47 protein-coding genes and 1 pseudogene (1 of these 48 only partly in view) are annotated in these 57,671 nt (G+C 67.7%); 19 read left to right on the top strand and 29 right to left on the bottom strand.

Annotated elements, in window-relative coordinates; genetic code table 11:
* The 5 genes and pseudogenes from ABZ942_RS01905 to ABZ942_RS01885 form a co-directional block, all read right to left on the bottom strand.
* Positions 1-278, bottom strand: the start of a protein-coding gene (locus tag ABZ942_RS01905; RefSeq protein WP_357378063.1) for a protein kinase. It extends 1,279 nt beyond the left edge of the window; 278 of the gene's 1,557 nt are visible here — the first part of the coding sequence; its start codon is at positions 276-278; the stop codon falls past the left edge of the window.
* A 109-nt stretch (positions 279-387) separates the two neighbouring features.
* A complete protein-coding gene (locus ABZ942_RS01900; RefSeq protein ID WP_357378061.1) occupies positions 388-1,206 on the bottom strand; it encodes a hypothetical protein in 819 nt (272 codons plus the stop codon).
* Between the two features lie 1,828 nt (positions 1,207-3,034).
* Positions 3,035-3,880 (bottom strand): annotated as a pseudogene (locus tag ABZ942_RS01895) (serine/threonine-protein kinase); the annotation flags it as partial.
* Positions 3,881-3,923: 43 nt separating this feature from the next.
* Positions 3,924-4,571, bottom strand: a complete 648-nt coding sequence (locus tag ABZ942_RS01890) for a response regulator transcription factor (RefSeq protein ID WP_357379327.1) — start codon at positions 4,569-4,571, stop codon at positions 3,924-3,926.
* 74 nt (positions 4,572-4,645) lie between these two features.
* Complete coding sequence (locus ABZ942_RS01885; protein ID WP_357378060.1) at positions 4,646-5,992, bottom strand: histidine kinase; 1,347 nt, start codon at positions 5,990-5,992, stop codon at positions 4,646-4,648.
* 261 nt (positions 5,993-6,253) lie between these two features.
* Between ABZ942_RS01885 and ABZ942_RS01880 the strand changes: the two genes are divergently transcribed.
* Entirely contained in the window at positions 6,254-6,961 is a 708-nt protein-coding gene (locus tag ABZ942_RS01880; RefSeq protein WP_357378058.1) for an ABC transporter ATP-binding protein, read from the top strand.
* Positions 6,958-9,450, top strand: a complete 2,493-nt coding sequence (locus ABZ942_RS01875; protein WP_357378056.1) for an FtsX-like permease family protein — start codon at positions 6,958-6,960, stop codon at positions 9,448-9,450. Before ABZ942_RS01880 ends, ABZ942_RS01875 begins: the two co-directional genes overlap by 4 nt.
* A 10-nt stretch (positions 9,451-9,460) precedes the next feature.
* Here the strand turns inward: ABZ942_RS01875 and ABZ942_RS01870 are convergent, their stop codons facing one another.
* Positions 9,461-11,293, bottom strand: a complete 1,833-nt coding sequence (locus ABZ942_RS01870) for a protein kinase (RefSeq protein ID WP_357378054.1) — start codon at positions 11,291-11,293, stop codon at positions 9,461-9,463.
* A 272-nt stretch (positions 11,294-11,565) separates the two neighbouring features.
* On the opposite strand from ABZ942_RS01870, the gene ABZ942_RS01865 reads away from it, so the two are divergent.
* Complete coding sequence (locus tag ABZ942_RS01865; protein ID WP_357378052.1) at positions 11,566-12,468, top strand: hypothetical protein; 903 nt, start codon at positions 11,566-11,568, stop codon at positions 12,466-12,468.
* Between the two features lie 12 nt (positions 12,469-12,480).
* Here ABZ942_RS01865 and ABZ942_RS01860 read toward each other — a convergent pair whose 3' ends face one another.
* Both ABZ942_RS01860 and ABZ942_RS01855 read right to left on the bottom strand, forming a co-directional pair.
* Positions 12,481-13,146, bottom strand: a complete 666-nt coding sequence (locus ABZ942_RS01860) for a response regulator transcription factor (protein WP_357378050.1) — start codon at positions 13,144-13,146, stop codon at positions 12,481-12,483.
* A gap of 42 nt (positions 13,147-13,188) precedes the next feature.
* A complete protein-coding gene (locus tag ABZ942_RS01855; RefSeq protein WP_357378048.1) occupies positions 13,189-14,397 on the bottom strand; it encodes a histidine kinase in 1,209 nt (402 codons plus the stop codon).
* A 167-nt stretch (positions 14,398-14,564) separates the two neighbouring features.
* Between ABZ942_RS01855 and ABZ942_RS01850 the strand changes: the two genes are divergently transcribed.
* The 3 genes from ABZ942_RS01850 (at position 14,565) to ABZ942_RS01840 (ending at position 17,412) form a co-directional block, all read left to right on the top strand.
* Positions 14,565-15,362 (top strand): hypothetical protein, encoded by a 798-nt coding sequence (locus ABZ942_RS01850; protein ID WP_357378046.1) that lies wholly within the window; start codon positions 14,565-14,567, stop codon positions 15,360-15,362.
* Positions 15,359-16,819, top strand: coding sequence for an alpha/beta-hydrolase family protein (locus ABZ942_RS01845; RefSeq protein WP_357378044.1), 1,461 nt, complete (start codon positions 15,359-15,361; stop codon positions 16,817-16,819). Before ABZ942_RS01850 ends, ABZ942_RS01845 begins: the two co-directional genes overlap by 4 nt.
* A 149-nt stretch (positions 16,820-16,968) precedes the next feature.
* Positions 16,969-17,412: an SRPBCC domain-containing protein gene (locus ABZ942_RS01840; RefSeq protein WP_357378042.1), complete on the top strand. Its 444-nt coding sequence runs from the start codon at positions 16,969-16,971 to the stop codon at positions 17,410-17,412.
* A 249-nt stretch (positions 17,413-17,661) separates the two neighbouring features.
* Here ABZ942_RS01840 and ABZ942_RS01835 read toward each other — a convergent pair whose 3' ends face one another.
* Entirely contained in the window at positions 17,662-18,525 is an 864-nt protein-coding gene (locus ABZ942_RS01835; protein ID WP_357378040.1) for an NmrA family NAD(P)-binding protein, read from the bottom strand.
* A gap of 103 nt (positions 18,526-18,628) precedes the next feature.
* Complete coding sequence (locus ABZ942_RS01830; RefSeq protein ID WP_357378038.1) at positions 18,629-19,216, bottom strand: TetR/AcrR family transcriptional regulator; 588 nt, start codon at positions 19,214-19,216, stop codon at positions 18,629-18,631.
* A gap of 111 nt (positions 19,217-19,327) precedes the next feature.
* On the opposite strand from ABZ942_RS01830, the gene ABZ942_RS01825 reads away from it, so the two are divergent.
* Complete coding sequence (locus tag ABZ942_RS01825) at positions 19,328-20,173, top strand: SDR family NAD(P)-dependent oxidoreductase (RefSeq protein WP_357378036.1); 846 nt, start codon at positions 19,328-19,330, stop codon at positions 20,171-20,173.
* Between the two features lie 177 nt (positions 20,174-20,350).
* Here the strand turns inward: ABZ942_RS01825 and gatA are convergent, their stop codons facing one another.
* Complete coding sequence (gene gatA / locus ABZ942_RS01820) at positions 20,351-21,823, bottom strand: Asp-tRNA(Asn)/Glu-tRNA(Gln) amidotransferase subunit GatA (RefSeq protein ID WP_357378034.1); 1,473 nt, start codon at positions 21,821-21,823, stop codon at positions 20,351-20,353.
* The gene (gene gatC, locus ABZ942_RS01815) at positions 21,820-22,119 is read right to left on the bottom strand and encodes an Asp-tRNA(Asn)/Glu-tRNA(Gln) amidotransferase subunit GatC (protein ID WP_357378032.1); all 300 of its coding nucleotides are present in this window, start codon (positions 22,117-22,119) and stop codon (positions 21,820-21,822) included. The genes gatA and gatC overlap by 4 nt, the downstream gene beginning before the upstream one ends.
* 518 nt (positions 22,120-22,637) lie before the next feature.
* On the opposite strand from gatC, the gene ABZ942_RS01810 reads away from it, so the two are divergent.
* Positions 22,638-23,288 carry an amino acid-binding protein gene (locus tag ABZ942_RS01810; RefSeq protein WP_014987212.1) on the top strand — a complete coding sequence of 217 codons (651 nt, stop codon included), beginning with the start codon at positions 22,638-22,640 and terminating at the stop codon, positions 23,286-23,288.
* Between the two features lie 69 nt (positions 23,289-23,357).
* Here the strand turns inward: ABZ942_RS01810 and ABZ942_RS01805 are convergent, their stop codons facing one another.
* Genes ABZ942_RS01805 through ABZ942_RS01795 form a run of 3 tightly spaced genes read right to left on the bottom strand, consistent with a single transcriptional unit; the run spans position 23,358 to position 25,561 of the window.
* Positions 23,358-23,885, bottom strand: coding sequence for a GNAT family N-acetyltransferase (locus tag ABZ942_RS01805; RefSeq protein WP_357378030.1), 528 nt, complete (start codon positions 23,883-23,885; stop codon positions 23,358-23,360).
* 52 nt (positions 23,886-23,937) lie between these two features.
* Positions 23,938-24,285 (bottom strand): hypothetical protein, encoded by a 348-nt coding sequence (locus tag ABZ942_RS01800; RefSeq protein WP_357378028.1) that lies wholly within the window; start codon positions 24,283-24,285, stop codon positions 23,938-23,940.
* Positions 24,286-24,334: 49 nt separating this feature from the next.
* A complete protein-coding gene (locus tag ABZ942_RS01795) occupies positions 24,335-25,561 on the bottom strand; it encodes an ATP-binding protein (protein WP_357378026.1) in 1,227 nt (408 codons plus the stop codon).
* Positions 25,562-25,811: 250 nt separating this feature from the next.
* Here ABZ942_RS01795 and ABZ942_RS01790 point away from each other — a divergent pair, with 250 nt between their 5' ends.
* Positions 25,812-26,159, top strand: coding sequence for a hypothetical protein (locus tag ABZ942_RS01790; RefSeq protein ID WP_357378024.1), 348 nt, complete (start codon positions 25,812-25,814; stop codon positions 26,157-26,159).
* 148 nt (positions 26,160-26,307) lie between these two features.
* Here ABZ942_RS01790 and ABZ942_RS01785 read toward each other — a convergent pair whose 3' ends face one another.
* The 6 genes from ABZ942_RS01785 to ABZ942_RS01760 form a co-directional block, all read right to left on the bottom strand.
* Complete coding sequence (locus tag ABZ942_RS01785) at positions 26,308-27,342, bottom strand: S-adenosylmethionine:tRNA ribosyltransferase-isomerase (RefSeq protein ID WP_357378022.1); 1,035 nt, start codon at positions 27,340-27,342, stop codon at positions 26,308-26,310.
* A complete protein-coding gene (locus ABZ942_RS01780; protein WP_357378020.1) occupies positions 27,339-28,034 on the bottom strand; it encodes an SDR family oxidoreductase in 696 nt (231 codons plus the stop codon). Before ABZ942_RS01780 ends, ABZ942_RS01785 begins: the two co-directional genes overlap by 4 nt.
* Before the next feature lie 97 nt (positions 28,035-28,131).
* Complete coding sequence (gene ligA, locus ABZ942_RS01775) at positions 28,132-30,264, bottom strand: NAD-dependent DNA ligase LigA (RefSeq protein WP_357378018.1); 2,133 nt, start codon at positions 30,262-30,264, stop codon at positions 28,132-28,134.
* Between the two features lie 100 nt (positions 30,265-30,364).
* On the bottom strand, positions 30,365-31,399 hold the full coding sequence (locus tag ABZ942_RS01770; protein WP_357379325.1) for a methionine synthase: 1,035 nt from the start codon (positions 31,397-31,399) through the stop codon (positions 30,365-30,367).
* Between the two features lie 207 nt (positions 31,400-31,606).
* A complete protein-coding gene (gene mnmA / locus ABZ942_RS01765) occupies positions 31,607-32,728 on the bottom strand; it encodes a tRNA 2-thiouridine(34) synthase MnmA (RefSeq protein WP_357378016.1) in 1,122 nt (373 codons plus the stop codon).
* Positions 32,728-33,957: a cysteine desulfurase family protein gene (locus ABZ942_RS01760; RefSeq protein ID WP_357378014.1), complete on the bottom strand. Its 1,230-nt coding sequence runs from the start codon at positions 33,955-33,957 to the stop codon at positions 32,728-32,730. Before ABZ942_RS01760 ends, mnmA begins: the two co-directional genes overlap by 1 nt.
* Before the next feature lie 249 nt (positions 33,958-34,206).
* Between ABZ942_RS01760 and ABZ942_RS01755 the strand changes: the two genes are divergently transcribed.
* Positions 34,207-34,554: a DoxX family protein gene (locus tag ABZ942_RS01755; RefSeq protein ID WP_357378012.1), complete on the top strand. Its 348-nt coding sequence runs from the start codon at positions 34,207-34,209 to the stop codon at positions 34,552-34,554.
* A gap of 99 nt (positions 34,555-34,653) precedes the next feature.
* Here the strand turns inward: ABZ942_RS01755 and ABZ942_RS01750 are convergent, their stop codons facing one another.
* Together ABZ942_RS01750 and ABZ942_RS01745 are read right to left on the bottom strand one after the other, a co-directional pair.
* A complete protein-coding gene (locus tag ABZ942_RS01750; RefSeq protein WP_357378010.1) occupies positions 34,654-38,034 on the bottom strand; it encodes a BTAD domain-containing putative transcriptional regulator in 3,381 nt (1,126 codons plus the stop codon).
* A 150-nt stretch (positions 38,035-38,184) separates the two neighbouring features.
* On the bottom strand, positions 38,185-38,520 hold the full coding sequence (locus ABZ942_RS01745) for a WhiB family transcriptional regulator (protein WP_357378009.1): 336 nt from the start codon (positions 38,518-38,520) through the stop codon (positions 38,185-38,187).
* Positions 38,521-38,768: 248 nt separating this feature from the next.
* On the opposite strand from ABZ942_RS01745, the gene ABZ942_RS01740 reads away from it, so the two are divergent.
* Together ABZ942_RS01740 and ABZ942_RS01735 are read left to right on the top strand one after the other, a co-directional pair.
* Positions 38,769-39,128 carry a hypothetical protein gene (locus ABZ942_RS01740; protein ID WP_357378007.1) on the top strand — a complete coding sequence of 120 codons (360 nt, stop codon included), beginning with the start codon at positions 38,769-38,771 and terminating at the stop codon, positions 39,126-39,128.
* 168 nt (positions 39,129-39,296) lie between these two features.
* Positions 39,297-41,771: a LuxR C-terminal-related transcriptional regulator gene (locus tag ABZ942_RS01735; RefSeq protein ID WP_357378005.1), complete on the top strand. Its 2,475-nt coding sequence runs from the start codon at positions 39,297-39,299 to the stop codon at positions 41,769-41,771.
* A gap of 20 nt (positions 41,772-41,791) precedes the next feature.
* On the opposite strand, the gene ABZ942_RS01730 is transcribed toward ABZ942_RS01735, so the two are convergent.
* Positions 41,792-42,202: a hypothetical protein gene (locus ABZ942_RS01730; protein WP_357378003.1), complete on the bottom strand. Its 411-nt coding sequence runs from the start codon at positions 42,200-42,202 to the stop codon at positions 41,792-41,794.
* Positions 42,203-42,412: 210 nt separating this feature from the next.
* On the opposite strand from ABZ942_RS01730, the gene ABZ942_RS01725 reads away from it, so the two are divergent.
* Genes ABZ942_RS01725 through ABZ942_RS01715 form a run of 3 tightly spaced genes read left to right on the top strand, consistent with a single transcriptional unit; the run spans position 42,413 to position 46,257 of the window.
* A complete protein-coding gene (locus ABZ942_RS01725) occupies positions 42,413-44,176 on the top strand; it encodes an alkyl sulfatase dimerization domain-containing protein (RefSeq protein ID WP_357378001.1) in 1,764 nt (587 codons plus the stop codon).
* A gap of 50 nt (positions 44,177-44,226) precedes the next feature.
* Entirely contained in the window at positions 44,227-44,601 is a 375-nt protein-coding gene (locus ABZ942_RS01720; RefSeq protein WP_357377999.1) for an SHOCT domain-containing protein, read from the top strand.
* Positions 44,602-44,604: 3 nt separating this feature from the next.
* A complete protein-coding gene (locus ABZ942_RS01715; RefSeq protein WP_357377997.1) occupies positions 44,605-46,257 on the top strand; it encodes an MFS transporter in 1,653 nt (550 codons plus the stop codon).
* Positions 46,258-46,289: 32 nt separating this feature from the next.
* Here the strand turns inward: ABZ942_RS01715 and ABZ942_RS01710 are convergent, their stop codons facing one another.
* Positions 46,290-46,850, bottom strand: a complete 561-nt coding sequence (locus ABZ942_RS01710) for a potassium channel family protein (protein ID WP_357377995.1) — start codon at positions 46,848-46,850, stop codon at positions 46,290-46,292.
* A 155-nt stretch (positions 46,851-47,005) separates the two neighbouring features.
* Between ABZ942_RS01710 and ABZ942_RS01705 the strand changes: the two genes are divergently transcribed.
* On the top strand, positions 47,006-48,370 hold the full coding sequence (locus ABZ942_RS01705; RefSeq protein WP_357377993.1) for a hypothetical protein: 1,365 nt from the start codon (positions 47,006-47,008) through the stop codon (positions 48,368-48,370).
* On the top strand, positions 48,367-50,208 hold the full coding sequence (locus ABZ942_RS01700) for a glycoside hydrolase family 15 protein (RefSeq protein WP_357377991.1): 1,842 nt from the start codon (positions 48,367-48,369) through the stop codon (positions 50,206-50,208). The genes ABZ942_RS01705 and ABZ942_RS01700 overlap by 4 nt, the downstream gene beginning before the upstream one ends.
* Positions 50,209-50,282: 74 nt before the next feature.
* Here ABZ942_RS01700 and ABZ942_RS01695 read toward each other — a convergent pair whose 3' ends face one another.
* Positions 50,283-50,624, bottom strand: coding sequence for a hypothetical protein (locus ABZ942_RS01695; RefSeq protein WP_357377989.1), 342 nt, complete (start codon positions 50,622-50,624; stop codon positions 50,283-50,285).
* A gap of 56 nt (positions 50,625-50,680) precedes the next feature.
* Complete coding sequence (locus ABZ942_RS01690) at positions 50,681-51,022, bottom strand: hypothetical protein (RefSeq protein WP_357377988.1); 342 nt, start codon at positions 51,020-51,022, stop codon at positions 50,681-50,683.
* 273 nt (positions 51,023-51,295) lie between these two features.
* Here ABZ942_RS01690 and ABZ942_RS01685 point away from each other — a divergent pair, with 273 nt between their 5' ends.
* Entirely contained in the window at positions 51,296-52,663 is a 1,368-nt protein-coding gene (locus ABZ942_RS01685; RefSeq protein ID WP_357377986.1) for a hypothetical protein, read from the top strand.
* On the opposite strand, the gene ABZ942_RS01680 is transcribed toward ABZ942_RS01685, so the two are convergent.
* Both ABZ942_RS01680 and ABZ942_RS01675 read right to left on the bottom strand, forming a co-directional pair.
* A complete protein-coding gene (locus tag ABZ942_RS01680; protein ID WP_357377984.1) occupies positions 52,656-53,804 on the bottom strand; it encodes a scyllo-inosamine-4-phosphate amidinotransferase in 1,149 nt (382 codons plus the stop codon). The two genes, ABZ942_RS01685 and ABZ942_RS01680, sit on opposite strands and share 8 nt — an antisense overlap.
* A gap of 48 nt (positions 53,805-53,852) precedes the next feature.
* Complete coding sequence (locus ABZ942_RS01675) at positions 53,853-54,821, bottom strand: TauD/TfdA family dioxygenase (protein WP_357377982.1); 969 nt, start codon at positions 54,819-54,821, stop codon at positions 53,853-53,855.
* 743 nt (positions 54,822-55,564) lie between these two features.
* On the opposite strand from ABZ942_RS01675, the gene ABZ942_RS01670 reads away from it, so the two are divergent.
* A partial coding sequence (locus tag ABZ942_RS01670; protein WP_357377980.1) for a tetratricopeptide repeat protein occupies positions 55,565-57,671 on the top strand: 2,107 nt, incomplete at its 3' end.

Raw genomic sequence — 57,671 nt, 5'->3', positions numbered from 1 at the left:
CGCATGTCGATGTAGAGCACGCCGTCGATCTCGCCCCAGTCGTGGATCGGGATGACGTGCGGTTCGGCCACCCGCGCGGCCGCCTGCGATTCGCGGCGGAACCGCTCCTGGAACATCGGGTCTTTCGCGAGCGCGGGCGACAACAGTTTGACCGCGACGACCCGGTCCTTCACCGTGTCGTAGGCCTCGTAGACCTCGCCCATGCCGCCGCGACCCAGCAGCGAGCGCAGCTCGTAAGGACCGAATCGAGTCCCGATCCTCGTCCGCGGTCCGTCCACCCCGTCACCTCCACTCACGTGCGCGACCCGGCGCACCGTAGGCCCGGCGGCCTACATCCGATACGTCGGGATTCTCAGGGGTACCCGTTACCCGGTCAAGTCCGGTGGATCAGCTGGGACAACGACCGCCGGTCAGCTCGTTCAGGTGCTGGGAAATAACGGTGGACAGCTTGTCCAGCATGGTCATCCCGTCGGAGAAGGCACCGGAATCCGGCTGCGCGGCAAACGCGATCGCAATCTGCCCCGACGGGGTGGAGATCAGGCCGAACTGCCGGACCAGATAGGCGCCCGAGGTGTCCGGACCCCAGCCGCCCTTGAACTCGGCGCCGGTGAAGGCGCCCAAGCCCCAGCGCTGGGCCGCCTGGATCTGTTCCATCAGGTTGATCACGGGTGCGGTCTCCGGCAGGCAGGGCAGCCGCGAGGCGAACCGGACCTGGTCGGTGAGCGACCAGTCCGCCTGACCGAAGGCCGAGTTCTCGGGTCTGGTCCTGGTGGCGGGCACGGTGGTCTTGGCGTCACCGCCCTCCCGCAGGACCGACTGCACCGCCTGTGCCGCTTCCTGATTGCTGCCCAGCGACTGCCACAGCGTGTCGGCGGCGGCGTTGTCGGAGGCGGTGATCGCGGCCGTCGCGGCGTAGCTCGGGTTGCCGCCGCTGAGGCGCAGCGCGGCAATGGCCAACGGCACCTTCATCGTCGACCAGGCGGGACCGGTGGTCCAGTCGCCGAAGCTGACCACCTGGTCGCCGCCGACCGGCATGATCGCCATGCCGACCTTGCCACGCACTCCCGCCTGCAGTTCGGCGACGCCCGCGGCCAGCGTGCCCGGAACCGTGATGGACAGGCCCTTCTGGTCCGCGTGCGACGCGGCCGCGGTAATGCTGGTCTCGTCCGATTCGGAACCGTCGCTGCGGGTTCCGCATCCGGCCACCAGGAATACAGCTAATGCCGCACAGCTCAATGCTTTTCGCACACGAGCCGCACGGGGTCGATCAATATACATACACCACCGCATTTTCGCCGCCACTGCATGTGACGAGCTGGCCTTCGCTGAGGCAATTCATCGTGTAAGTCCGGCCGGTGACCGGACTGGTCGCCGTCACTGTGCGCGGCGCCTCCCGCGAAACCGTGTTCGCGGTGTTCGTTTCGGCGTACGCGCGCCGGACTTCCTCGGCGAACGCACAGGTCGTCGCGGCAGATCCGGTGGCGGACTTGGTGAATGTGCCCGACGCCGAGTTGCCCTGGGTGCACGGCTTGGCGCCGGCGGGCAGGGTCACGGTCGTCGGCTTGGCCGGGGTGGACGCGACCGGCGGCGCCGAGGAACCGCCCGACGCTGGGGCCGATGGACTCGCCGTCGGCACCGGGGCACCGGCTTGCTGTTCGGTCGGGTGGGCGACGTTGCGGGAGTTGAATACCTGCCAGCCGATCGCACCGACGACGGCGATCACGACGATCACCACGACGCCGACCAGGATGGGCAGTAAGACGGATCGGCGTTTGCCGGGCTCGGCGTACGGATCCTCTTCTGGCCCATAGTCGTCGTAGTCGTCCGCGTAGCCCTGATCCGGGTACTCGCCTTGGTTCGCGTAGTCACCTTGACCGGCGTAGTTGCTCTGGCTCGCGTAGTTGCTCTGCGGCGGCTGGTCAGGTCGGGCGTGGCTGCCGTGCGCGGAATAGCCGCCGGCACCGTAATACTCGTCGGGCTCGGAATACGCCTCCGGCGCGGAATACCCGGCCGGGGCCGAATATGCCTGGGTGGCTGAGTAATCCGGCGGATAGTCGGCGGCCGGCGATGGCTGGCTGCCGGGCGCGTCCGGGAATCGCGTCGTCTCGTACTGCTGGGCGTCCGAATACGCTTGGCCGCCTACGTAGGGCTCACTCTGCGAATATGCCTGCGCCCCAGGATGTTCGGTGAACGGCACGTCGACGTGCGGTTGTGCCCCACGGCCTGCCGGATACGGCTGGTCGGGCTGATCCGAATACGGCTGCCCCCCGCGCTGATTCGAGTAGGGCTCGCCACCTGGCTGATCCGAGTACGGTCGGCCGCCGAACGGATCCGAGTACGGCTGCTCCTCGGGCTGATCCGAATATGGTTGCCCGCCGGACCGATCCGGATACGGCTGACCGCCGGGACGCTCCGGGAAGCCCTTGTCCCTGGACGGATCCGGGTACGGCTGACTGCCGGGCCGTCCCGAGAAAGGCGGTCCCCCAGGCTGATCCGAATACGGCTGGCCACCGGGCCGTCCCGAGAAAGGTGGTCCTCCAGGCTGATCCGAATACGACTGCTCGCCCGGCTGATCCGAATACGGCTGGCTACCGGGACGCCCTGAGTACGGCTGGCCCCCGGGCCGATCCGGGTATAGCGGTCCCACGGGCGGATCCGGATACGGCCCGCCGCCGGGATGCTCCGAATACGCCTGTCCCCCGGACTGTTCCGAGTACAGGTGCGCGTCGGGGAACGGCCGCACCGGCGGCAGCCCTTGTTCGGGTGTCCAGCGCGCGGGCGGCCCGAACGGGGGCGCGGGCTCCTGCGGCGACGACAGTGTCGTGTACTGGATTTCGGTCGGCCGCACCACGGTCGGCGCGCCGGGCAGGATCACGGCGGAGATCTCGCCCGTCGACTCCGGCGGCACCGCGCCCGGCGCGCGGACCACCAGCATCGGTCCGGTCGGTGGTGGCACGTTCGGCGCAGGCGGGTCCGCCGGGACCTGACCATTCGAGGGCACCACTGCCGGTGGCGTACCTGTCGAGGGCGCGCTGGACAGGGCGTCCCGCGCGGCCAACGCGAGCGCGGCGGCGGTCGGCCACCGATCGGCCGGATTCTTGGCCATGCCGCGGCTGATCACCGCGTCGAGTCCGGCCGGGATGCCCGCCTGCTGGGCGCTCGGCCGCGGCGGCGGATCGGACATATGCGACTTGATCAGCACATTCATGCTGGCCGCGGGGAAAGGCGATGCGCCCGTCAGACACTCGTGCAGCACACAGGACAGCGAGTAGATGTCCGCCCGGCCGGTGACCTGGGCGACGTCGAAGCGTTCCGGCGCCATGTAGATGTAGGAGCCGACGGCCATGCCGACCACCGTGACGGCGCTGTCGCCCTCGGTGTGCGCGATGCCGAAGTCGGCGAGGTAGGCGTAATCCGCCGCGGTGACCAGGATGTTCGCCGGTTTCACGTCGCGATGCACCAGGCCGCCCGCGTGCGCGGCGTCCAGCGCGCTCGCGATCTGCTCGATGATGCCCACCGCGCGAACCGGACTCAGCGGACCTTCCTTGCGCAGCAGCGTGCGCAGGTCGACGCCGGGCACCAGTTGCATGTCGATGAACAACACGCCGTCGATGACGCCCCAGTCGTGAATGGGGACGATGTGCGGTTCGGCAACTCGCGCCGCCGCTTGTGATTCGCGCCGGAACCGGACCTGATAGGCGGGGTCGCCGGCGAGTTCCTCGTGCAGCAGCTTGACCGCCACCACCCGGTCCTTCACCGTGTCGTAGGCCTCGTATACCTCGCCCATCCCCCCCTTGCCCAGTAGTGATCGCAATTCGTACGGCCCAAACCGTGTGCCGGTTCTCGGCCCAGGTGCCTCCACCCCGTCAATCCTCCACATCCCGGGCCAGGAGTGCACGCATAACTCTCGCGACGCCTGCCCGTCAAAGAGTGGATTCTCCGGGTGTCACCACCCCGTGGTCAAACGCAAAGACGATCGCGGCGGCCCGATCTCGCAGGTCGAGCTTGCCGAATATGTGTCCGACATGGCTTTTCACCGTGACTTCGGAGATACCGAGTTCGCGGGCGATCTCCGTGTTCACCCGGCCGCGTCCGATCAGTTCGAGCACCTCGTACTCGCGCGCGGTCAGCTCCGACAGCCGGGCGCTCGTGCGTGTCGGCCGCACCGTCCGATAGGCCGAGAGCACGCGTTCGGTGACCGACGGGTCGAGCCAGGCGCCGCCGCCCGCGACCATCCGCACCGCGCGAATCAGGTCCTCGGCGGGTGAGTCCTTGAGAATGAACCCGGCCGCACCCGCCCGCAGCGCGCCGGAGAGCAGCTGATCGTCGTCGAAGGTGGTCAGCACCAACACCGGCGGCGCTCCGTCGCGGGCGCGCAGGATGCGGGTGGCGTCGATGCCGCCGACACGTTTCATCCGCAGGTCCATCAGCACCACGTCGGGTCGCGCTGCCGCCACCGCGGCGACCACCTCGTCGCCGTCCGCGCATTCGCTGACCACGAAACCGTCGCGGCGCCGCAGGATGCGGCGCAACCCGCCGCGGACCAACTCCTGGTCGTCGACCACCAGCACGGTGACCGCGTCCTCGGCCCCCGCGGGCGATGGCACTGTCACCTGATCTCCTGTAACTCGCCGTGCTGTCTCATTCACGCCTCCCGTATCGCCGACGGGCCACCTTGCGACATCCCGGTCCATGACGTGCACGCGAACCCGGAGCGGGCCGGAGCGAGCGGTATGGACACCCGGACCGACCAGCCGTCGGCGCACGGTCCCGCGATCATCCGACCGCCGAGCAGTTCGGCACGCTGCACCATGCCCGACACCCCCATCCCGGTACCTCGCTGCGCGGGCAGACCCGCGGGCACCGTGTTGTCCACCGTCAATATCGCCGACGTGGCATCGACCGCGAGCTGAACGCACGCGGTGGCGCCCGGTGCGTGCTTGGCGACGTTGGCCAGCGACTCCTGCCCGATCCGATACAGCGCGAGCCCGACCGCGGGCGAGACCGCGCGCAGGTCCTCGGCGCACACGAACCGCACCTCGAGCCCGGCCCTGGCGAAATCGCCGACCAGGCTCGCGATGTCCTCGACGCCCGGTTCCGGTACCTGCTTCGACGGCCGCGCGTCGAGCAGCCCGACGGTGCGGCGGATGTCGGCCATGGCCTGGCGGCCGAGCTGTTCGGCCTCGGTGAGCGATTCCACCGCCTCGTCGATCTCGCGATCGGTCTGCAGCGCATGCCGCGCTGCTGTGAGGTGCAGCAACGTAATGCTCAGCGAGTGTGCGATCACGTCGTGCACCTCGCGGGCGATCCGGCGGCGCTCCTCGTCGGCGGCCTGGGCCGCGCGGATGTCCTGGTAGCCGCGTTCCTGATAGAGGAATCGGCGTTGGTATTGCAGCAGCAAACCAGCCATCCACCCGAACGCGACCGTGACCAGAACGGTGATCAGGTAGGTCGGCAGGCCTTCGGACAGGTGCCCATACATGTCGAACAAGACCAGCTCGAGCATCATCGCCGCGGTGGTCGGCACGCTGACCCGCAGCCCCGTCAGTGCTGCCACCTCGCCTGCCGCCGCGACGAGCACGAACGGCGCGAGGTCCGGCGAGACCGGTTGCACGAGGAATATCGCCTCGGCCGCCATCGCGAGCAGTCCGAGGGTCACCGGCCGCGGCATCACCCCGAGGAAGGCGTACATCGGGCCGAAGGCCGTGGTCAACAGCACGGCCAGGATCGGGAGGGCGGTCGGGAAGTAGCTGTGCCGCTGGACCGCGGCCGCGATGGCGACCAGGCACACCGCCAGATCGACCACGAGAATGACCGACGGCGGATAGTCGAATGGAAGTTCCTCGACCCGGCGCTGGAACACGGCAACCGGCTGTCTGGCGAACTCCGCGACGCGGTCACCGGCGCGGCGCGAACCAACGACCGCGCGCCGCAACGCGCGGGCCACCAGCCGCGGTGCGCGCACCGGGTTGGGCACGTCGATCACACCCATCCGGTAAGGCTAACCGCCCGGTCGTGGCCCGTACATCGTTCCTGGAGTGGGTCGTTTCTCCTACCGTGGGCGGAGATCGATCCGGGTCTCTGGCACGAAGACAGCCCGACCGCCCGTCCGTACCGTGAAGCGCAGCGTCACCCGGAAAGGCTCCGGTGCTGCGCGCGGCCCAGTATCGTCGCGGCATCCATGCGCCGGAAGTCATGGCGCGGTAGTGCGCGATACAGCACAGATGACCAACCGAACAGGGTGGGGACAACGATGTCGGATCCGGCAATGCTCGAATTATCCGGGGTGACCAAGGAGTATCGGGTCGGTGGGCAGGCCGTTCGCGCACTCGACGGCATCAGCCTGCGCATCGAACCCGGCGAATTCACCTCGATCATCGGGCCGTCCGGTTCGGGCAAGAGCACGCTGCTGCATCTGCTCGGTGCGCTGGACACCCCGGACGCGGGCTCGATCCGGTTCCAGGGCAAGGAGATCGGGTCGCTGAACGACGAGCGCCAGTCCGAGTTCCGCCGCCACCGCGTCGGTTTCATCTTCCAGTTCTTCAACCTGCTGCCCACCCTGTCCGCCTGGGAGAACGTCGCGATCCCGAAGTTGCTGGACGGCACCGGGTTACGCAAGGCCAAGCCGCGCGCGCTGGAACTGCTCGAGCTCGTCGGGCTGAGTGACCGGGCGAGCCATCGGCCCGCCGAGCTGTCCGGCGGGCAGATGCAGCGGGTCGCGGTGGCCCGCGCGATGATCATGGATCCGCCGCTCATCCTGGCCGACGAGCCCACCGGGAACCTGGATTCCAAGACCGGCGCGACCATCCTCGAATTGCTCGGTGCGATTGCCGGATCCGGCAATTCGGTGGTGATGGTGACCCACGACGCGGGCGCGGTGGCCTACTGCGACCGGGTGGTCACCTTGCACGACGGGCGGATCGGTTCGAACGAGATCGCCGAGCGATCGGCCATCGCGTGATCGCGGCCGCGTGGGATCGACTGCGGCTGTTCAACATCGGCGAGCTCCGCGTGCACCGCGGGCGTACCGCCATGTCGCTGATGGTGATGGGAGTGTCGGCGGGGCTGCTCGTCGCGGTGCTCAGCATCTCCGGTTCGGTCACCGGATCGGTGGACCGGCTCACGCACAGCCTCGGCGGGCGGGCCGCGCTCGAGGTCACCGGTGTCACCGACGCGGGCTTCGATCAGCAACTGCTGCCACGGATCACGACCACGCCGGGCGTCGGCAAGGCGGTGCCGATGGTGCGCGCGCAGATCGGCAGCGGTGCCGATCGGGCACTGCTGATCGGGGCCGACCAGAACATCGGCGCACTCGGCAGCGAGCTGACCGGGCCGATGACCGCGCAGCTCGGCAAGCTGCTCACGGTGCCCAACGGCGTTCTGGTCGGTGCCGCGATGGGGCACGCGGAGGGCGAGCAGTTCACTCTCGGCTCCGGAAACGTCACCGTCGCAGGCATTCTCGACAAGGAGACGTCGAAGCAGCTCAACGGCGGTCATCTGGTCGCCGCGCCGCTCGGGCTCGCGCAGAAGGTGACCGGGCGGGTCGGGCGGCTGGATTCCATTCAGATCATCCCGGCACCGGGCACGCAGGTCGACGCGTTGCGTGCCGAACTCACCAAGGTCGTCGACGGTCGTGCGGTGGTCGCCGAGCCGAGCCTGCGCACCGCGCAGGCGGGCGGGGCGGTGCAGCTGGTGCGGTATTCCACCATGATGGCTTCGGCTGCGGCACTGATCGTTTCGGCCTTCCTCATCTACAACGCCATGAGCATGGCGATCGCGCAGCGCCGTCCCGTGCTGTCGCTGTTGCGTGCGATCGGCGGCAAGCGCGGGCCGATGGTGCGCGATCTGCTCGCCGAGGCCGCATTGCTCGGCGTGCTGGGCGGCGGCGTCGGCGCGGTGCTCGGAATCTTCTTGGGGCGCATGGCGATCGGCCAGTTGCCGGCTGCCATCGTGTCATCGGTGGAGGCGCGGACCGAGTACCTGGTACCCGGCTACGCGGTACCGGTCGCGATCGGCGCCTGTGTGGTCGCCAGCGTGACCGCGGCCGGGCTGGCGGCGCGTCAGGTGTACAAGGTGGAACCGATCGAGGCGTTGGTCCCGGTCGGCGTCGGCCGTTCCGACACGACGAGCCCGCTGCTGCGCTGGGCGGCGGTGCTGGCGGGCCTCGGGCTGGCCGTCCTCGCGGTCGTGATCGCCGAGCTGGACCTCGGCCGCTATTCGCTCGGGTCCATCTCGACCGCGTTCATGGCGGCCATCACGCTCTGTTTCGCGGCAACCGGGCCGCTGGTCCGGGCCGCCGCGGCGACCGCGCGCATGTTCGGTGCGCCCGGCGCCCTGGGCGCGACCACGCTGGAACGCGCACCGCGCCGGGTGTGGGCGACCGCGATGACGGTACTGATCGGCGTGGCGGCCACGGTCGGCATGGGTGGGGCGTCGAGCAACATGATCGACTCCGCCACCGCCACTTTCGAAGACCTGGCCAAGAGCGATCTCTATATCAGCCCCGCCTCGATGGCGGAGTTCCCGACCGGTCCGTTGCTGCCCGCCGGACTGGCCGACCGCATCGCCGCGGTTCCCGGCATCGCACAGGTGAGCCCGGCGCAGATGGCCTTCGCCACGCTCGGCACCGGACGGGTGATGCTCGAGGGCTTTCCACCCAACGCCCGCGAAACCCAGATGGGCATGCTGACCGACGCGGTCTTCGCCCAACTTTCCGCCGGTCGAGGCGTGGCGATATCGCGTGATGTCGCGAAATCACTCGGTGTCGGAGTCGGCGCCGAGCTGACATTGCCGACGCCGACCGGCGAACGCACCGTGACTGTGCTGCAGGTGATTCCGTATTTCTCGGCGGTCTCCGGCGTGGTCATCATGGACCTCGACCTGCTGCGCCAGTGGTACGAGCGGCCGGGCGAGACGGTCGTGACGGCCGACATCGCGCCCGGCGCCGACCGAGCGGCGGTGCAGGCGGCAGTGCGGCAGGTGGTTGCGCCGGAGATCCATGTGGACACCGGTGCGGACGCGGTCGCCGCGGTCGCGGCCAGCATTCGGCAGGGCTCGGCGATGAGCAACGCCATCCTCTGGATCGTGGTGCTGGTCGCCACGGTGGCCCTGTTGAATACGTTGATGCTGTCGGTGCTCGAACGCCGCAGGGAACTCGGCGTGCTGCGAGCCATGGGCACCAACCGCAAGTTCCTGATGCGCTCGGTGCTCGCCGAAGCGGCGGGCATCGGATTGGTGGGCGCGGCACTGGGTCTCGTCGTCGGTATCGCCGTGCAGTACCTGGCCACGGTCGCCATCGCGCACGCGCTCACCATCGATGTCGTCTATCGGCCGAGTCCGATGCTGCTGGTCTATGGTTCGGCCGCACTCGCGCTGGCGCTGCTCGGTTCGATCCCGCCCGCTGTGCGCGCGGGCCGGATGCCGATCGTGGAGGCGCTCGCCGTCGACTGAATTGTGTCGGCTACAACGGCAAGTTGGCGAACCACGCCTTGAACTTCTGCTGGGTCATCCCGAATCCGGAGTCCGGTTGGCTGTCGGTGAGCGTCACCTTGGCGAAGAACAGATAGCTCGACCGCGCCGGATCGGATTCGAAGCTCACGACCAGAAACCCGTCCGGGAAACCACTTTCCGACTTCTGCCACCGGTAAGTGGTGTAGGACTTGCCGCCGTTGCGTTCGGTCGCCTTGGTGTTCGACGGCAGGTCGCGGACCGCCGCCTTGGCGTCGTCGGGCGTTGTGAAGGCGACCGCGATGAAGTCGGGCTCGTTGATCGGTACACCCCAGCAGTTCCAGCCGGACTGCCACTTCGCGAAGGCGGGCGCGTCGTCATCGCTGGATATCTTGTCGCCCGCCTTGGCGGTGTCCAGGAAGCAGGTTTTGTCGTGATAGCCCTTGCCGCTGCCGATGCCGAACTGGGTGTCGACGCCCTGCGGGAGGATCTGTGGGAAGGCCTTGGCGACGGTCGTCGGATCCGCGGGCGTGCCCGACCCGGGCGTCTTGCCGAAATCCAGCGGCGACGACGGATCCGTCTTCCCTAGTTTCGCTATCACGATTCCGGCGACCACCAGCACGATCACGACGACCAATACCAGTGCCACGATCAAGCCGGTGTTCGAGCGGCGCGCGGGAGGCGGGTAGGTCGGACCTGGGTTCGACGGGCCGTAACCCATCGGTGGCGGCGAGAAAGATTGCCCAGCACCGGAATTGGGCAGCGCGTAGCCGCCACCAGCCTGGTTGGCCGGGGAAAACGACTGTCCGACAGCGGAGTTCTGCGGCGGGGCCGAATAGCCCGCAGACGGGAACTGCTGCCCGGCAACCGGGTTCGAGGCGAACTGCGACGGTGCGGCGAAGGTGGGGGCCGACGTGGCATACGAGGGCGGGTACTGCCCCTGGTTCGGCGTCGGCGGCTGCGCGACCACCGTCGGGGCAGGCCGCGGCGTGTACGGCACGGCGGGCACCTGCCCGGCGAGCGCCTGCCGTGCGGCAGCGGCGAATTCGAGGCAGGACGCGAACCGGTGGTCGGGTCGTTTCGCCATCGCCACCGCGATCACCGTGTCCAGCCCGGCCGGCAGGCCCGCCCGGCGCGCGGCCGCGGACGGCGGCGGTAACTGTAAGTGACCCCGGATGATGTCGGCCGGGGCGGGCGAGTCGAACGGGGCGATCCCGGTCAGCAGCCAGAACAGCGCGCACGCCAGCGAGTACTGGTCGGAACGATGATCGAGATGCGCACCGGTCATCTGCTCCGGCGAGGCGTAGGCCAGCGTCGCGGTGAACATGCCGGTCTGCGTCAGGTGCGTGGAATCCTCACGCAGCCTGGCGATTCCGAAGTCGGTGAGGAACACCCGCTCCTTGTGCCCGCCACTGGACCTGGCCAGCATGATGTTCGCGGGCTTCACATCGCGGTGCAGCACGCCCATGCCGTGCGCGTAATCCAGTGCCCCGGCAACGCCTTCGATGATCTGCACGGCCCGCTCCGGCGGCAGGTTGTGCGGGTTCACCGTCGCCGCGTCGACGCCATCCACGTACTGCATGGAGATCCACAGCTGGTCATCCTCGGTGCCACGGTCGTACACCGCGACGATGTTCGGATGATCGAGTTGCGCGGCCAGATCGGCCTCCCGCTCGAACCGCGCCCGCACCTCGGTATCGGTGAACAGCTCACGCTTGAGCAGCTTGAGGGCGGTTTGCCGGGGCAACCTGGGATGGCGGGCCAGGTACACCGATCCCATGCCACCCTGACCGAGCAGCTTCTCGATGGTGAAACCGGCGAAAACCGCACCGCTGGTCAGCAACACAATCCCTTCATTCGAACCGCGGCCCCCGGATGTCACGTCCGAGCGCGTCACACAGAGCTTGGAGCATAGCCGGTAACCCCGTGGCCACGCGGTTTCGAATTCTCGAGGAAGATCGGTGAAACTATGGAGGAGACATCATGGTCACGTCAACGAAGTACGGCGCGTTCATAATGGCCTTACGCCCGGTTACCGACCGGGTGGGACCGATGAGCTAAATTTTGCACCGCCGACTGACAGCGATGACACGCAGTGATGGGTGGTGGGGAGGACGCGTGGTGAAGTCGACGGGTACCGGTTCTGCGTTGCGCGGCGTGCTGCGCGGCTCGGCCCTGCTCGCAGTGCTCGCCCTGTCCTCGTGCGCGCTGCTCCCCGGCGATCGGCATCAGTCCGACCGGCCCGCGGTCGTCGTCGACACCGCCGGATCGTTCCGCCCCGGCCTCTCGGTGTCCATCCCCGATTCGCTGGCCGCGGACTTCACCCAGCTGCAACCCACCCTCGGCGGCCAGGTCGGCCTGGCGGTGATGCCGGTCGGCGGCGGCCGGATGACCATCTTCGGCGACTGGACCAGCGGCATCGCCTGGTCGACCATCAAGGTGCCGCTGGCCATCGCGGCGCTGCGGCACGACTCGGACACGACCATCTTCGAGGACGCCGAGGCCGCGATCACCGTCTCCGATAACGATGCGGCAGAGGAACTCTGGCAATCGCTCGGCGACGGACTGGCCGCCGCCCAGGCGGTGCAGGACGTGATCGACGAGGGCGGCGACTCCACCACGGGCGTGGCCGGACCACGAACCAAGTTGGACTACACGGCATTCGGGCAGACCGAGTGGACGCTGGCGAACCAGGTGCGGTTCGCGTCCCGGCTGCCGTGCCTGCCGCAGACGTTCAAGGTGACCGAGCTGATGTCGGAGATCACGCCCGATCAGTCCTGGGGCCTGGGCACTTTGGCGGGCGCCGCGTTCAAGGGCGGCTGGGGCCCGGACGACGACACCGGCATCTACACGGTCCGCCAGTTCGGTGTGGTGCCGACGCAATCCGGGATGGTCGCCGTCGCCCTTGCGGCACAGGCCGATTCGGGCACCTACGACGACGCCACCGCCATCCTCACCCGGATGTCCGTGCTGCTCGGCAGGCACCTGGCCGAGTTGCGCGGCGGGACCTGCGCGGGCTGACCCGCCAGAACTTCAGCCCGGCGTGACCAGACCGGATTCGTAGGCCAGCACCACCGCCTGCGCCCGATCGCGCAGGTTCAGCTTCGAAAAGACCTTGGAGACATGCGTTTTCACGGTCTGCTCGGCGACGAACAGCGATTCGGCGATCTCGGTGTTGGACATGCCCTTCGCGATCAGCTCCAGCACCTCGCGCTCGCGCGGCGTCAACGAGCCGAGCGCGGGCGCGGGCTTCGCGCGGGTGGCGGAGCGGCGGCGGGTGACGTCGGCGATGAGCCGCCGGGTGACCGTCGGCGCCAGTAGCGCCTGACCATCGGCGACCACCCGAACGGCACGCACCAGCTCTTCGGCGGGCGCGTCCTTGAGCAGGAAGCCGCTCGCGCCGATGCTCAGCGCCTCGTAGACGTAATCGTCGATGTCGAACGTGGTGAGCATCAGCACCCGCACCGGCGGATCGAACCCGGCGGCCAGGATGAGCCGGGCCGCGTCGAGGCCGTTCATTTCCGGCATCCGCACGTCCATCAGGACCACGTCCGGCCGCAGCCGCTTGGCCTCGGCCACCGCGATCTTCCCGTCCGGCGCGTCCCCCACCACGCTGATGTCAGTCTGCGCGGCGAGCAGGGCGCCGAAGCCCTGCCGCACCATCGCCTGGTCATCAGCGATCAACACGGTTATTGCCACGGACCTACCCTAGGCGGCCGCGGCCGCGGTCAGCGAGACGGCTCAGTTACCGGCTTGACCGAGCAGCGCGGGATCGAGTGTCACCGACTGGCTCAGCGGAATGCGCGCGTGCACCTCGAACCCGCCGTCGGCGCTCGGGCCCGCGGTCAGCTCGCCGCCGACGGCGAGCGCCCTGGCCTGCATGCCCGCGATGCCGTGACCACCGTTGCCGACCGGGCGGGCCACCGTGGCGGTGGCGCCGTTGCGGACGGTGAGCTCCACGATCGGGCCGACGCGCAGATGCACCTGGACCGGCGCCTCCGGTGCGTGCCGTGACGCGTTCGACAGCGACTCCTGGGTGATCCGGTACAGCGCCAGACCCGCGGCGTCGGGCACGGTCTCCAGCGGGCCGTCGACCGTCCACGCGATCCGCACACCGGCGCGCAGCGCGCCCTCGCACAGGCTCGGCACATCGACGGCCTTGGGTTGCGGCGCGTGCTCGGGGGCCTGGCCGTCGCTGCGCAGCACGCCGAGCATGCCGCGGATCTCGTTGAGCGCCTCGCGGGCGGTAGCGCCGATGGACTCGAATTCCGCACGGGCAGCGGGGGTTACGCCCTCCACCCGGTACGGCGCGGTCTGCGCCTGCACCACCACCAGCGACATGTGGTGCGCCACCACGTCGTGCAGGTCCCGGGCGATGCGGGCCTTCTCCTCGAGGATCGCCCGGCGGGCCCGCTCGACCTCGGTCACCTCTTCCTGCTGCATCAGCTGCTTGCGCGACTGCACCAGCCACCGCACCAGCAGACCGAACAGCACCACCGCGCCCAGCGCGATCGGCCACCCCCACACCGAATTCCCGCCGGCCTCGCCGGCCATCGTGGTGCCCAGCAGCAGCGAGGTCGCGACCCAGGCCACGCCGATGATCGGCACGGTCGCCCGCACCGACACCGCGAGCAGCAGCACGAACAACGTCAGGATGTGCACGACCTGGATCGGCATATCGTTGTTCGGCTGATGCGGGATGGCTAGGGAGATGAGCAATCCGGAGCCCGCCGAGATCGCCCAGCCGAGCGCCGGGTTGATCCGGACCAGCAGCACCGGGAACGCGGCCAGCGCCGCGATGAACGGCTGCACCGCGATCGGCACCGCATGGGTGACATGCAGCGTCGGCCACGCCACCGCGAAGAAGATGAGGGCGACGCACACCGTCAAGGCGTCGAACCGCATCCGCCCGTTCATTCGCTTGTTCTGGGCACGGATCTGCTGCTTCATACCTTCGACCCTAGAAAGTCCAGCGTGCTGCCACGTCATACCCCCGGGTGATTTCGTACCCCGTACCCAGGTGCGAGGGCACAACCGGGCTCACCCGGCGGCATGGCCACCGATACCGCTCCCCGGCGTGAGGCCGGTGAGCGGGGCGGATCCCTAACTTGTAGATCATGAGCACACCGACCAACGCAGGGCCCGCAGCGGCGCGGTCCGCACAGGCCGCAGGCGCCTCCCTTTCTTCTTCCGGCGCAACCAGTTCCGCGACCCGGCGGGCCGCCGCACTCACCGCCGTGGCGCTGACCACCATGGCGGCCGGCATCTTCCTGGCGCCCGCGCCGCACGCGGCGGCCGCCAGCGCGCCCGCCCCGATGGAGAGCGCCATGGCCAGCACGGCGGTCGCCGCACTGACCTCGGGCGGTCCCGGTTCGATCGCCGCCATCTCGGACGACTTCACCGCGCAATTCGGCTATCGGCCGAGCACCGTCGACGGGCTGGTGGTGAATCCGCAGGGTGACTGCTCGTCGCCGGTGACGCTGCCCGCCGAGTTCGAGACCGCGTGCAAGGCGCACGACCTGGGATACGACCTGCTGCGCTACGCCGACCAGCACGGCGAACCACTCGGACCGTGGGCGCGGCAGGCGCTGGACAGCACCCTCGATCGGCATATGCACGAGTCGTGCGACAACCGGGTCGATTCGTTTTCGCGGGCTCGGTGCAACACCATGGCCTCGATCGCGAGCACCTTCGTCGATCTGAATTCGCAGCGCCAGGGCTACGGTGCGCCGGTCGTCGAGTCGGGTCTCGCTGTGGTCGAGGCCGATCCGACCACCAACTGGACGGTGCTCGGGGTGCTCGGGGCGGGCGTGGTCGGGCTCGGGGCGGTGCTCACGGTGCGGCACAAGAAGCGGGTTCCGTCGACCGCCGCTTCGGCGATGAGTGGCACTGCGGTGCTGGGGGTTCCGCGATGACGAGCACACAGTTCAGACCGGTCGGCACACGTGTGCCGACGTTCGGTTTCGATGACCTACGGGCGCGAACTCCGCTGCGGCCGGCTGAAGCTCGCTGGCAGGAAGCGATCACCGCGGCATCGACTGCGGTGCAGCGTCTCTCGCGGCCGCGGATCGGGACGACGGTGGCGATCGGGGTGGGCACGCTGGCGTCGCTGGCGCCGGGGCTGCTGCCGCGAACGCCAGCTACACAGGCGATGCTGACCGGATTGCTGGTTGCGCTGGCGTTGGGGATTGCGGGGATCGTTCGATTCGTGCTGCGGCGCTGCGGTTTCGATGTCAATCGCAGGCTGCCGCGGGTTCGGCTGCCGTTGCCGATCGTGACGTCGGCGTTGGTTGCCGGCGCGGCCGCGCTTGCTTGGCATTGGCAGAACATGTTGCGGGCGGCGATGAGCACGGCTCCGATCGGGGCCGACTACTGGCTGCGGTGGCTGATCGAGGCGGTGCTGATCGTCGGTGTGTTCGTGGGGATTTCGCGTGGCGCGGGTTGGGTGCTGCGCAAGTTGCGATGGGCGCGTGGGGTTTCGCTGGTCGCGGCGGTGGCGGCGTTTCTGTACCTCGTCGCGACACCCATGCTGGTCGGGTGGCAGCAGGCGGCGTATGCCGGTGCCAACGCGGCGCTGGATCCGGCTCTGGTGCAGCCGATCTCGGAATCCTCGGGTAGTGCGGAGTCGGCGGTGAGCTGGTCGTCGCTCGGGGCCGAGGGACGGAAGTTCGTCAGCGGTGCGGGACCGGACCGGGTGTACGTCGGGGTGGAATCGGCGCCGGATCTGAAATCCCGTGTCTCGCTGGCCGTTCGGGAGCTGGACCGCTCCGGCGCCTTCACCCGGTCCAACCTGGTGGTGATGGTGCCGACCGGTTCGGGCTGGATCGACAGCAATGCCGTGCGCGGCTTCGACGAGCGCTTCGGCGGCGATGTCGCCCTCGTCGGCCTGCAGTACTCGTACGCGCCGAGCTGGGTGACCTTCGTGTTCGGCCGCGATCAGGCGGTCACCGCCGCGCGAGAACTGTTCACCGCCGTCGAGCATCGGATCCGGACGCTCGCCCACAAGCCCAACCTCTACCTCTACGGTCAGAGCCTCGGCGCCCTCGGCGGCAGCTCGGTCTTCGCCGACGACGCGGACCAGGATCGCCGCACCTGCGCCGCCCTCTGGGCCGGACCGCCCGCCGGGCAGGTGCATCACGCCGGCGCAACCGTGCTGACCAACAGCTCGGACCCGGTGGTCCACTGGTCCCCCGCCCTCCTGTGGCGCGCACCCGACCTGACCGGCACCCGCTTGGATGCGCCACTGCCCCAATGGCTTCCGGTGCTCAGCTTCGTCCAGACGACCGCCGACCTACTCGCCGCCCTCGACGCGCCCGCAGGCCATGGACACCGCTACGGCACCGACCAGGGCACCGCGATGGGCGCCTGCTGAACAGCACACGCCTCCCGGCCGACCGCAGCACATTGGCCGCGGGCGCGCTCTGTGAGATCAACACTCGCCGCCGTCGAGGCCGAGCGACGCGGCGTAAGTTGCCGGGGCAGGCGGACCGCGACCGCATAGAACGTGTTCTAATTGCCGACATGGCCTTTGTCATCGACGCCACCGTGGATATCGACGCGCCCGCCGACCTCGTCTGGCAGGTGATCACCGACTTCCCCCGCTACGGCGAGTGGAACTCCTTCGTCAGCGAATGCAGTAGCTCGTTGGTCCCCGGCGAGCCGATCGACATGCTCGTGCGCCTCGGTCCCCGACCCCGCCGCCAACGCGAATTCATCCGCTCGCACACTCCGGGCCGGGAACTGAGCTATTCCATGAAGCCGGTCCCCCTCGGCACCCTGCACAGCCTGCGCTCGCACACCCTCACCCCACTCGACGGCGACCGCACCCGCTACGAGTCCCATTTCGAACTCGCGGGCTGGCTGCACCCCGTGGTGGTAGCCCTGCTCGGCAAGCACCTCCAACGCGGCTTCGCGGGAATGACCGCAGGCATCAAGGAGCGAGCCGAGTCCCTCCGCGTCAGCTGACCCACCGGTCCCCTGCAGCGGCATCGCGCGAGCGTTGGTCTTCGGTGTCAGACGAATCGACCAGGTGCACAACATATCTCCCTGACACAATGCGAACCGGGAATGGATCGTCTAGTCACCGAGGTTGTGCGAACAGGTTAGGCGGCGGCCGGACATGCTCGACCGCAGAATGGATTTCGCTGTGCACCCCCTTCGCACTCTGCCGGCATCGCTGGTGCCGCTGTTTCCGATCACGCTTCTCGGCGCGAGTCAGCGGGCGGGCGCCAGTACCTCGGTGGCGAACACGTCGACCGATCGCGGTTCGCGGCCGAGCACCCGACGCACGCCGTCGCCGAGTCCGGATGCTCGCTCCGCCCGGTAGTTCCGGTAGAGGCCGGACAAGCCATCGATGATGAACTCGGACGCGCCCGACGCGACGAGTCGTGTCCGCCATCGCTCGTCGAGCGGAACGTCGAGGTAGCGAACCGGTCGGCCAACCGCGGCGGCGAAGGCTGCGGCCACCTCGCGCAGATGCAGTTCTCGCGGACCGCTTACCTCGATCTCGCCGCCGACGGGGCGTTCGGCGGTCAGCTCGGCGACCGCAACCTCGGCGATATCGCGGACATCGACAAAGCCACGCACCCCCGATCCGGCCGGATCGGGCAGGCTGCCGCCCGCGATGGTGTGCCGCGAGGTCAGGAAGTTCTGCAGAAACCGGTCCGGCCGCAGCACCGTCAACTCGGGCACGCCCGCCTCACGTAACCGGGCCGCGACGATATCGTGTGCGCCGGTGACGGCGTCCGGAACGATCCCAGGCCCGGTGAAGGCACGCGCACCGAGTTTGACGATCCGGCTCGCCCCGGCCGCCAGTGCCGCGCTCGCGAGTGTCCATTCCGCGCGCACCTGGTCCTCGGCGAACGGGTGCGCCAGGTACAGCCTGGTCACGCCGACGGCCACGCGCCGAGCATCCGCGCCATCGGCGGCGTCACCGATTGCCACTTCACCTCGTACGGGCCCGAGGGCGGCGGCGGATCCGGCTGAGCGGACCAGATAGCGCACGTCGGGGCGATCACGCAACGCCGCGACGATGTGCCGTCCGACGTTCCCGTTCGGGGTGCTGACAAGAATTGTCATTCATATCTCCCACCGATAGCTCCTCCAGAATCCGGGCTTCCCTAGGGCAAACCCTGGAGTGACAACCGATTTCGCATGCCTGAGCATTCCAGCGAACGAGCGGTCATGGGCGCAGATGGGCCAGGGCGGCGTCGAGGGCGGCATCGGCGTAAGCCTCGGTGAGGCCGCCGAGGCCGAGAGACCAACGGCTTTGGATCGGGCCGAGAAGCAGATCAGTGGCGAGTTCTAGATCCAGATCGCGGCGGAGTTCGCCGGATTCGATGCCCGCGGCGAGGCGGTCGGCGAGGGCGGCGCGTTGCGGAAGCAGGAGGCGTTCGCGGTAGGCCGCGCCGATTTCGGGGTCCTGCTGGATCTCGATGTACATGGCGCGCAGGAACGCTTCGAAGGCCGGATCGGTGAGGGCGGCGACCGAGCCGCGGAGTAAGGCGCGCAGGTCGGTAGCGATGTCACCGGTGTCGGGAAGCGCGAGACCGTCCGGGCCGGAGTCGAGTTCGAGCATCGCGTCGAAGACGACCGCACCCTTGGACGGCCACCAGCGATAGATGGTCTGTTTGCCGACGCCGGCGCGGGCGGCGATGGCCTCGACGCTCAGTTTCGCGTAGGGCAGTTCGCGGATGAGCTCGGTAGCGGCGGTGAGGATCGCGGCGCGGGCGCGTTCGCTGCGGCGGGCGACGCTGGGAGTGGCGGGCACGTGGTCAGCGTAACACCCACGAGACGATACGTCTCGTATTGACAGAAGTCGGTCCGCTTGACATTCTCGTTGAAACGAGACGGAGCGTCTCGCGACGAAAGGATCTCCCCAATGACCAGAACATGGTTCATCACCGGCGCCAACCGCGGACTCGGCCGGGCCTGCACGCTGGCCGCGCTCGCCGAGGGCGACCGCGTCGTCGCGACCGCTCGCGACCCGCGATCCATGGCAGACCTCACCGATGACCGACTCACCGTGCTGCCGTTGGACGTTCGCGACCGCGACGGCGTAATCGCCACCGTGGACAAGGCTTTCGCGCTGATGGGCACGATCGACGTGATCGTGAACAACGCGGGCTACGGCCTGGTCGGCGCGATCGAGGAACTCACCGAGGCGCAGATCCGCGACCAGATGGACACCAATTTCTATGGCGCCCTGTGGGTTTCCCAGGCGGCCGGGCCACACCTGCGCACCCAGGGCTCCGGCCACATCGTGCAGATCTCGACCGTCGGAGCGGTCGGCAGCCTCCCGCTGTTCGGCCTGTACAACGCGAGCAAATGGGCACTGGAAGGATTCAGCGCCTCGCTCGCCGACGAGCTGCGGCCGTTCGGCATCGCCGTCACCCTGGCCCAGCTGGGTGGCTTCGACACCGACTGGGCGAAGACGAGCATGAAGTTCGGCACCGGGCTACCCGCCTACGAAGAGGTACGCACCGGGATCCTCGGCATGCCGGACTACCCGGACCCGAGCGCGCCGCCGCCCGCGACCGACTACGAATCCGAATGGAAGGAGGCCGCACCGGAGGTCGGCGCGGCAGGACTCATCGCCCTGGTGAATGAGACCGACCCGCCGGTCCGCAAAATCATCGGCCCCGGCGCACACCAGATGGTCGCGATGGCGTTGGACCAGCGCCGACTGGATTACCTGAAGGACCCTGAATTCACGTGGCCCGCCTGATAATTGGGGTCCATGGCACGCGAATGCCGAGAACTCCAGAGCCTGGCTCCGCAGACCTACACAGCACGTCGCGTAGCCAGCAATAGGTGGAGGGCTGCGCGTCGAGACTTCGCACACGCGTCAGCTAGCTGGCCGGTGTGCGAAGTCTCGAGCGGGTGTACGAAGTTCGCTAACTCGTCAGGCGATGGGACCGCGGGCCGCCTCGTATGCCGCGCCGACGCGGTACAACCGGTCGTCGGCCAAGGCCGGGGCCATGATCTGGAAGCCGACCGGCAGGCCGTCGTCCTTGCTCAGCCCCGACGGAACCGACATGGCGGGATGCCCGGCCAGGTTGGTGGGCAGGGTGCACAGGTCGGACAGGTACATGGCCAGCGGGTCGTCGACCTTCTCGCCCAGCTTCCACGGGGTGAACGGGCTGGTCGGCGAGACGAGCACGTCGACCTGCTCGTAGGCCTTGTCGAAGTCGCGCGCGATCAACGTGCGGACCTTCAACGCCTGGCCGTAATAGGCGTCGTAGTAACCGGCCGACAGCGCGTAGGTGCCGATCATGATGCGGCGCTTGACCTCCGGGCCGAACCCGGCGGCGCGGGTGGCCGCCATGACCTGCTCGGCACTGTGCGACCCGTCGTCGCCGACGCGCAGGCCGTAGCGCATCGCGTCGAAGCGCGCCAGGTTCGACGACACCTCGGACGGCATCACCAGGTAGTAGGCGGACAACGCGTATTCGAAGTGCGGACAAGACACTTCGATCACCTCGGCGCCGAGTTCCTTCAGCACCGAGACGGCGGCGTCGAAGGATTCGAGCACGCCCGGCTGGTAGCTGTCGGAGTGAAGTTCCTTCACCACACCGACTTTCACGCCACTCAGGTCACCCTTGGCGCCCTCGCGGGCCGCGGCGACGACCGGCGGCACCGGCACGTTGCGCGAGGTGGAGTCGCGCGGGTCGTAACCGGCGATCACCTCGTGCAGCAGCGCGGTGTCGAGCACCGTCCGACCGCAGGGACCGCCCTGGTCCAGCGAGGACGCGCAGGCCACCAGGCCGTAGCGGGAGACGGTGCCGTAGGTCGGCTTGGTGCCGACGGTCGCGGTGACCGCGGCGGGCTGCCGGATCGATCCGCCGGTGTCGGTGCCGATGGCCAGCGGCGCCTGGTTCGAGGCCAGCGCGGCCGCCGAACCACCGCCGGAGCCGCCGGGGATGCGGGTGGTGTCCCACGGGTTGCGGGTCGGGCCGTAGGCCGAGTTCTCGGTGGACGAACCCATCGCGAACTCGTCCATGTTGGTCTTGCCGAGGATCGGGATGCCCGCAGCGCGCAACCGGGTGGTCAGCGTCGCGTCGTAGGGCGACACCCACCCCTCGAGGATCTTCGAGCCACAGGTGGTCGGCATGTCGGTGGTGGTGAATACGTCCTTGAGCGCCAACGGAACTCCGGCCAGCGGCGACGCGGGCGCGGCACCGGAGCCGATCGCGGCATCCACCGCGGCCGCGGACTCGAGCGCCTGCTCCCCTGCCACGTGCAGGAACGCGTGGTACTCGCCGTCGACCTGGCCGATCCGATCCAGATGCGCCCGGGTGACCTCCACCGAGGACACCTCGCCACCGTGGATCTTGTCGGCAAGCTCGGCAGCGGACAGCGTGGTCAGGTCGGTCATTGGGACTCTCCCAGGATCTGCGGAACCACGAACTTCTGCTCTTCGGCGGCCGGAGCGCCGGACAGCGCCTCCGCCGGGGTGAGGCAAGGTACGACCACGTCGGGTCGGGTCACGTTCGTCGTCGGATTCGGCGACGCGGTGGCCGGGACATCGGCGGCGGCGACCTCGGAAATGGTCCGCACGTGGCTCAGGATCGAATCCAGCTGACCGGCGAACTGATCCAGTTCGGCTTCGGACAGCGCGAGCCGGGACAGCCGGGCGAGGTGTGCTACCTCGTCACGGGAGATGGCGGGCACCGCGGGACCCCTTTCGGCTTCGGTTTCAACAGTTGGGATCGCGTCGCAGGGACGCAATAGGATACGACCTCTCCAACGGGATAAGGCATATCCAACCGGTACAGCCTAGCCACCGCCGCCGACACCACACCGGCCGCCCATGTCTCCCAGCGAGATCGCCGCGCAGGGGATGCCGCCACATCTCGACTGAGCACGATCGTGACGCTGAGACACCCAGGGATACGGACTAATCGGCGGAACATCGCATATCGGGCGCAGCCTAGCCACAACAGCGCGACACCCGACAATCCTGTCCGAGCCCGGCGGTAGGCTGATGCTGCCGCGCACGGCACTGATTCGTCGATCCGGTTCGACGACACGGTTTCCCAACTAGCTCGACACGCCGTATTGTCACGAAATCGCCGCGTGGCGTACATCACTGGCCGTACTTCGAGTCGATTACTGGGGCGCGGGGGTGTAAGTATTGCGTGACCCGGGTATCCGTTGAGAGCCTCGGCCGCCCTAGGAAAGGAACGCACGTGTCGTATCTGCTCCGCGTGCAACTTCCGGATCGACCGGGAAGCCTCGGTGCCCTCGCGCTCGCACTCGGCTCCGTCGGCGCCGACATTCTCTCGTTGGACGTGGTGGAACGCGGCGCCGGTTTCGCCGTCGACGACCTCGTCGTCGAGGTGCCGCAGGGCGCACTGCCCGACACCCTGATCACCGCCGCCGAATCGATCGGCGATGTGCGCGTCGACTCCATCCGCCCGTACTCCGGCGTGCTGGACACCCACCGCGAACTCGAACTCATCGACCAGGTAGCCAGCGCCAAGGACGACCGGCTGCAGGTGCTCGTCGACGGCGTGCCCCGCGTGCTGCGCGTCGGCTGGAGCACCATCATCGACATGGGCCCGCAGGGCGCCTACCGCGTGGTCGGCAGCCCGAGTGCGCCGGAGACGCAAGCGGGTTCGGCCCCGTGGATGCCGCTGGAGAAGCCCGCCATCCTCGACCCCGAGTCCGAGTGGGTCCCCGAGATCTGGCGCGACATGGATACCAAACTCGCCGCCGCGCCCCTCGGCAACACCGGCAAGGTGCTGCTGCTCGGTCGCCCCGGCGGCCCCGACTTCCGCCCCTCGGAAGTGGCCCGCCTCGGCTACCTCGCCGGCATCGTCGCCACCGTCCTCGGCTGACCGTTCGCCAAAAGCGCACGCGCCGAACAGAAACGAACGGCCCGCCGCGCCGTCATGTCCCGTTGGGCGTCAGTTCGCCAGGTCCAGGCGGAGGACGGTGAGGAGTTCGCCTGCGGGGGTGTGCCAGTCGCGGTCGGGGGTGGGGATGAAGCCGAAGCGGTCGTAGATGCGGCGGGCGTCGGTCATGGCGGGCATCGTGGTGAGGGCTACGGCTTGGAAGCCTTCCGCCTTGGCGATGTCGATCACGGTGCCTACCAACGCGGTTCCCGCGCCGAGCCCGCGCGCCGACTTCGATACGGCGAGCATGCGGAACTCGAGTTCGCCGGGCCGTGCGATCTCCGCGTACGGAGTGCCGGGACGAGCGACGGTGAGCGATCCGGCGATCCGATCGGCGTGCGTGGCCACCAGGAGTTGTGCGGACGCACCGCGCTGCGCGGTATCCGCCAGCTCGGCCGCGTACGGGGTGTCCGGGCGAACAAAACCTTCGCCGACATAGACCTCGACGGTGAGCTCGCCGATCGCCGCGTACTCGTCCGGGCGGGCCGCCCGGATCACCAAATCCTTGTTCGCGGCACCGATACCTGCCTTCGCATCCATACCTGGCATCGTGCCATCCGACGTAGAACGGTCTACGTCACACATGCCTTGGTCAGGATCCGAGACTCGGGCGGGCGCCGGGATGCACGATCTGCCAGCGTTCCGGCTTGCCCGCCGGGTAGGCGACGGTGATGAGATCGCCGATCGACGGCCACGCGTTGACGTCCCAGGCGAAGCGCCCGTAGACGACGGTCCCCTGCACCGTCGGGCCGGTCACCGTGCCGGTGATGGTCACGAACTGCTCGCCGACCAGGTCGTCCGGCCGCGGGCTCACGCCGGTGACGTAGAGCGTGCCGGTTTCGCCCTGCGCGGGCCGAAAGCCGCCGCGGCCGCGCAGATAGACCGCGACCACCCCGACGAGGGCGACGATCATGACCAGCAGCATTCCGAACTCCAGCATTTCCCTATGCTATTGCGCCCGGCAGGCAACCTCGCACATCCACCGGTCGCTACACCGTGGCGAGCTCGCTGGTGCCGTGTTCGGTGCGGCGAACCTGCCAGACCACGCTGCGAGTGCGCGAGGACCGCCCGTTGCCGCGATCGATCAGGGCGCGATTGTTCGTGGTGTAGATCAGTTGGGCGCCATGGGAATTGGTTTCCGGGTTCTGGAACAGCTGAATCAGCCGGTCGGTCTCCTCGGCGGGCAGCTGCGCGCCGATGTCATCGATGGCGAGGACGCGGCCGGAGTCGAGGGCGTCCAGCATGGTGGGCAGCACGCGCAGCAGCGACTGGGTGGCGGCGGATTCGTCGGTGATGTCGAACGGGTTGGCGATGCCGTCGTGCACCAGGCCCAGACCGACACCGCGCCGGGCCACCATCCGCGCGTACAGCGCGTCCCTGGCGGCCTTCAGGTTGGTCAGCTCGCGCTCGAGCAGCACGGGCGTGAAACCGTTCTCCCGCAGCAGCCGGTCGGCGAAATCGGGCGAGGTGGCGCACAGTTCGATCTGCTTGCCGAGCGCGGCGATGTCGGCGTCCAGGTCGCGCAGGTAGTCCGCGTACATCGGATCGTTCTCCGCGATGAGCAGATCGGTGATGCCGAGTTCGGCGGTGCGCAACAGCATGAGCAGCCGTGCCGCGTTCTCCGGCGACCGGGAGATGTGCCCGCCGAGCCGGTGCGCGATGGCGGCCGGGTCGGCCGGACCGAGCTGCACCTCCAGCATCGACTCGAACCAGCGGTAGGCGGGCACCAGCGCGTCGGCGTACATCTGCCCGGCGAGGCTGAGCAGCAACGCATTCGGGCGCACCAGCGGCACCAGCGCGGCGATCCCGTAGCGTGCCGCCTCGAACATCGGCCCGATCTTGATCTGTTCGCCGTTGCGCTCGAACACGATTCGCTTGCGCGAGCGCGGCTGGGTGTAGAGCCACTCGGCCGTCACGTCGGCGTTGTCGAGCCGGAAACCGTAGGTGTAGGGCACCCCCTCGGCGACGAAGCCCGCCACGAATTCCGAAGGGCGGTCCGGGAATCCGAGATGCGGCGACCGTGCCGGTCCGGCGTAGGGATCCCAGCCGGTCACCGAGTGCAGCACCGCGTCACGCATCTGCCCGAGCGCGTCGATCAGGTTCGTCTTGCCCGCCGCGGCGGCACCGTGGATGGCGGTCACCGGCACCGCGACCGGTCCACCGCCCTTGGTCAACCGCAATTCCTGCCCCTCGGCCAGCGATCTGTGATTCGTCACCTGAAAACTGCGCAGCATCCCGACATCCTTTCGTCCCCGTCGGCGCGCCGCGACAGCAGGGCTTACCCGTAGGTACTGCGGGCAAGCCCGAAAAGGATTCATAGCCAATGCGCATAGGGCAGGCATTGCCGGTTGGCGCGGACTGATCCCCCGACAAAGACGCTGGTTACGGGTTAGCATGCTGGACGCCACGACTTGTTCGTGTGCCGTTATTGCTGGAAACGTTCGAAACTGATGGGTAACGATAGGTATGACGGTTCGTCGTCTTGTAGTCCGAAGCTCCGTCGCCGCCGCTATCGGCTTGGGGTCGATAGTGGTCGTCGCGCCGCAGGCCGTCGCCGAGACCTGTCCGGACGGCTCGGCTCGCATCTTCTTCGCCAATGCCGCACCCAGCTGTCAAACGGGGAGCGCGAGCTACAGCACGGAGACGATCGCGAAGGTGTGCTCGATGACCGGGGCGGATGTCGTCGCCGAGGCCACCTACCTCAATGCCAAGAAGAAGCCGGTCACCACCCGGCTCGACCTGAGCAATGGCACCTGCGGGCGATTCGTCATCGCGGGCCAGCAGAGCGCCACCGTCTCCGTCACCCCGAACTGACGACTGCGGCGCACTCTTTCGCACACCACCTCGGATCATCGCCCGCTGTCGCGCGCGATTCAGCGTGCCGCGCACGGAATTGCCAGCAATTTCGTGCGCGCGAGGTGACAACGCGCGCGCCGTGGACCGACGACGTGGTTGATCTGGTTCACCGTGCGCGCAGGAGCAAGGCGCTGTCGCCGAACTCGTGCCAGAGATACCCGGTGTCCAACGCCGCTGAATAGGCCGTGTGGACGGTGTTCTCACCTGCCACCGCGACCAGCAGGTCCAGGTGCGAAGCGCCGGGTGCGTGCCAGCCGGTGATCAGCCCGTCGACCACCTGGGCCGGGCGAGCGTCGCCGAGGACCAGTTCGGTCCAGCCGTGCGCCGGATGAACACGGCCCGTTGCGTCGGCAACAGTCTCCAGGGCACGGGTCACCGTGGTGCCGACCGCGATGATGCGCCCGCCCGCGGCCTTCGCGTCGTTCACCGTGCGGGCGGTCGACTCCGAGACAACGAAGCGTTCCGGGCTCGGCGGTTCGCCCGCCTCCGGCGAGGACACGCCGGTGTGCAAGGTGATCGGTGCGATCCCGACACCGGCGGCAATCAGATCGAGAACTAGACGCTCAGTGAACGGCCTTGCCGCGCTGGGCATTTCCGCACTGCCCGGGATACGGCCGAAGACGGTCGAGTAGTAAGACGCGGACCATCGTTGCGGCACATAGGAATAGGTGATCGGGTAGCCGTAAACCTCCAGCAGGCAACGCGGATCGGTGGTGACGTCGATGACCCACAGGCGGCGCGCACCGGCCAGCCAAGGTTCGCGGAGGGTGGCTCGCGCACCTTCCGGCAGCTGGATGATCATGCCTGCCGAAAGCTCGTGCGCGGGATAGGGAGTACGTGCGGTGGTGCGAACCTCCACCACCCAGCCGCCGTCGTCCAGCCACGTCGCGAAGTGCAGGGCGATCGGCTTGCCCGTCATCCGGCCATCGACGGCCGCGGCGAGCGTTGCCGAATTGTTCACCACCACAAGGTCACCCGGCCTCAGGTGCCGCGGCAGTTCCCGGAATTGCGCGTGGGTGAGGCGGTCGCCGGCGACGAGCAGGCGGACCTCGTCGCGGGCCAGTCCGCGCGCCTCCGGCGGGGCGACGGCATTGCGTTCGGGTGGCAGGACGAACGAGCGCTGCGCCAGCGTGACCGTCATGAGACGCGGCCCACCGCGAAATCGGTTGCGGCGTAACGCGCGTTCTTGGGTTTCTCGGCCAGCAGTCGCAGCAGCGCGGGCACTACCATGTCGGGTTCCGGCCGGTCGGAGATGTCGTCGCCGGGGAAGGCCGCCTGGTGCATCTCGGTCCGCATGTCGCCCGGATCGAACGCGTAGATGGACAGCTCAGGATGCTCGGCGCCCAGGATGGCGGTGAGCTGATCGAGCGCGGCCTTCGACGAACCATAGCCGCCCCATTCGGGATACGGCTCGATCGCGGCGTCGGAGCTGATGTTCACCACGCTGCCGCCCGGCGCCAGCAGCGGGAGCGCGAACTGCACTATCGCGAGCGGACCGAGGACATTCGTCCGGTAGACCAGCTCCAGTTCGTCTAGCGGATAGTCGGCAAGCCGGACCAGCGGGCTCGGTCCGAGCCTGCTGGCGTTGTTCACGATCAGCGCGAGTTGCCCTGCGTTCCTTGCTGCTTCGGCCAGCAGTGCGCGATGCGCCGGATCGGTCACGTCACCGGGTATCGCAATGAACGCGGTGCCGAGTTCCTCGGACGCGCTCGCCAATCGTTCGCCCCGGCGGGCGGTGCCGATCACTCGCCACCCGCGTTGCACGAGTGCGCGACTGAGCGCCAGCCCGAAGCCGGCGGACGCGCCGGTGATCAGTGCGGTGGGACGAGCCATGAGAACCTCCTGGTAGTTGCCTACCGCTCCATCCTCATACCTGAAGCGAAGTTCAGGTCAAGCACTGTTCGCCGACGGGCGAATCCCACCTGCTCGCTTACTCTTCCGCTTCGGCATCCTCGCTCGCCGCGGCGGGCGTCACCGCCTCCGGGCCGGACGCCAGCAGCAACCGGAACCCGTCCTCGTCGAGGATCGGCACGCCGAGCTCCTCCGCCTTCGCGGCCTTCGTGCCCGGCGAGTCACCGATCACCACGAAGGCGGTCTTCTTCGATACCGATCCCGCGGCCTTGCCGCCGCGAATCAGGATCGCCTCCTTGGCGCCGTCGCGGGAAAACCCTTCCAGCGAGCCGGTTACCACGATCGACAGGCCTGCCAGGGTGCGCTCGATGGACTCGTCGCGTTCGTCGGCCATCCGCACGCCCGCGTCGCGCCACTTGTCCACGATCTCGTGATGCCAGTTGACGGTGAACCATTCCGCGACCGCGGCGGCGATGGTGGGTCCGACGCCGTCGGCGGCGGCCAGTTCCTCGGCCGAGGCCTCCTGGATCCGATCGAGGCTGCCGAATTCGCGCGCGAGCACCCGGGCCGCGGTGGGACCGACGTGCCGAATGGACAGCGCGACGAGCACCCGCCACAGCGGCCGGCTCTTGGCCGTGCTCAGGTTTTCCAGCAGCCGCTTGCCATTGGCCGACAGTTCGCCGTCCTTGTTGGCGAACAACGTGGTGGTGAGCAGTCTTTCTTCATCGAGGTCGAACAGGTCGCCCTCGTCGGTGATCGCGCCCGACTTCAGCAGATCATTGGCGGCCTCATAGCCGAGCGACTCGATATCGAACGCGCCGCGACCGGCGACATGGAACACCCGCTCCCGCAGCTGCGCCGGGCAGAACTGCTGGTTGGGGCAACGGATGTCGACGTCGCCCTCCTTTTGCGCCGCCAATTCGGTGCCGCACGCCGGGCAGTGCGTCGGCATCACGAATTCGCGCTCGGCGCCGGTGCGCGCGTCGACCACCGGGCCGAGCACCTCCGGGATCACGTCGCCCGCCTTGCGGATGGTGACCGTGTCGCCGATCAGCACGCCCTTGCGCTTGACCTCCGAGGCGTTGTGCAGGGTGGCCATCGCGACCGTCGAGCCCGCGATGGAGACCGGCTCCATCACCGCGAACGGGGTGACCCGGCCGGTGCGGCCGACGTTCACCTCGATGTTCAGCAGTTTGGTGGTCGCCTCTTCCGGCGGGTACTTGTAGGCGATCGCCCAGCGCGGGGCCCGCGAGGTGGCGCCGAGGCGACGCTGCAGCGCCATCTCGTCGACCTTGATCACCTGGCCGTCGATCTCGTGCTCGATATCGTGGCGGTGCACGCCCCAGTACTCGACGCGTTCGATGACGGCGTCGATGCCCCGCACCAGCTTGGTGTGCTCGGACACCGGCAGACCCCATGCGGCGAGCGCGCGGTAGGCCTCGTGCTGCGAGGCCGGGGTGTAGCCCTCGATGCGGCCGAAACCGTGGCAGATCATCCGCAGCCTGCGGCGCGCGGTGACCGACGGGTCCTTCTGCCGCAGCGAGCCCGCCGCGGTATTGCGCGGATTGGCGTACGGCGGTTTGCCTTCGGCCACGATCGCCGCGTTGAGCGTCTCGAAATCCGCGAGCCGCATGTACGCCTCGCCGCGCACCTCGAGCAGCGTGGGGAGCGGAAACTCGTCGGTCGGCGTCAGCTCGCCGGGGATGTCCTCAATGGTGCGGGCGTTGAGCGTGACGTCCTCGCCGGTGCGCCCGTCGCCGCGGGTGGCGCCGCGCACCAGCCGCCCGTTCTCGTAGACCAGGTTGAGCGCGACACCGTCGATCTTCACCTCGCACAGATAGTGCAGATCGGTCCCTGTCTCGACCTCTACGCGGCTCGCCCAGGCGCGCAGCTCGTCGAAGTCGAACACGTTGTCCAGCGACAACATCCGCTCGAGGTGATCGACCGCGGTGAAGTCGGTCGCGAACCCGCCGCCGACGAGCTGGGTCGGCGAATCGGGGGTGCGCAGATCGGGATGCGCCTCCTCCATCGCCTGCAGCTGCCGCAGCAGCGTGTCGAACTCACCGTCGGTGATGATCGGTGCGTCCCGCACGTAGTAGCGGAACTGATGCTCGCGCACCTCGTCCGCCAGTCGCTGCCACTCGACGCGCTGCTCCGCCGTCGCCGGGGCCGCCGCGCTCGCGTCACTGTTCACCGCACCGCTGTCACTCACCCAACGCACATTAGCGGAGCCCACCGACATCTCCCGGCAGTGTTCGCGCACGTCGCAGCACTGGATGGCCGCGATGACCGCGCGAGGCACGGCGAGCGGGTCAGGCGATGCCCGACGGCTCCTCGAAGGTGAGCGATTCGGGGTCTTCGGCGTAGGCGCGGGCGACCTCGGTGGCCAGGCTGACGGCCTTGCGGGCCCAGGTCAGCGGCGCGTTGCCGAGGCCGCAGGCGGGGCTGACCAGGACCTGGGTGGCCAGGGTGGTGCGGGCGAAGCCGAGGCGATCGATGAGGCGGACGCCGGGTTCGGCGATGTCGCGCCAGGTCGGCGGGGTGGCGGGCGCGGTGGTGGGGACCAGGCCGAGAACCAGATGTTTGCCGGCGTCGAGGATTTCGCCGATGCTGTCGAGATCGCGGGTGGCGATGGTGGCGATGTCGAATCCGATTGCGGCGGCGGTACTTCGACGGAGGAAGGCGAGGGCGGGCGGTTGGGCGCAGCTGTGAATGAGCACCGGCGCGGACTGCGTGCCGATGACGGTGTCCAGGATGGTGAGGGCTTCGGGTTCCGGCATCGAGCGAACGCTGTCGAGCATGCTGACGCCGCTCAGCGAGCCTTCGAGGACTGCGGTCAGTGACGGTTCATCCAGTTGCAGAACGACTTCCGCGCCGAGTCGTTTGCGGACCTCGGCGACGTGGTTGGCCAGGCCCTCGGCGAGGGATTCCGAAAGGTCGCGCAGCGCACCGGGATCGGTGACGGCGAGGTGTCCGCTCGGCAGCTCGACCTGCGCCGCGAGCGTGAGCGGACCGGCCACCTGCAGCTTGATCGGTCGACCGGATCCCGCCGATCCCGCTGTCTCCCAGGCTTCTTCGAGCGCGTCGAGGTCGCCGCGGAGCAGATCGCGGGCCCGCCGCGATACTCCCCCCGGCCGCGGCGCGAGCCGGTATCCCCGGGTGGTGGTGTCGAATCGCATGTCGACCAGCAGCGCCGACATCCGGCCGATCATGTCCGCGCCCGCGCCGCGGCTCGGCAGTTCCGCCAGATGTGGCAGATCCGGCAATTCGCCGAGCACGGTGGTGGCGGCCTCGCGGGAATCGGCGCCCGGCCAGGAACCTACCCCGGTCGCGATCCCGCCGCGCAATCCGGACTTGTCCTCGGCGTCGCTCGCTCGGTCGATTTCTGTGCCTTTCGCGTTCTGGTACACCGTTGTCCGCTTCCTCAGTCGATCGTGGTGCGCCACCGGATGCCCGGTCGCGGTCAGATCAGTGTGCGCGGCAGGCGGATTCGCCGACCACCCGCCAGGCGGACGACCACGCCGCCCTGCATTCTCGGCACGCCGGCGCGGGGTTCACCGCGTGGCGGCGGACTCCACGTCGCTGCCGAGCGCGCCGTCGACGCCGTCGGTACCGGAGATGGTTCCGCTGCCGATCACCAAGTCCCCCAGCTCATCCGGGCGATACAGCACGACCGCCTGGCCGCGCGCGACGCCGGTCAGCGGCTCGCGCAGCCGTACCGACAGTCCCGCGCCGACGGCCTCGGCAATCGCGGGCGCCGTGCCGCCGTGCGCGCGCACCTGCACGACGCACTCGATCGGCCCGTCCGGTGCGGCACCGGAGGTCCAGATCGCGCGTTCCGCATCGATGCCCCACACCTGCAGGTCCTCGACCGAGCCGACTCGGACGGTGCCGGAGTCGGGATCGATGCCGGTCACGTAGCGCGGCTTACCGTCGGCTGCCGGGCCCGGCAGCCCGAGTCCCTTGCGCTGACCGATGGTGAACCCGTGCACGCCTTCGTGATCCGCGAGCTTCTGACCGTTGGCATCGATCACCGCACCCGGCCGGATGCCGATCTTCGCGCCGAGAAACGCCTGGGTATCGCCGGACGGAATGAAGCAGATGTCGTGGCTGTCCGGCTTGTTCGCGACGGCCAGCCCACGCTCGGCGGCCTCTTCGCGGATCCGTGGCTTCGGGGTGTCGCCGACCGGGAACATGGCGCGCGACAGCTGCTGTGCGTTCAGCACCGCGAGCACGTAGGACTGGTCCTTGTCGGCGTCGACGGCCCGGCGCAGCACGCCGTCGTCGAGCCGTGCGTAATGACCGGTGACCACGGCGTCGAAGCCGAGCGCGAGCGCGCGATCGGCCAGAGCGGAGAACTTGATCTTCTCGTTGCAACGCAGGCACGGGTTCGGCGTCTCACCGGCCGCGTAGGCGGCGACGAAATCGTCGATCACGTCTTCCTTGAAGCGATCGGCGAAATCCCAGACGTAGAACGGGATGCCGAGCACATCGGCGGCCCGCCGGGCGTCGCCCGCGTCCTCCTTGGAGCAGCAGCCACGCGACCCGGTCCGCAACGTGCCCGGCGACGCGGACAGCGCGAGATGCACGCCGACCACCTCGTGACCAGCGTCGACCGCACGTGCCGCCGCCACCGCGGAATCAACACCACCACTCATCGCGGCAAGTACTCGCATCAAACACCTCCCTTCGCACCGGCCAGGCCCGCGGCCCTGGCCCGATCGACAACCTGGGGCAGGACACCCAACAGCGCGTCCACGTCGGCGCGAGTCGAGGTGTGCCCCAATGAAAAGCGCAGCGACCCGCGGGCCTGCCACTGTTCGACACCCATCGCGATCAACACGTGGCTCGGCGACGCGACGCCCGCGGTACACGCCGATCCGGTCGAACATTCGATCCCCGCCGCGTCCAGCAGCATCAGCAGCGAATCGCCTTCGCAGCCGGGGAAAGTGAAGTGCACGTTGCCCGGCAATCGCCGCTCGCCGGGGGCGCCGTTGAGCACCGCGTCCGGCTCGATGGCGAGCACGCCGTCGATCAGCGCGTCCCGCAACGCGGTCAATTCCGCAGTGCGGGTGGGCAATTCCACCGCCGTCTGGTGCAGCGCGGTGGCCAGGCCGACCGCGGCCGCGGTATCCGAGGTGCCGGAACGCAGGTCGCGTTCGTGCCCGCCGCCGTGCAGCAGCGGCACACAGGGCACCTGCCTGCCGAGCAGCAGCAGGCCGACGCCGTGCGGCCCGCCGACCTTGTGTCCGGCGAAACTGGCCGCCGACAACCCGCTCGCGGCGAAGTCGATCGGCAACTGCGCCGCCGCCTGCACCGCGTCGCTGTGCATGGGTACGCCGAATTCCTGTGCCACGGCGGCCAACTCGCCGATCGGCTGGATGCTGCCGACCTCGTTGTTCGCCCACATGACGGTTACCAGCGCGACATCATCGGGATCGGCCGACAGCGCGGCCCGCAGCGTCCGTGGCGAGACGATGCCCTCGGCGTCCACCGGCAGCCAGGTGACCCTGGCCCCTTCGTGCTTCTCCAACCACTCGACCGCGTCGATCACCGCGTGATGTTCGACCGAGCTGACGATGATCCTGGTCCGGCGCGGGTCGGCATCCCGGCGCGCCCAGTAGATGCCCTTGACCGCCAGATTGTCGCTCTCGGTCCCACCGGAGGTGAAGATGACCTCCGAGGGCCGGGCGCCCAGATCCGCCGCGATCGACTCACGCGCCTCTTCCAGCGTCCGCCGGGCGACGCGACCCGACCCGTGCAGCGACGACGCGTTACCCGCCATCCCGAGCGCAGCCGTCATCGCCTCGATGGCGGCAGGAAACATCGGAGTGGTGGCCGCATGATCGAGGTAGACCGTATGGGCCGCCGCTGTGTGGACCGGACCCGAAAAAGCCGCCTTCATGACCAATAAAGCCTATCCCAGCCTTGACCTGCGCATCTTGGGGGTGCCCCCTCGCTGCCTACGTTTATCTTCGACTCACCCACGATGCGCAACCCGGTGACCGCCTTCCGGTATTCCCGGAACCCGCGTGTCCAGGGCCCGCGTGTCTCGTTCGGATCGGCCGTGCGGTGTCGATGTCACACCTGCGGGGGCAGCGTCGTCTACCAGGCAACCAGGCAGACAAGCTGCCGCAGAACAAAGGATGCACCAATGGACGTCGCCTACTACATCGTCGGTGTACTCGCTGCCCTGTGGATCGGCTTCTCGGGCTACTCGCTGGCCGCGCAGAAGCAGTTCGTGGTCGAACCGCTCGAGCAGTACGGGGTGCCGCGCTCGTGGTGGAACTGGCTGGCCCTTGCCAAGTCGGCGGGAGCGCTCGGATTGATCGTCGGCTTCTTCGTGCCCGCACTCGGGATCGCGGCAGCGGTGTGCTTGATCACGTACTTCCTCGGCGCCTCGGCCACCGCCATTCGGGCACACTCGTACCAGACCGCGATCTTCCCGGTGCTGTATCTGGTCCCGGCCGCCATCACTCTTGCGCTGCAACTCGCTCGGTAGTGCGGACAACGACCAGCAAAGCAGCCGCAGGCCATCGGCCTGCGGCTGCTTTGTGGGCGCCGCGAAATGCGAGAACTCACCCGGGGCCCCACGCAAACGTCAGCGGATTGCGAGTTGGGCGCGAGGTTCGTCGCCGGCATTACGGGGAACGGGGTTGGGGCGCGGAGCGAGCGAGTCGAGCGCGGTGTGGATGCGGCGCAGCCCGGTGGCGGCGCGGGCACGCAGTGTGTCGGCGGTGTCGGTGTTGCCAACGAGGTCGGCCAGGTCGGCGAGCAGATTGTCGAAATGGCCGAAAAACGCTGCACCGGTATCGAATCCGATGAGGGTACCGGAGTACGGCAGCAGGGTTTCGAACAGTTCACGCGACGCTTCGACCTCACCGAGGGCGACCGCGGCAGTGGCGCGGAAGGCACACATCAGTTGCCAATGAAAGTCGCGCCGCACCACAGCATGTTCGCGGAACAGCGCCCTGGCCCGCGCCTCGTCACCGGCGTGCAGCAGGGCGACGACATACAGTTGCGCCACGCGATCGGGATCAGCGGCGTACAGCGGCGTCAGCCGGTCCAGCAGGCCGGAGATGTCGCTGCGAGCCCAGCCGACGGTGAGCGCGCCGACGAGCCGAACCGCTTCCGCGTGCACGACGCCGGCCTCGGCCATCCGGGCGACGAACCGCCGATACTTGCGCTCGGCTTCGGGCAGGTCCCCGCGCAGCACCTCGACCACCGCGGCGAAGGACAGCAAGACGTCGGGCAACGGGCGCGGGCGATCGTCGCAGGCACAGTCGAGCGCACTGGCCGCATGCCTGCTCGCCGCGGGCAGATCGGTGTCCTGGCAGGCCGCCAGAAAATACAGGTAGTGCGCCAACGCCTGATAGTCGAGCAGCCCCGCGGCACGCGCGACACCGAGCAGTTCATTCGCGACGGGGCGCCAACCCGACGCGGTGGCCGAATCGGTGATCGTATACGCGATGGCATTCAGTGCGGCGCAGACCAACTCGGGATCACCGGTGCTGCGCGCGAGGCGCAGCGCCTGCTCGGCGCGCTCGCGCATCAGCGGACTCTCATCGGCCGATTCGATGACCAAGGTGATCAGCAGGGAAACCTGCTCCTGCACCGAATCGGCGTGTGCCAGTGCTGATTCCAGCGCATGCAACAGATGACTATCGACCGTGCACCAGTCCCGGGCACCCCAGATAACCGGTGGCATCCGGCAGGTCAGCGCGCGCACCACGAGACGTTCGTCACCCAGTTCTTCGGCGAGGTCGAGCGCTCTCCTGCGAACGACGCGCACCTGCGCGGCCTGGCCGTCGTGCGCCAACGCGGCGGCGAACCCGCACAGGGTCTCGAACAGCGCCAGCCGATCGTCTCTGGGAACGACTCGCGTCGAATGGCCGGCGAGTTCGTGCAGTTCGACGGCAGTTTGCCAATAACCGGCGGCGTCGGCCCAGGATTCCTTGCGGTCATATCTGCGAGCCACCGCGACAACGTGGTGCAGCGCATGCGCGGCCGTAGCCCTGGTCGCACCCCGGGCGGCGTGGTACGCCAGTAACTGCGCCTCGGCGAGATCGGCGGATCGCTCGTCGATCCGCGCTTCCAGGAATTCCAGTGTGCTCCAGTGCATTCGACCGCGCCGCAGTGGCGAAATGCTGTTGTACACCGTGTCCTGCACCAAGGCCTGATCGAGGGCGATCCGTTCCCGGTGGTCGAATCCGGTCAACCCGGCCGCGGCGGCGGCATCGATGAGATCGACGAGCGCCTCCTCGGCGACGCCGCAGAGTCCGACGAGCGTGTCGAAGTCGATCTCCCTGCCCCACACCGCAATGTACTGCAGCACGGTCAACATCCCCTCCGGCATCTGCTCGATCCGATCGATCAGCACCGCGCGAATGTTCTCCGGCAGTCCCCGTGAATCCCCGCGCGCCGCTATCCGTTTCGACAGTTCGCGGATGAAGAAGGGGTTGCCGCCGGTCCGTTCATGCAAAGTCTGTAGTGCTTCACGGTCGATCGTCGCGAGACCGGCGTCCTGAGCGACCTGGCGAGTACCCGCCAGGTCGAGCCCCGCCAATTCCACCCGCTCGGTCATCCGATCGGCCAGCGCCGCTTCCGTGGCACGCAGGGCGGGTGACAGGTCGAGGTCGCGCACCGTGACGATGACCAGGACGGGTTCGCGCTGCAGCCAGTTGGCCAACTGCCGCAGCACCTGCAGCGTCGCCTCGTCCGCCCGCTGAGCGTCCTCCACAACGATGGCGACCGGGCTGTTCACCACGAGTTCCCGGCATCGCCCGGTTACCGCCTGCACAATCGTGAACGGATCGACGTGGTCACGCGATGCCGCCGCGAGGGCGGGCGCACCGCCGAGCCCGGCCAGAATCTCGGTCCACGCCCAAGCCGGCGGTGCGCCGTCGACATCGGGGCAGCGGCCGATGGCAGTGGTCCACCCGTCGGTGCGGAGATTCGCGGCGACCGAGGTCGTGAGGGTGGTCTTGCCCGCGCCCGCCGCCCCGACCAGCCAGGTCAATCGCAGTCCGGAATGCCGAGCCTCCGCCGCGGTGGCGTAGAGGGCGGATCGCTGCTGCGGATAGAACGTCGGCTCGGAACCTGATTCGGCCGTACCCGACGGCAGGTTGCGCGGGGACGGCTCGGCACGGCGGCCGGATGTCGGCAAAAGTAGTGGCGTGGTCGTGCGATCACCCAGGTGATCGGGCTGCACGCTTTGCTTCAGGATCGCCGATTCGAGGTCATTCAGCCTCGGTCCAGGATCGATGCCGAATTCCGAACGCAGGAACTCCCTGGCCCGGCGAACGGTAGCCAATGCCTCCACCTGTTGTCCGAGTCGATATTGCGCCGAGGCCAGCAATCGAACGCTTTCTTCGCGTCCGGGATGTTCTTCGACCTGTTGGCGTAGCACGGCAATGACCTCGCCGAGCCTGCCGAGTTCCAGTGCCGCTTCGGCACGCATCTCGGTTGCCGTGATCCGTAAATCGGTTAGTCGTGATACCTCGGCTGTCGCCCATGATGCGCCGGAAAAGGATTCGAATGCGGCGCCATGCCAGCAATTGAGCGCCTCGTCGAGCAGCCGATAACGCTCCAGCGGCCCAGGCCGGTCGACTGGATCGTGTACCCGCTGTTCGTACTGGCGCATCTGTGCCTCGAACCGCCACGCATCCACACTTCCGACTTCCAGCCGGAGGGCATAACCGCCGCCTTCCGACACCAGAATTCGCGCCGCCGTCCTCGGTCTTCGAGAAGGTTCGAGTACGCGTCGCAAGTTATGGATCTGCACCTGCAGCACAGCGGGTGCATGCGATGGCGGATCACCCTCCCACACATCCTCGACCAGGCGGTCACTGCCGATGACCCGACCTCCGGCCAGCACCAATCGCCCGAGCACCGATCGCTGCCGACCGGCACCGATTCGGGCGGTCCGACCACCGAGAGAAACCTGCAGCGGGCCGAACACTTGAACCTGTGGCTCCGTCATGACACGACGTCCCTCCAACCGTCGGGATATCCACACCATCAATTAATTCGAAGAACATTCGGTAAATTACCGTCAAGTATCCGAATCTACAAACCGGATCGATCGGGCAGCGTTCAGCAAACTAGTTGGCGGACAACGCCATCCGCAGATTCAGACCGGGATCTCGGCAAATCCGCACAGCACGCAGGTGCGGCCGGACCGCACCGATTGGATGATCCGCCAGCACCGCACGCAGCGCCGCGGATGGGATCGTTCGTCCGCGATGTTCCGCAATACCGCGCCCCCTTCCCGGTCGCCATCAATCCATACCCCGGCGGCTATCCCACGCCGCTGGGCTATCTGCAGCGCGTGGGCGGCACAGTCGGCGACAACCGGACAGCGACGGCAGTAGGCCAGCGCCTGTCGCGGGTCGCCTTTCGGCGGCGCCGCGGGATGAAAGATCCCCGGCGCGGCCCCCTGACATGCGGCCCGTTGTCGCCAGCTCATTCGACCACCTCCTATTCGATTCCCCGGTGTCCCCGACAGCGGCTGTCCCGGAGCGAAATTTCCCGGATTCGCCCATCCGGAATGCCGCTACTGTATTCGCGGAAGCCACCGGTTACGCAATAGCCGCGAATTACGAAAAGGTATCGAATTGAATCGGAAGTCGGCGGGAAGAAATTCGAAAGGAATTCGGAAGTGCGGCGGCGGATAATTGTCGCAACATATTTCTTCGACTCGCAGGAGCGCACCCGATGCCTACACCTTCGACCATCGAAACCGCACACACGATCCCCGCAACACAGTCGAGGACGAACGCCTGTCGCGCATCGATCCTTGTGCTGCTGGTCGGCTCGGAGTCGCCGTCCGCGGTGTTCGCCGAATACCGCACGAACTGCACGTCATCCGACGATTCGGCGCCAGCGACCGACACGCCGGAACCCGACCTGCTCGGACTGTACCGTGATCGCGACGGCGATATCTGGCAGAAGACCGACGACGGCTGGCGACTGCGCAGGCAGCACGGCGTCGCCGTCGACGACGCATCGCTCTGGGAATGGATGGGCGGCCACGTGCGGGACTACGGGCCATTCGTTCCGCTGACAGCGGAGTAATCGACACGGTGTTCCGGTCATGCCGTTCCGGCCCCGGCCGGAACACCGTGCGATCATCCGGAAAGTCGATCTTGATCTATTCGAAAGTGCCCCGGAAGTGCCGTGCCGGAAACTATGCGGGCCGATCGGGCGCTGGCCGATCGCACGATTCGAGGGAAGCCGATGACAATGGGACCGAAATTGTTACAGACTGCCATTCCGACTTTCGCATTCACACCTATCGCCCGGCCCGAGCTGTATGACCGACTCGACGCGGCTTTGGCCACGTCGCAGGGGCACGCCCTACTGATCTCGGCGCCGGCCGGCAGCGGGAAAACCGTGCTGATCGCCGATTGGCTCGACAACCACCTGCGCCCGGCGCAGCCGGAAACGGACGTGCGATGGCTGACGGTGACCAGGCGCAATGCCGGGGCGGCCACGCTGCGGGCGGTGCTGCGACGCCCAGCCGTCGAGCACCCGGTGGTGCTCGTCATCGACAACGCGCATCTGATCACCGAACCACCCGCGCTCGCCTACCTGGAATACGTGCTCGCGCACCTGCCTTCGACCACCACCGCGGTGATCTCGGCGCGCTACGCACCGCCGTTGCGCTGGCATGCCGTGGAACTTCCCGGACTCGTATCCTTCTTGGGCACAACGGATCTCGCGTTCACCGGGGACCGTGCGAAGCAGCTGTGCGATGAACACAATTGCCTGCTCACCGATGCCGAGCTCGGCACCGTCATGGACCTGACCCACGGCTGGCCCGCGCTCGTGCGGATCGCGGCGGGGCAGGTCGGCGCCCATCATGATCGCCAGACCGCGCTGGCCGCGCTCGCCGGGACACCGCGCGCGGTCGCCGATTTCCTGCTCGGCGAGTTCATCGACGAACTGCCCGAACAGGTTCGGCGGTTCGTCGTCGACACCAGCATCCCGACGACCTTCACCGCAGCCCTTGCCGAACAGCTCACCGGGCTCGACGCCCATCAGATTCTGGACGGATTGCTCCGGATCAATTTCCCGATCATGCACACCGCGCACGACGGCGAGCTTTGGTTCAGCTATCACCCGATGTTGCGCACCCACCTGCTCGCCGAGGCCCGCTACAGCGCCGCCTATACCGAGGTACACCGCCGCACGGCCGACTGGTATTCGGCGATGAACATGCCGATGTCGGCCCTGCCGCACGTGCTGGCGGGCACACCGGCCGACCTGTTGCGCTTTCTGCGCGAGACGGCGCTGCGCGTCGTGCTCGCCGGCGCAGGCGCCGGCTTGTTCCAGCAGCTCGAGCACGCGGCGGTGCTCCCGGCGGACGACCCGTATCTGTGGGCGCTGCGGGCGATCGACGCGCTCGAACGGCACGATGTCACTGCGGCTGTCACCCATCTGGATCTCGTCTGCCAACGCACCCCGGACAGCGAGACCATCGCGCCCCGAGGCTGGATCGTGCCGTTGACACTCGCCGCCACCGCGGCCGCCGCCGTCGCCAGCGGCGCCGGTCTCGCCGAAATACTGCTGCCCGAACCACTTCCGATCACCGGGCAACCCGATATCGACGCCTACGTGGCCATCGAGGCCGCCGCGGTCCTGGTGGCGCGCGGCGATCTCACCGGCGCCAGACAGCTGCTACGGCGCGGCCTGGCGCTGGCGAAATGTGTCGGCAATCACCGGCTGGTCGTGCGGTCCACTGTTCGTCTTGCGGTCGTCGCCGCTATCCGCGGCGGTATCACGGTGGCGCGCGACACCGCCAAAAGGGCAGCCGACACCGCGAACGCCCATCACCACGGCGCATCTGCCGATGCCGTTGCGGCGGCATCGATTTCGTCCTACGTCAGCTTTCTGCGTGGCGAGCACGTCACCGATCCTGCCGAACCCGCGAAGCAGCTGCGGTGCGCCGGACTCATCGCCGGACTGCACGCATTCGATGCCGCCGCGGACAAGCGCGCCGCCGCGGAATCGTTGCGCGCGAACATGATGCGGCTGCTCCAGCAGGCCCGCGCACTGCCCGCGGTCGCCGATCTGCTCCTGCCTCAGGTGGTCCGTGCGCTGCTCGAGGTAGACGATGCGCGCACCGTGCGAACGCTGGTCGATCAGGCCGGCGCGGTGCTCGGCCACAGCGTCGGGGTCATCCTCGCCGGGGCCACTGTGGCCGCGCACACGAATCATCCGAAAACCGTTCTCGGCCTTGTCGAACCAGTCCTCACGGACGCCGACTCCACGCACCAGGTGCACATGATCACCGCCCTGCTGCTCACGGCCGCCGCGCAGGCCACACTGGCGAATCCATTGTCTGCCAAGGCCGCGGTCGAATCGGCCTTGCGCGCAGCCTGCCCAGAACACCTCGTCCGGCCGTTCCTCGACATCCCCGGAATCATCGAGTTGCTCGACGCGCACACCGGAACCTTCGGCAGGCACAACAGATTCGCCGACGAGATCCGCCGGCATCCGGCCGTCCGGCGCGACGATACGCAATCGCGCCTCACCGCGACAGAACGCCTGGTGCTTGCGCAGCTGCCGTCCGGACGGACAGCCCAGCAGATCGCGGAAGGTCTCGGCGTATCGATCAATACCGTCAAAACGCATCTGCGCGGGATCTACAGCAAGCTCGGCACCAGCTCCCGTGCCGAAACCCTGATCCTGGCCCGCCGCACCGGCCTGCTCTGATCGGGCGGCAGGCCGATCGGTCAGGCCCGATCCGGCCGCCAGGTGGCGACGGCCCAGATCACGACGACGTCGAGCACGATGATCAGAATCGACCACGCCGGGTAGTAGGGCAGCGACAGGAAGTTCCCGATGATCGACAGTGCGGCGACGACGATGGCCGAGACCCTGGCCCAGCCCGCACCGAGCATCAATCCGATCGCGCAGATAGAAAGCAGGACGCCGAGCACGGTGTGGGTCCACCCCCACGACGTCGTGTCGAATCGGTAGATGTAGTCGAAGCCGACGACGTAGAGCTGATCGGCGACGATCGCCGAAATGCCCTGCAGAATAGAGATCACGCCCACGGTGAGCAGCAGTACGGCCGCCGCGATGGAGGTGCCCGCGGCGGCCGCGTGGCGCACCGGGTGGTCGATGTCCGACTCGTGTGTCATGGATCGTCCCTTCCTGAACGGTTCGGTGGACCTCTCCGAATCTGCTCCCTCCGCGTCGTCGGCACCTCGCCCGTCACGGATGACTCTGCCGGTAGGCCTGCGTCTGCGCCGAGGTCGGCACGAATTCATCCGTAACGGGCGAGGAAATCGGTAGCCCGCGGCGGCACTGTCGATAGCGCATCGTCCGAATCGACAGAAGTGGAGCGGCACATGCTGGCCTACCGTGACCTGCTCGGCACGCTCGAACCCTGTGTGATCACCAATGCGGACGATGCCGTGGTCTGGGAGATGGAGTCCTTCGGTTTTCTGGCAGGCGCCCGCCCCGCCACCGTCCATCCCGGCTTGTGGCGGTTGAGCCGTCGCGCCGCACGCCACGGCCTCTACCAGGTGTGCGAGGGCATCTATCAGGTGCGCGGTTTCGACGTGTCGAACATGACGCTGGTCGAATCCGATCACGGCGTGATCGTCATCGACCCGTTGACGAGCGCCGAAAAAGCCGCCGCCGCACTGCGGTTGTACCGCAGGCATCGCGGTGAGCGGGCAGTCGTCGCCGTGGTCCATACGCATCCGCATGGCAGCCACGGCGGCGGCGTGCTCGGTGTCGTCGACGCAGACACGACCATCTCTGTCATCGCGCCGGCGAACTTCCGGAAGGCGGTGGCGCAGACCGTGTCCGCAGCGCCGGCGGTGCTGCGACGCGGCGCCTACTGCTCGGGCGCCGCGCTGCCGCACGGGCCGCGCGGCAGGATCGACATCGAAGAGACTGCCGACCCTGTCGTCCCGGCTCCGTACCTACTCGCACCGACGCTCGAGATTGCCGACACCGGAATGGACGAAGAGATCGACGGCGTCCGGATGATCTTCCAGGTCGTGCCGGGCACCGACGGCCCCTCCGAGATGAATGTCTTCTTTCCTTGTGCCCGAGCACTGTTCATGGGCGAACAGGTCGGGCAGAGCATGCACGATGTGGTGCCGCTGCGCGGCGCGCACTCGCGCGACGCGCGGGCGCGGTCGCGCGGTATCGCCGAGGCGATCGCATTGTTCTCGAGCGATGTCGACGTTGTCTTCGCGGCGCACCACTGGCCGACCACCGGCCGGGCCGAAGCGCTCGCGTTCTTGCGCGACCACCGCGACATGTATGCCTACCTGCACGACCAGACGGTGCGGCGAATCAATCAGGGCTACACCGGAATCGAGATCGCCGAGGAGCTGCGCCTGTCACCACAGTTGACGGCGCAGTCACATACCGCGGGCTGGTCGGGCTCGACCAACCAGAATGTCAAGGCGATCTACCAGCACTACCTCGGCTGGTACGACGGCAATCCCGCACATCTCTGGCAGCATCCGCCACGAGCACAGGCGGCGCGCTATGTCGAACTACTCGGTGGCGTCGAGGCCGCGGTGCGCAAGACCCGTGAGTTCGCCGCGGCCGGTGACCTCAGATTCGCCGCGGAACTCGGCAGCCACGCGGTTTTCGCCGCCCCGGACAACACCGATGCCCGCACCGCGCTGGCCGCTGTCTTCGAGCGGCTCGGCTACGGTGCCGAATGCGTGACGTGGCGTAATTGCTATCTCAGCGGCGCTGCCGAATTGCGTTACGGCCGTGGGCATCCGGCTCGGCACCGCAGCAACGGCATGGCACCGGCCCTGAGTATCACGCAACTGTTCGACACCATCGCCTCGACCATCGACGGACCGCGGGCGTGGTCCCAGCGGCTGAGCATCCGCTGGGTGTTCACCGACTCCGCCGAGATCTACCACATGGAGCTGAGCAACGGCGCCCTCATCCATCACCCGGCGCGGCAGCCATGGCCGGTGGATCTGGAGGTGACATTGACCAAACCCGGCCTGCTCGAACTGCTCGACACCGGTTCGCTCGACCACCTGCACACCTCGGGCGATATCGCGGCGTGGTCGCGGCTGCTCGCATCGACCGATGCGGCCGACCCCGATTTTCCGATCGTCACCCCATAGCCGATGCGCACTCGCGACATCGGCCCGGCGCCCAACGAAGGGTTAGCACCATGTCTTTTTGGGATTTCCTGTGGTTCAGCATCATGACATTCTTGTTCGTTGCGTACCTGATGATTCTCTTCTCCATCATCTCCGACCTGTTCCGTGACCGCGATACATCCGGATGGGCAAAGGCGCTATGGGTGGTCTGTCTACTCGTCCTCCCCTTTGTGACCGCACTGGTCTATCTGATTACCCGCGGCAATTCCATGGCGGAACGGCGTGGCGCCGATCGCCTGCGCTACTACGAAGCCGAGAACGAATACATCAGAACTGTCGCAGGAATCGACTCCTCGTCACAGATCGCCACTGCGAAGAAACTGCTCGACAACGGCACGATCACCGACGAGGAATTCAAACGGATCAAGGAAACGATCCTGCCCTAGCCGATGAACCACGCGGAAAAGATTCCGACCGAGACCGACCGCGGTTCGGCCCTGGTGCTCACGGTTCTCGCCGCAGGCCAATTCCTGATGACCTTGGACAGCTCGGTGATGAATGTGTCGATGGCGAGCGTGGCCGCCGATCTCGGCACCCCGGTGACCGGCATCCAGACGGCCATCACGCTGTACACGCTGGTCATGGCGACATTGATGATCACCGGCGGCAAGGTCGGCACCATGCTCGGCCGCAAACGAGCGTTCGCCGTCGGTCTCGTCGTCTATGGCGCGGGCTCGTTCACCACCGCTTTCGCGCCGAATCTCGCTGTGCTGCTGCTCGGTTGGTCATTGCTGGAAGGGCTGGGCGCGGTGCTGATCATGCCCGCGATCGTGGCGCTGGTCGCGGCGAACTTCCCCGCCGGACGCCGCGCGGGCGCGTATGGACTGGTCGCCGCGGCGGGTGCGTGCGCCGTTGCGGTCGGGCCGATGATCGGCGGAGCGGTCACCACCTTCGCGTCCTGGCGATATGTATTTCTCGGCGAGGTCGTCATCGTGCTGGTCATCCTGCTCGTGCTGCGTCGGGTCGCCGACGTCGCGCCAACGGCGGTCCGGCTCGACCTGGTCGGTTCGGCGTTATCGGTCCTCGGTCTCGGCATGACCGTGTACGGCGTGCTGCGTTCCAGCGATTGGGGCTGGGTGCGCCCCAGATCCGGTGGGCCGCAACTACTCGGCCTGTCCCCCGTGATCTGGCTGCTGCTCTCCGGTCTGGTGGCGCTCTACGGGTTGCTGCGGTGGGAGGCCTGGCTCGTTCGGGCCGACCGGGAACCGCTGATCGATATCGCGTTGCTGCGCAGCCGGCAACTCGTCGGCGGGCTCGGGATGTTCTTCGCGCAGTTCCTCGTCCAGGCGGGTGTCTTCTTCGCGGTTCCGCTGTTCCTCTCGGTGGCACTGGAACTCAGTGCGGTCGAGACCGGACTTCGCGTGCTGCCGTTGTCGGTCGCGCTGGTGCTGGCCGCCGCCGGTATCCCCAGGCTCTGGCCGCGAGCCAGCCCGCGCCGCACGGTTCGGCTCGGGCTGGCATCCATGATCGTCGGCATCATGATCCTGGTCGCGGGCCTGGATCCCGGCGCGAGCGCCGGCGTGGTGCTGATCCCGATGGTGTTCCTCGGTCTCGGACTCGGCGCGCTGTCCTCGCAGCTCGGCGCGGTAACCGTCGCCGCGGCGCCGGAAACGCGCAGTGCCGAGGTCGGCGGGCTGCAGAACACGGCGACCAGCCTCGGCGCCTCCCTCGGCACCGCGCTGATCGGGTCGGTGCTGATCGCCGCGCTGATCGGCGCCGCGCGCACCGGAATCGATGACAACCCCGCGGTTCCCGTGTCCGTGCAGCAGCAGGTGACCACCCAACTGGCGGACGGAGCGTCGTTCGTGTCCACCACGCAACTGCGCGCGGCGCTCGACGCGGCAGGCGTGCCGCAGGCCACCGCGGACGCGATCGTCGCGGTCAACGCCGACGCTCGGCTCACCGCGCTGCGGGCGGCACTGGCCCTCGCCGCGGCGCTCGCAATCGTGGCGCTGTTCGGCACCGGCTTGCTGCCGCGACATGCCGTCGGCGCGGCACCGGGTTCGGACCCATCCCCCACCAATTCAGGAGACAGAACATGATGTCGTGGCATGACTTTCGCGCTCTCAGCGGCTCATTCCTGGTCGGCGGGCCGAGCTTGTTCCGGTGCACGCAGTTGGGTGCGACGCAATTCGACCGACGCGGTCAGCAGCCGCAGCGCCAACCCGATCAGGATCAGGTTGCCGATCATCTGGGCGAGCACGACCGCCCTGGCCGGCTGAGACGTCGCCACGATGTCGCCGAAGCCGACCGTCGCGAACACCGTGACGCCGAAGTACAGCGCGTCGAGCTTCGTCAGGGACTCGCTGAAGCTGGTCGGCTCACCCGCGGAAAGCGTGTAATACACCGTGGCACAGCCGATGATGTAGCAGCCGAAAATGGCGACCGCCGCCTCCACCGCGCGTGCCAGCGGATGCTCGGCGCGCAGCACTCCGCGAATCTGCCAAGCAAAAATGGCGCATATGGCGACAGCTCCGGCAATCAGCAGCAGCACCGTCCTGATATCGCCGATTCGAGTGAACGGCAACAGGAAATAGGCCACCGACAAAGCGATCACCGCGGCGACGGCAAACAGCACACCACGGCGGGCCGGGCGGCGGCGATTTCCTGTCGACGAATTCTCTCCGGTGGGCATGAAAACAATTCCCCTTCGGCCGGCCGATCGCCGGATCACGTCGAGCGGCGCTCACGCGAACTATCCGGATCGACTTTACGCCGCAGTCGCCCGTGCGGCCATTCCGTTCGCAATACCGGCGAATATCGGATCGGCGCAACGGAATCGAGGCGACCGTGACGACGGATAACTCGGCGCCCGAACGACCGGACCCGCGCGATACGGGTCCGCTCACCGCGGACGAACGTGCCGAACTCGAGCGCCTGCGGGCCGCAAGCACGGTGCGCACCCACCGGTTCCGACACGCACTCCGCTGGACGACCGTGGGAATCCTGTTGACGCTCATGGGAGTTGCCGTGTTCGGCTCGGTCGTCGCGCGCTTCTGCCGGTCCGAAATCCTCGACACGGACCGATATGTCGCCACCATGGCACCGCTGGGATCTGATCCGGCGGTGCACGCCGAACTCGCGGACCGGATCACCACCGCGATCCTCACGCGGGTCGACATCGAGGAGGTGACCGCGAAAGCACTGACGGCACTGACCGATAACCTGCCGCAGGCCGCCGACCGGCCACGCGTGACCGACGCGTTGCGCAGCCTGCCGCCGCTGGTAGCCGCCCAGGCCGCAGCCTTGATCCACCAGACCGCGCTGTCATTGGTGTCCAGCGATCAATTCGAACAGCTCTGGGTCGCCGCGAATCGTCGCGCACACCAGACGCTCGTCGCGGCGCTCACCGGCCGGCAGGGACCGGCCATCGAGGTCGATGACCAAGGCACCGTGAGCATTTCGCTACAAGGCGTCCTGACGATCGTGCGCCAGAAACTCGACGAGCACGGAATCACGTTCGGCGACAGGCTGCCTGATGTCGACGCACAATTCGTACTCTTCCGCTCCGCGGACCTGATCAAGGCGCAGCGGGCGGTCCGCATGCTCGATCGACTGGCGAATGTACTGCCATGGATCGCGCTGGCCGCCGCGACCGGCGCGGTATGGCTGACGCCACGCAAGCACCGGACCAGGGCGCTCGCGTTGGCCGGCTCGAGTGCCGCACTGGCGATGGTCGTGCTGGCCATCGCGCTGGTGATCGGGCGCCGGGTCTACCTCGACGCGATGCCTCCGGAGGTCCTTTCCGCCGACGCCGCGGCCGCGTTGATCGATGCCGTGTACGCGCCGCTGCGGGCCGGCCTGCGCGCGGTGCTTGCGCTCGGACTGATCGTCGCGGTGGCGAGTTATCTTGCGGGGCAATCGCTCTCGGCTCGCGCGGTGCGCTCTGGCGGCGCGCGGGCGCTGGCGGCAGTGCGCAGCCCGCGCCGTGGCGAACCACACGCGGTAGAGACCTTCGCGGCGCGATACCGGGTGCCACTGCGTTGGGGCATCGTCGCTGTCGCCGCACTGACGGTGGCGTTCTGGCGCTTTCCCACCGGTCTGGTCGTACTCGGCATCGCAGTGATCACCGGGGTGCTGCTGCTGGCGGTGGAACTGCTGGCCCGGCCCTCGCCGAAATCCGAAACCTCGCAACGACAAGGAGAATTCACATGAACAACGCTCCGGCAATCGCCGACCACGGACTGATCGGCGACCTGCAGACGGCCGCACTCGTCGCCACCGACGGCACCATCGACTGGTTCTGCTGTCCGCGCTTCGACTCGCCGAGCGTCTTCGGGGCGCTGCTCGACCAGGAGCGCGGCGGGCAGTGCCGCATCCAGCCTTCGGTGCACCCCTACCGGTCTACACAGATGTACTTTCCCGAAACGGCAATTCTGATCACCCGATTCATGACCGAGGACGGCACCGGCGAGGTGTGCGACTTCATGCCGCCCATCCTCGGGCGTGCGCCGACGGACAACCATCGACTGGTGCGCACGGTGCGGTGCGTACGTGGACGCCTCACCTTCGACATCGACCTGATGCCCCGCTTCGACTACGGCCGTCAAACCCATGCCACAAAACTGACCGAAGACGGCGTCGTCTTCGACGGCGGAGAACACAACCTGACGGTGCACGTGGTGCGGGAAACCGATGACGCCAGGCTCGCCCAGATACAAACCACCGAGGACGGGCACGTCTACGGCTCGATCACCCTCGAGGCAGGCCAGACTCGCGGGATCGTCCTGGAATCGGCCGCACCCGGACCGCCGCGCACGATACGGCCTGCCGAGATAGAGCAGCTGTTCCAGAGCACCGTTCGCTACTGGCACTCCTGGCTGGCCCGGTCGACCTATCGGGGTCGCTGGCGCGAGGTCGTGCACCGCTCAGCGATAACGCTCAAGCTGCTGACCTACGCGCCGACCGGTGCCATCGTCGCGGCACCGACCGCCGGACTACCCGAACAGATCGGCGGCGAGCGGAACTGGGACTACCGCTACACCTGGATCAGGGATGCCTCCTTCTCCGTGCATTCGCTGCTCGCCCTCGGATTCACCGAAGAGGCAGCGGATTTCGCCCGCTGGCTGCGCAACCGCTATCGGGAAACCGACGGGCAGCTGGGGATCATGTACCGAGTGGACGGCTCGCCGGAACTGCGCGAGGAAGTGCTCCACCACTGGACGGGCTACCGCGGTTCCCGCCCGGTGCGCATCGGCAACGACGCGTCCGATCAACTTCAACTCGACATCTACGGCGAGATGCTCGACGCCATCTATCGCGCCGACCAACGCGGCCTGCGCATCGGCCACGAGGGCTGGCAGGACGTGATCGCCATCCTCGACTGGCTGGCATTCCATTGGGACCAACCAGAGGAGGGCATCTGGGAAACCCGTGGCGGACAGGCCGATTACAGCTACGGCAGGCTGATGAGCTGGGTGGCTTTCGACCGCGCTATCCGGATCGCGACGACCCACAGTCTGCCGGGCCCGATCGAGCAGTGGCGGGCCGAGCGCGATCAGATCTATGCCCAGCTCTGGGACCGCGGCTGGAGTCCGCGCCGCCAGGCCTTCGTGCAGCGGTACGACTCGGACGTCCTCGACTCGTCGCTACTGCGCATGGTGAAAGTCGGATTCGTCGCACCCCGTGACCCACGCTGGCTGTCCACCTTGGCGGCAATAACCGACGATCTGGTGACCGACAGCCTGGTGTATCGCTACGACCCCGCCGCGGCGCCGGACGGACTGCGCGGTTCCGAAGGCACGTTCTCGCTCTGCACCTTCGACTACGTCAACGCCCTCGCCCAGGCAGGCGATCTCACCCAGGCTCGGCTGGTATTCGAGAAGATGCTCACCTACGCCAACCACGTAGGTCTCTATGCCGAGGAAATCGCCCTCACCGGCGAACAACTCGGCAACTTCCCGCAAGCCTTCACCCACCTGGCCCTGATCGACGCCGCGCTCACGCTGGACCGGGCGATGGGCGGGGCGGGTGGGCCAGCCGCAAATCAATAGATCAGCCATCCGACAGCCACCATTGACGGGTGACCGCGCGCCGGAGTCGGCGCCGGTCGAGAGTGCGCGACATATCATGCGTTATCCGAAAGATGCTGAACGCGACTTTCCACCGAGTCCAATTCTTGTAGTCGTCCGACAATTCGTGCAGCCAGCAGGACTACTACTTTTTCGGGTGGTATGCCGAGGCGGTCCGCGCAGTCGTACACCTTGGACAGGAAACAGCAGTCGTATACTCCGTCAGGGTCACTGAGCAGTTCGTCGAGTTCCATTCCGACAACGGCCTGAGCGCGGGTCAGCAGACGGTCGTGAACCCAGCTCAGTAGCCATTCATTCGCGCCGCCTTGCGGCACTCGGATCGCCCACTCCGGAGTGATGTCACTAGTAATAATCCATTGGGTAGCATACAAAGTCATCGAAAAAGCCTGTTCCTTCAAAGGTGATAGTCGCTGATGCGTCGCAATGTGCGGAATTACCGCGCGGCGTTGGCGGACGCAGGGGTGCAACCGCCGAACGGGTAGCACATCCGGGCCGGATCCTGCGGCTGTGTCGTGCTCACGCGGGTCGTGGTCGGTGTGTTGTCGCCCGCCCCCGGGTACATGAAGACGACAGCGATCATGACCAGCACGGCGAATGCCATGGCTGCCGCGAAGGCGACAATCACCCGTGCCATCATGTGCGATATTGCCGGTGCAGGCAGTTGCACCGGCACGACAACGTACAGACCGGTACCGATGCCGACTTCCTCGTCGTGAATAGAATCGGATTGCTGCAATGCATTCGGGAATCGGTTACCGAAGACCTCTGTACTCATAGCGAATACTCTCGTTCGTGCATCACGCACTGGACGTGCGATCGGAATTGCAGAATGACTCCGAAAACATGTCAAGGGGGATGGTGGCCGATTCGATTCACGGCCGGTAGCTCGGCTTTGCCCGCGTTGCGGGCAAAACGGAGCATAGGCGTCGACACCCATAGAATATGGAGATACGCTGGGCTCTTAGTGCAAACAGACGGGGGTCCGACCCCAGGGGAACAAGTGGTTCGCATGACGAACGGCCCACACGCAAATAAGTGCGCACGGCGCGTGGCACGCGAAGCCAAGGATGCGGGCGGCTCAGACTACGAGACCGCACTGGCAGTGCACCAGCACTGCGGGTTGTCACTGCTACGGGCACACCGCATTGCCCGCAACTACACGCTGATGGAAGCGGTCGAGGCACTGAAGGAGATCCTCGCGTCGCGCGGAACTCCCAGCCAGGGCCTGCGCCATCAACGGCTGTCGCAATGGGAGCACGGCCAGGATGTGCCGTCCTCGCACTATCTGGACGCACTGTGTTTTCTCTACCGCAGCAGACCGGACCGGCTCGGTTTCGGACACGACTACTCGGACGCGGATGCGCTCCCGCAGAACGGAATCCAGGACGCCATGGATCGACGACATTTCGTTAGTCTGGCCGCGGCCGGAGCGATGTTCATGCCCGCGCCGCCGGGTGTCGGGTTGTTCGGCGAGAGTTTCGATCCGCCGGGTGGGCGACGGGCGACGGCAGCGTATGTCGGTCTGCTCGAAGACATTACCGAGCAGAACGGGTACCAGCTCTACAGTCCGCCTGCGGAGTTCATTCCCGCGCGCATGGTCGATCTGGCTCGGGCCCAGGCGTGCCTGCTGAGCGCGACGTCCGAAGACATTCGGCGCAGGCTGCACCGGGTGTACGCCAAGAATGCCGGGTTCATCGCCATCCGGATCAACGACGTCGCCGAAGCAGGCGACACCTTCGAGTGGTTCGGCATCGCCCGTCGCGCCGCCCGGCTGGCCGAGGACGCGACGGTACAGGCCTGGATCGCCGGGCGGACCTGCGACGCGTGCGCCTGCCATCAGCAGTTCAAGTCCGGTCTGGCCGCCGCACACACCGCGCAATCGCTGGGTGCCCGCCGCGCCAACTCGTCGGCGGTGCTGGGATATCTCGTCGAGGCGGGCGTGCAGGCCCGGCTGGGTCGCCGGCACGAGACGCTCGAGGCGACACGCAATGCGGACCGGATGTTCGCCGCGCTTTCCGACGAGGAGACGGTCGCCGACGGATTCCGGGTCAGTGAGTATCTGCTTCGCTGGCACCAGGCCAACTCACTCGCCCTGGTCGGCGCGCATGCCCAGGCTGCACCGCTGCGCGACCGAGTGCTGGAATTGCCACTGGCCCAACATGATCAGGTCGGGCGGGCGCTGCTACACCTCGACAAGGCCGCCGCGGATATCGCTGCGGGCGAGCTGGAGTCGGGCTGTCACACCATCAGCACGACGTGGCAACAGTTGGCCAATGACGTTCGCGTCGGGCAGGTTCCGAATCGGGTAGTACAGATCCTGCAGTCCCTCGATTCCGGTCACGGTGCCACCCGCCAGGCGGCCGAGGTTCGCCAACTTCTCGAATCCTCCGCGGCCAGGCGGGAATCGGTCACATGAGTGGCCCGGCAGCAGGACCGCATCCGGCGCTGCCCTCGGGTCGACCCGCTTCGCCGCGCGCACGCCGCAGATCGAGTGTGACGCAATGTAATCCGCCGCCCATAGCGCGGGCGTGTCGTAGCGTGTGCGGGATGACGTCGATGCCGCGGCGGCGCAGCGCGGCGATGAGGTCGTGTTGCGCGGCGTCGACGACGGCGAGGTCCGGTCGCACCATCAAAAGATTCATCCCGATCCATGCCGAGGACAACGGATACGGGGAAGAGCACGGTGCGACAGCCATCGGCGGGCACCAGAGGTGTTCCCATGATCGCAGGGGTGCGGGCAGTTGCCACGGGTCACGGATCCGCTCGGGATTGAGGAGCACCAGCCCCTCGCGCAGCAGACTGATCGTGGAGTCGATGTGGGTGTGCGGGTAAACGCCGCGGATCGGGTGCACCCGATAGTCGCCCAGCGCGGACAGCGTGGTTTGCAACCAGCGATGTCCGAGCTCGTTGCCGCTGCTGGAGACCAGGTAGAACAGGTCGGGTCCGCAGCGCAGGATGTTCGCGGCGTCGAAGACCGGTTCGGTCTCCCCGAGCGTGACCCGTCCCTGGCCGTCGTCGGGGAACATCTCCTCGCGCAATTGCGGTGGTGGCGCGGCGATCCACGCCGAGCCGGCGAGCATGCGCTGCTGGAACAACTCCCGCAGGCCAGCGAGCTCGAACATTCGCGCCCGCATGGGACTCGGCGTGGCGATGATGACCGAACCCACGACCAGCGCGAGATCGCGCGGGCAATAGGAATAGAAGCCGCTGGTGCGCCAGTGCGGTGTGCCGAACTCGAGGTCGTGCACGATCGGTGCCGGGCGGTATACCCGAACACCCAAGTCCGCCAGCAGTTTTGCCAGACCGTCGAGGTCCTCGGCGGCCTCCGCGAGCACCCGGGACGGAAACGCGCCCACCGCGACACGGGCCGATTCGGCGGGGCCGAGATCCGGGTAGAGGTTCAGCAGTGCCGAACGATCCAGCGGCGGTATCCGCGCACCGTCCGCCGTGCCGACCACCACTTCGAGCAGCGGGCTGAATTCATCGTCCGAGCCCACCGGCCCAGGTGTGGGATGTGCTGGGGCGGAGGCAGTTTGCGGGATGACCGAGTGCGACATGGCACGGTCCTTTCGAACAGAGATGGTCGGAGATTCAGTGGCGCGCGTTCAGCCGAGCGCGCGGGAGGCGCCGCGACGACGGTGCGCCCGAACGGAGCCACAGGTCATCGCGCGCAGCAACCAACGGTCGGTGCCGTCATAGCGCGGATGAAATACCGTGCGGCCGTGGACAGTTCGCCGGTTGTCGGCCAGCAGCACGTCACCGGGACGCAATTCGTGACCGATCGCAGCCCGATCCAGCGCGGCCGTCAGTGCCTGCAGCGCCGCGGCTGCCGCATGATCGTTCGGGTCGGCCGGTCGCGCGTCGGCCTCGCCGAAGCAGATCTCCGGATCCGTAGCAGGTCCGGTCAATACCGCAACTGCGGGCAGCTCCGGCCGGCCGGGCAGGTCGTGCGCGGTGTCGGGTTCGATCACGAACCGCGGCTCCCGCAAGACGGCGACGATCTCGTCGGCCAGGTCGAGATGCCGGGCCGGCGCGAGCACCGTGACGGCCCCGGGATGGCCACGCAGGCACAGCAATCCGAAGTAGTCGCAACGATTTTCGGTGAAGCCGTCCTCGACGTGCCACTGCAACGTCGTCAGGCTGCCCGCGCTGGTTTGCGTGCTCTCGTGACCCGGCACCGGGATCACGTGCTGCACCAGCCGACCGTCGTGCAATGTCCGGAACGTGAACGGTTCGCCCAACGGCAACGACACGGCCAGCAGCAACAGTGCGGCCGCCTCGACCATCGGCATCGACCCGTCCGGCGTCACGGTGGCCGGGGTGGCAGGCAGATCCGTCAGATCCGCGCACACACCCCGCAACAGCAGCGCATTGTGCACCGCACCGGCGGTGCGGAACCGGTGCAGGGCAACGATCGCACGCGGCGGCAGGCTGGTGATCAGACCTGCGGCGGCCTCGACCGGGTCCTCCCCCGCACGCTGCTCGCCGACCGCCCGCAACGCGGCGGTCCACACCCGAGCGGCCTCCGACCTCGTCAGCCGGACAACTTCACTGGGAGCAAGCCGATTCAACATCAGCGATCACCCCCGCGACGGTCGGGCACCACCGGGCAGCTCGGCGCGAGTGTGCCGACTCCGGAATGCCTCGGTGATCCTGCCGCTGATCGACCGATCGTGCGGACGCGGTAAACACTTTCGTCGCAATGGCTGCGACAAGGTGCGCTCGGCCGCGTCCACAATCCAGGACCGGCACATCTCGCCACGCCGGCAATGAATGGCCGGTGAATGCCGCGCGAGGTGCTGCGCGGACAACTATCCACTGTCTGTTCGCCGGTCATTCGGTAGCTACCTGGGATGAATTCCACAACCGTAGCGACGTATCCGATGACCAGGCTCTTCGGGGAGGTGTTCGGATTCATGATGGCTGTCCTTCGTGTTCGACCGCGGCACTTCGGCCGCTGTAGACAGCTCATCGGAAAGGTTCGAAGTCCGACATCAGACCGGACAAACCAGCCGATTTGCACCGCGTTCAGCAAGTGTCCGGCGGACACTGACCTGACATTTCCGGACAATTGCCGACAGGCGATGACAGCATCGACAACGAGTGGGGGATGCACGCAATGACCGTGATTCCGAACCGGGCGGTGAACCGCGAATCTCTCGCGACAGTGACAAACCCTACCGAATTCGGCGGCGCCTTGCGCAGAGTCCGGGTGGCAGCAAATCTTTCTCTTCGCCGACTGGAGCAAACGGCAACCAACAGAAACAACGGCGGCCCACCCAGATACGTCGATCTGACGAAAAACCTCATCGAGGACATGGAGAAGGGCAAGCGACTCGAGGGCAGCCGGGTCGGCTCGGCGAGCGACAACCGGCTCGAGATCTACCTGTGGTGCTGCGGCGTTCCCCGGGACGATCTGCCTGCGTGGTTGGAAACCCGCCATCGAGTGCTGCGGGAGTCGCCGCAGCCGCCCGCAGAGCGGGAACCGGTGCCCGACAGCCCCGCTGAGTTGCGCCCGGCGGTGAAGACCGCACTACGCCGCGACGTGCGCATGTTCATCGGCCGCGATGCCGAACTGCGACGCATCCTGGCCGCGGCCGCCCCCGGCCGCGGCGCTCCGATCTACACCATCGACGGCATGCCCGGCGTCGGCAAGACCGCGTTGGCGACGCGCGCCGCGCACCTGCTGGCCGACCGCTATCCCGATGGCCGCTACTTCATCGAGTTACACGCACATACCCCGGGACGCCCGGTGGCCGACCCGGCGGATGTGCTGGCGGGCTTGCTGATTGCCCTCGGAGTCGACCTCCGCTACATCCCCGACACTCTCGAACAGCGGCGCGACCTGTGGCGCGACCGGCTGACCGATAAGCGGGTGCTGTTGATCCTCGACGACGCGCGCGACGAAGACCAGCTGGAACCGCTGCTGCCCGCCACCGCCGAATGCCTGACCCTGGTCACCAGCCGGCGCAGGCTGATCTCGCTCGCGAACGCGGTGCCGTTGGCGCTGGACATCCTCGATCCCGGCCCTGCCGCTGAGCTTTTCACCACCCTGGCCGACCGAGCCGCCGCCAGTGCCGCGGATCAGGCGGCAGTGGCGCGCATCGTGCAGTTGTGCGGCTATCTGCCGTTGGCGATCACGCTGCTGGCCGGTCGGCTGGCACATCACCCGACCTGGACGATCGCCGAACTCGCCGACGAATTCTGCGCTGCGACCGATCGACTCGGCGAACTCGATGCCGGAGCCAGAGTCGTGCGCGCCGCGTTCGACCTGTCCTACCGGGACCTGCCGCCGGAGCGCGAACTGCTGTTTCGCCGGTTGGGCTTGCACCCGGGCGCCGATCTCGACGCCTACGCCGCGGCGGCCCTGGCCGGCATCGACGTCGCGACCGCCCGGTGGGAGCTGGAATCCCTGTACACCGACCACCTGCTGGACGAGCCCGCCCGCGGCCGCTACCGGCTGCACGACCTGCTGCGCGAGTACGCCCGGGCCCTCGTCGATGCTGAAGATCATCACGACCGCGCCCGCGCACAGGATCGATTGCTGGACTATTTCCAGCACACCGCCACCGCGGCGGATCGCTGGCTGGCGCGCTGGACTCGGCCCACACACCACGCGAACGACTCCGCGAACGGCAGTGTGACCGTGCGCGAATTCGGCAACGAGATCCAGGCTTTGGAATGGATGCGCCTCGAACGGGAGAACCTGCTGGCCTGTCTCGATGACCATGCCGCAGACCGCTACCCGGCTCGGACGGTCACCCTGGCCGGCGTGCTGGCCGGACTGCTGGACCGGGACGGACCGTGGCCGATGGCGTGTCAACTGCATCAACGCGCGGTCGTCGCCGCCCGACATCTCGGTAGCCGCCTCGACGAGGCCGGTTCCCTCAACCACCTCGGCGCCGTGCATTGGCGAGCCGGTGACTATGCCACGGCCATCGACCGATTCGAGGTGGCGCTGGGCATTTACCGCCAGCTCGGCAACCGCCTCGGCGAAGCGAACGCACTCAACAACCTCGGCAACGTCCACGACGAAACCGGCGAATACCTCGAAGCCGTCGACCTACATCAGCAAGCACTGACCCTGTACCAGCAGCTCGGCAACCGCCTCGGCGAAGCGAACGCACTCAACAACCTCGGCAACGTCCACGAGGAAACCGGCGAATACCTCGAAGCCGTCGACCTATATCAGCAGGCGCTGGATCTGTACCACCAACTCGGCAACCGCCTCGGCGAAGCGAACGCACTCAACAACCTCGGCATCGTCCGAACCCGCACCGGCCTGCACGCCGAAGCCGTCGACCTACACCGCCAAGCCCTCGCCCTCTACCACCAACTCGGCAACCGCCTCGGCGAAGCGAACGCACTCAACAACCTCGGCATCGTCCGAACCCGCACCGGCCTGCATGCCGAAGCCGTCGACC

Origin of the sequence: Nocardia sp. NPDC046473, assembly GCF_040645995.1 — a bacterium.
In the GTDB taxonomy this organism is placed as follows: domain Bacteria; phylum Actinomycetota; class Actinomycetes; order Mycobacteriales; family Mycobacteriaceae; genus Nocardia.
This window is presented reverse-complemented; position numbering and strand designations above follow the sequence as displayed.

Excerpts from the sequence above, each read along its gene's own strand:
- ABZ942_RS01760 (WP_357378014.1), bottom strand. The coding sequence starts at position 33,957 with ATGAAGGCGGCTTTTTCGGGTCCGGTCCACACAGCGGCGGCCCATACG.
- ABZ942_RS01700 (WP_357377991.1), top strand. The coding sequence starts at position 48,367 with ATGAACAACGCTCCGGCAATCGCCGACCACGGACTGATCGGCGACCTG.
- ABZ942_RS01885 (WP_357378060.1), bottom strand. The coding sequence starts at position 5,992 with ATGGGTGTGATCGACGTGCCCAACCCGGTGCGCGCACCGCGGCTGGTG.
- ABZ942_RS01755 (WP_357378012.1), top strand. The coding sequence starts at position 34,207 with ATGGACGTCGCCTACTACATCGTCGGTGTACTCGCTGCCCTGTGGATC.
- ABZ942_RS01715 (WP_357377997.1), top strand. The coding sequence starts at position 44,605 with ATGAACCACGCGGAAAAGATTCCGACCGAGACCGACCGCGGTTCGGCC.
- ABZ942_RS01800 (WP_357378028.1), bottom strand. The coding sequence starts at position 24,285 with ATGCTGGAGTTCGGAATGCTGCTGGTCATGATCGTCGCCCTCGTCGGG.
- ABZ942_RS01740 (WP_357378007.1), top strand. The coding sequence starts at position 38,769 with ATGCCTACACCTTCGACCATCGAAACCGCACACACGATCCCCGCAACA.
- gatA (WP_357378034.1), bottom strand. The coding sequence starts at position 21,823 with ATGACCGACCTGACCACGCTGTCCGCTGCCGAGCTTGCCGACAAGATC.
- ABZ942_RS01845 (WP_357378044.1), top strand. The coding sequence starts at position 15,359 with ATGACGAGCACACAGTTCAGACCGGTCGGCACACGTGTGCCGACGTTC.
- ABZ942_RS01710 (WP_357377995.1), bottom strand. The coding sequence starts at position 46,850 with ATGCCCACCGGAGAGAATTCGTCGACAGGAAATCGCCGCCGCCCGGCC.
- ABZ942_RS01680 (WP_357377984.1), bottom strand. The coding sequence starts at position 53,804 with ATGTCGCACTCGGTCATCCCGCAAACTGCCTCCGCCCCAGCACATCCC.
- ABZ942_RS01850 (WP_357378046.1), top strand. The coding sequence starts at position 14,565 with ATGAGCACACCGACCAACGCAGGGCCCGCAGCGGCGCGGTCCGCACAG.
- ABZ942_RS01690 (WP_357377988.1), bottom strand. The coding sequence starts at position 51,022 with ATGAGTACAGAGGTCTTCGGTAACCGATTCCCGAATGCATTGCAGCAA.
- ABZ942_RS01730 (WP_357378003.1), bottom strand. The coding sequence starts at position 42,202 with ATGACACACGAGTCGGACATCGACCACCCGGTGCGCCACGCGGCCGCC.
- ABZ942_RS01720 (WP_357377999.1), top strand. The coding sequence starts at position 44,227 with ATGTCTTTTTGGGATTTCCTGTGGTTCAGCATCATGACATTCTTGTTC.
- mnmA (WP_357378016.1), bottom strand. The coding sequence starts at position 32,728 with ATGCGAGTACTTGCCGCGATGAGTGGTGGTGTTGATTCCGCGGTGGCG.
- ABZ942_RS01840 (WP_357378042.1), top strand. The coding sequence starts at position 16,969 with ATGGCCTTTGTCATCGACGCCACCGTGGATATCGACGCGCCCGCCGAC.
- ABZ942_RS01855 (WP_357378048.1), bottom strand. The coding sequence starts at position 14,397 with ATGAAGCAGCAGATCCGTGCCCAGAACAAGCGAATGAACGGGCGGATG.
- ABZ942_RS01835 (WP_357378040.1), bottom strand. The coding sequence starts at position 18,525 with ATGACAATTCTTGTCAGCACCCCGAACGGGAACGTCGGACGGCACATC.
- ABZ942_RS01790 (WP_357378024.1), top strand. The coding sequence starts at position 25,812 with ATGACGGTTCGTCGTCTTGTAGTCCGAAGCTCCGTCGCCGCCGCTATC.
- ABZ942_RS01735 (WP_357378005.1), top strand. The coding sequence starts at position 39,297 with ATGGGACCGAAATTGTTACAGACTGCCATTCCGACTTTCGCATTCACA.
- ABZ942_RS01675 (WP_357377982.1), bottom strand. The coding sequence starts at position 54,821 with ATGTTGAATCGGCTTGCTCCCAGTGAAGTTGTCCGGCTGACGAGGTCG.
- ABZ942_RS01805 (WP_357378030.1), bottom strand. The coding sequence starts at position 23,885 with ATGGATGCGAAGGCAGGTATCGGTGCCGCGAACAAGGATTTGGTGATC.
- ABZ942_RS01880 (WP_357378058.1), top strand. The coding sequence starts at position 6,254 with ATGTCGGATCCGGCAATGCTCGAATTATCCGGGGTGACCAAGGAGTAT.
- ABZ942_RS01825 (WP_357378036.1), top strand. The coding sequence starts at position 19,328 with ATGACCAGAACATGGTTCATCACCGGCGCCAACCGCGGACTCGGCCGG.
- ABZ942_RS01695 (WP_357377989.1), bottom strand. The coding sequence starts at position 50,624 with ATGACTTTGTATGCTACCCAATGGATTATTACTAGTGACATCACTCCG.
- ABZ942_RS01780 (WP_357378020.1), bottom strand. The coding sequence starts at position 28,034 with ATGGCTCGTCCCACCGCACTGATCACCGGCGCGTCCGCCGGCTTCGGG.
- ABZ942_RS01785 (WP_357378022.1), bottom strand. The coding sequence starts at position 27,342 with ATGACGGTCACGCTGGCGCAGCGCTCGTTCGTCCTGCCACCCGAACGC.
- ABZ942_RS01750 (WP_357378010.1), bottom strand. The coding sequence starts at position 38,034 with ATGACGGAGCCACAGGTTCAAGTGTTCGGCCCGCTGCAGGTTTCTCTC.
- ABZ942_RS01745 (WP_357378009.1), bottom strand. The coding sequence starts at position 38,520 with ATGAGCTGGCGACAACGGGCCGCATGTCAGGGGGCCGCGCCGGGGATC.
- ABZ942_RS01725 (WP_357378001.1), top strand. The coding sequence starts at position 42,413 with ATGCTGGCCTACCGTGACCTGCTCGGCACGCTCGAACCCTGTGTGATC.